The organism is Salegentibacter flavus (assembly GCF_900115145.1).
GTDB classification, from domain to species: domain Bacteria; phylum Bacteroidota; class Bacteroidia; order Flavobacteriales; family Flavobacteriaceae; genus Salegentibacter; species Salegentibacter flavus.
In genome coordinates this window covers 1-57,671 of the sequence record NZ_FOVL01000015.1, presented here as the reverse complement: position 1 = coordinate 57,671, position 57,671 = coordinate 1, and the positions used below count along the sequence as shown (strand labels likewise).

General features: G+C 38.2%; 47 protein-coding genes. 9 read left to right on the top strand and 38 right to left on the bottom strand.

Annotation, left to right across the window (positions count from 1 at the left end):
• Positions 1 to 115: 115 nt before the first annotated feature.
• The 4 genes from BM266_RS11950 to BM266_RS11935 all read left to right on the top strand — a co-directional run bounded on the left by BM266_RS11950 (position 116) and on the right by BM266_RS11935 (position 7,473).
• The gene (locus tag BM266_RS11950; protein WP_093409996.1) at positions 116 to 1,981 is read left to right on the top strand and encodes a M61 family metallopeptidase; all 1,866 of its coding nucleotides are present in this window, start codon (positions 116 to 118) and stop codon (positions 1,979 to 1,981) included.
• A 111-nt stretch (positions 1,982 to 2,092) separates the two neighbouring features.
• Positions 2,093 to 4,093 (top strand): monovalent cation:proton antiporter family protein, encoded by a 2,001-nt coding sequence (locus tag BM266_RS11945; RefSeq protein WP_093409993.1) that lies wholly within the window; start codon positions 2,093 to 2,095, stop codon positions 4,091 to 4,093.
• A gap of 138 nt (positions 4,094 to 4,231) precedes the next feature.
• Positions 4,232 to 5,911 (top strand): ABC1 kinase family protein, encoded by a 1,680-nt coding sequence (locus tag BM266_RS11940; RefSeq protein WP_093409991.1) that lies wholly within the window; start codon positions 4,232 to 4,234, stop codon positions 5,909 to 5,911.
• 77 nt (positions 5,912 to 5,988) lie between these two features.
• Complete coding sequence (locus BM266_RS11935) at positions 5,989 to 7,473, top strand: S10 family peptidase (protein WP_093409989.1); 1,485 nt, start codon at positions 5,989 to 5,991, stop codon at positions 7,471 to 7,473.
• Between the two features lie 50 nt (positions 7,474 to 7,523).
• On the opposite strand, the gene thrC is transcribed toward BM266_RS11935, so the two are convergent.
• The 5 genes from thrC to BM266_RS11910 all read right to left on the bottom strand — a co-directional run bounded on the left by thrC (position 7,524) and on the right by BM266_RS11910 (position 15,141).
• Complete coding sequence (gene thrC, locus BM266_RS11930; RefSeq protein ID WP_093409987.1) at positions 7,524 to 8,819, bottom strand: threonine synthase; 1,296 nt, start codon at positions 8,817 to 8,819, stop codon at positions 7,524 to 7,526.
• Positions 8,816 to 9,739, bottom strand: a complete 924-nt coding sequence (locus BM266_RS11925) for a homoserine kinase (protein ID WP_093409984.1) — start codon at positions 9,737 to 9,739, stop codon at positions 8,816 to 8,818. Before BM266_RS11925 ends, thrC begins: the two co-directional genes overlap by 4 nt.
• 3 nt (positions 9,740 to 9,742) lie before the next feature.
• Positions 9,743 to 12,190 carry a bifunctional aspartate kinase/homoserine dehydrogenase I gene (gene thrA / locus BM266_RS11920; protein ID WP_093410116.1) on the bottom strand — a complete coding sequence of 816 codons (2,448 nt, stop codon included), beginning with the start codon at positions 12,188 to 12,190 and terminating at the stop codon, positions 9,743 to 9,745.
• A 345-nt stretch (positions 12,191 to 12,535) separates the two neighbouring features.
• Positions 12,536 to 13,999, bottom strand: coding sequence for a magnesium chelatase (locus BM266_RS11915; protein ID WP_093409982.1), 1,464 nt, complete (start codon positions 13,997 to 13,999; stop codon positions 12,536 to 12,538).
• A 17-nt stretch (positions 14,000 to 14,016) separates the two neighbouring features.
• Positions 14,017 to 15,141 (bottom strand): vWA domain-containing protein, encoded by a 1,125-nt coding sequence (locus tag BM266_RS11910; protein ID WP_093409978.1) that lies wholly within the window; start codon positions 15,139 to 15,141, stop codon positions 14,017 to 14,019.
• 289 nt (positions 15,142 to 15,430) lie between these two features.
• On the opposite strand from BM266_RS11910, the gene BM266_RS11905 reads away from it, so the two are divergent.
• Positions 15,431 to 16,507 carry an endonuclease/exonuclease/phosphatase family protein gene (locus BM266_RS11905; protein ID WP_093409976.1) on the top strand — a complete coding sequence of 359 codons (1,077 nt, stop codon included), beginning with the start codon at positions 15,431 to 15,433 and terminating at the stop codon, positions 16,505 to 16,507.
• Here the strand turns inward: BM266_RS11905 and BM266_RS11900 are convergent.
• From BM266_RS11900 to BM266_RS11880, 5 genes are all read right to left on the bottom strand, one after another.
• Complete coding sequence (locus BM266_RS11900) at positions 16,504 to 16,908, bottom strand: response regulator (RefSeq protein ID WP_093409973.1); 405 nt, start codon at positions 16,906 to 16,908, stop codon at positions 16,504 to 16,506. The two genes, BM266_RS11905 and BM266_RS11900, sit on opposite strands and share 4 nt — an antisense overlap.
• A gap of 38 nt (positions 16,909 to 16,946) precedes the next feature.
• Positions 16,947 to 18,695, bottom strand: coding sequence for a PAS domain S-box protein (locus BM266_RS11895; RefSeq protein ID WP_093409971.1), 1,749 nt, complete (start codon positions 18,693 to 18,695; stop codon positions 16,947 to 16,949).
• A 110-nt stretch (positions 18,696 to 18,805) separates the two neighbouring features.
• Complete coding sequence (locus tag BM266_RS11890) at positions 18,806 to 19,396, bottom strand: sensor histidine kinase (RefSeq protein ID WP_093409968.1); 591 nt, start codon at positions 19,394 to 19,396, stop codon at positions 18,806 to 18,808.
• 1 nt (position 19,397) lies between these two features.
• Positions 19,398 to 20,975 carry a PAS domain-containing protein gene (locus BM266_RS11885; protein ID WP_093409965.1) on the bottom strand — a complete coding sequence of 526 codons (1,578 nt, stop codon included), beginning with the start codon at positions 20,973 to 20,975 and terminating at the stop codon, positions 19,398 to 19,400.
• A 35-nt stretch (positions 20,976 to 21,010) separates the two neighbouring features.
• Positions 21,011 to 22,351 carry a capsule assembly Wzi family protein gene (locus BM266_RS11880; RefSeq protein WP_093409963.1) on the bottom strand — a complete coding sequence of 447 codons (1,341 nt, stop codon included), beginning with the start codon at positions 22,349 to 22,351 and terminating at the stop codon, positions 21,011 to 21,013.
• Between the two features lie 78 nt (positions 22,352 to 22,429).
• Between BM266_RS11880 and BM266_RS11875 the strand changes: the two genes are divergently transcribed.
• Positions 22,430 to 23,164, top strand: coding sequence for a tyrosine-protein phosphatase (locus BM266_RS11875; protein ID WP_093409960.1), 735 nt, complete (start codon positions 22,430 to 22,432; stop codon positions 23,162 to 23,164).
• On the opposite strand, the gene BM266_RS11870 is transcribed toward BM266_RS11875, so the two are convergent.
• The 9 genes from BM266_RS11870 to BM266_RS11830 all read right to left on the bottom strand — a co-directional run bounded on the left by BM266_RS11870 (position 23,161) and on the right by BM266_RS11830 (position 33,995).
• Positions 23,161 to 25,557 (bottom strand): GumC family protein, encoded by a 2,397-nt coding sequence (locus tag BM266_RS11870; protein WP_093409958.1) that lies wholly within the window; start codon positions 25,555 to 25,557, stop codon positions 23,161 to 23,163. The two genes, BM266_RS11875 and BM266_RS11870, sit on opposite strands and share 4 nt — an antisense overlap.
• 4 nt (positions 25,558 to 25,561) lie before the next feature.
• A complete protein-coding gene (locus tag BM266_RS11865) occupies positions 25,562 to 26,326 on the bottom strand; it encodes a polysaccharide biosynthesis/export family protein (protein ID WP_093409955.1) in 765 nt (254 codons plus the stop codon).
• Positions 26,327 to 26,345: 19 nt separating this feature from the next.
• The gene (locus BM266_RS11860; RefSeq protein WP_394333126.1) at positions 26,346 to 28,250 is read right to left on the bottom strand and encodes a polysaccharide biosynthesis protein; all 1,905 of its coding nucleotides are present in this window, start codon (positions 28,248 to 28,250) and stop codon (positions 26,346 to 26,348) included.
• A gap of 76 nt (positions 28,251 to 28,326) precedes the next feature.
• Positions 28,327 to 29,505, bottom strand: coding sequence for a DegT/DnrJ/EryC1/StrS family aminotransferase (locus BM266_RS11855; RefSeq protein ID WP_093409952.1), 1,179 nt, complete (start codon positions 29,503 to 29,505; stop codon positions 28,327 to 28,329).
• Entirely contained in the window at positions 29,498 to 30,100 is a 603-nt protein-coding gene (locus BM266_RS11850; protein ID WP_093409950.1) for an acetyltransferase, read from the bottom strand. The genes BM266_RS11855 and BM266_RS11850 overlap by 8 nt, the downstream gene beginning before the upstream one ends.
• The gene (locus BM266_RS11845) at positions 30,101 to 30,706 is read right to left on the bottom strand and encodes a sugar transferase (protein WP_093410111.1); all 606 of its coding nucleotides are present in this window, start codon (positions 30,704 to 30,706) and stop codon (positions 30,101 to 30,103) included.
• A gap of 47 nt (positions 30,707 to 30,753) precedes the next feature.
• Complete coding sequence (locus BM266_RS11840; protein ID WP_093409947.1) at positions 30,754 to 31,920, bottom strand: glycosyltransferase family 4 protein; 1,167 nt, start codon at positions 31,918 to 31,920, stop codon at positions 30,754 to 30,756.
• 114 nt (positions 31,921 to 32,034) lie between these two features.
• Positions 32,035 to 33,006: a hypothetical protein gene (locus tag BM266_RS11835; RefSeq protein WP_093409944.1), complete on the bottom strand. Its 972-nt coding sequence runs from the start codon at positions 33,004 to 33,006 to the stop codon at positions 32,035 to 32,037.
• Between the two features lie 209 nt (positions 33,007 to 33,215).
• On the bottom strand, positions 33,216 to 33,995 hold the full coding sequence (locus BM266_RS11830) for a hypothetical protein (protein ID WP_093409942.1): 780 nt from the start codon (positions 33,993 to 33,995) through the stop codon (positions 33,216 to 33,218).
• 211 nt (positions 33,996 to 34,206) lie between these two features.
• On the opposite strand from BM266_RS11830, the gene BM266_RS11825 reads away from it, so the two are divergent.
• Both BM266_RS11825 and BM266_RS11820 read left to right on the top strand, forming a co-directional pair.
• The gene (locus tag BM266_RS11825) at positions 34,207 to 34,866 is read left to right on the top strand and encodes an acetyltransferase (RefSeq protein WP_093409939.1); all 660 of its coding nucleotides are present in this window, start codon (positions 34,207 to 34,209) and stop codon (positions 34,864 to 34,866) included.
• Complete coding sequence (locus BM266_RS11820) at positions 34,866 to 35,807, top strand: glycosyltransferase family 2 protein (RefSeq protein WP_093409936.1); 942 nt, start codon at positions 34,866 to 34,868, stop codon at positions 35,805 to 35,807. Before BM266_RS11825 ends, BM266_RS11820 begins: the two co-directional genes overlap by 1 nt.
• Here the strand turns inward: BM266_RS11820 and BM266_RS11815 are convergent.
• The 18 genes from BM266_RS11815 to BM266_RS11730 all read right to left on the bottom strand — a co-directional run bounded on the left by BM266_RS11815 (position 35,799) and on the right by BM266_RS11730 (position 56,565).
• A complete protein-coding gene (locus BM266_RS11815; RefSeq protein WP_093409934.1) occupies positions 35,799 to 36,656 on the bottom strand; it encodes a glycosyltransferase family 2 protein in 858 nt (285 codons plus the stop codon). The genes BM266_RS11820 and BM266_RS11815 overlap by 9 nt on opposite strands.
• Positions 36,649 to 37,620, bottom strand: a complete 972-nt coding sequence (locus BM266_RS11810) for a polysaccharide deacetylase family protein (protein WP_093409931.1) — start codon at positions 37,618 to 37,620, stop codon at positions 36,649 to 36,651. The genes BM266_RS11815 and BM266_RS11810 overlap by 8 nt, the downstream gene beginning before the upstream one ends.
• Positions 37,621 to 37,940: 320 nt before the next feature.
• Positions 37,941 to 38,933: a hypothetical protein gene (locus tag BM266_RS11805; protein ID WP_245760435.1), complete on the bottom strand. Its 993-nt coding sequence runs from the start codon at positions 38,931 to 38,933 to the stop codon at positions 37,941 to 37,943.
• A 201-nt stretch (positions 38,934 to 39,134) separates the two neighbouring features.
• Complete coding sequence (locus tag BM266_RS11800) at positions 39,135 to 40,058, bottom strand: GNAT family N-acetyltransferase (protein WP_093409926.1); 924 nt, start codon at positions 40,056 to 40,058, stop codon at positions 39,135 to 39,137.
• 244 nt (positions 40,059 to 40,302) lie between these two features.
• Positions 40,303 to 41,409: a glycosyltransferase gene (locus tag BM266_RS11795; RefSeq protein ID WP_093409924.1), complete on the bottom strand. Its 1,107-nt coding sequence runs from the start codon at positions 41,407 to 41,409 to the stop codon at positions 40,303 to 40,305.
• A gap of 109 nt (positions 41,410 to 41,518) precedes the next feature.
• Positions 41,519 to 43,762, bottom strand: coding sequence for a glycosyltransferase (locus tag BM266_RS11790; protein WP_093409921.1), 2,244 nt, complete (start codon positions 43,760 to 43,762; stop codon positions 41,519 to 41,521).
• A gap of 44 nt (positions 43,763 to 43,806) precedes the next feature.
• Positions 43,807 to 44,946: a glycosyltransferase family 4 protein gene (locus BM266_RS11785; RefSeq protein WP_093409920.1), complete on the bottom strand. Its 1,140-nt coding sequence runs from the start codon at positions 44,944 to 44,946 to the stop codon at positions 43,807 to 43,809.
• Positions 44,943 to 45,803: a sulfotransferase family protein gene (locus BM266_RS11780; RefSeq protein WP_093409917.1), complete on the bottom strand. Its 861-nt coding sequence runs from the start codon at positions 45,801 to 45,803 to the stop codon at positions 44,943 to 44,945. The genes BM266_RS11785 and BM266_RS11780 overlap by 4 nt, the downstream gene beginning before the upstream one ends.
• The gene (locus BM266_RS11775; RefSeq protein ID WP_093409915.1) at positions 45,800 to 46,630 is read right to left on the bottom strand and encodes a polysaccharide deacetylase family protein; all 831 of its coding nucleotides are present in this window, start codon (positions 46,628 to 46,630) and stop codon (positions 45,800 to 45,802) included. The genes BM266_RS11780 and BM266_RS11775 overlap by 4 nt, the downstream gene beginning before the upstream one ends.
• Positions 46,631 to 46,777: 147 nt before the next feature.
• The gene (locus tag BM266_RS11770; protein WP_093409912.1) at positions 46,778 to 47,953 is read right to left on the bottom strand and encodes a hypothetical protein; all 1,176 of its coding nucleotides are present in this window, start codon (positions 47,951 to 47,953) and stop codon (positions 46,778 to 46,780) included.
• A gap of 2 nt (positions 47,954 to 47,955) precedes the next feature.
• Positions 47,956 to 48,993: a pseudaminic acid synthase gene (gene pseI, locus BM266_RS11765; protein ID WP_093409909.1), complete on the bottom strand. Its 1,038-nt coding sequence runs from the start codon at positions 48,991 to 48,993 to the stop codon at positions 47,956 to 47,958.
• On the bottom strand, positions 48,993 to 49,997 hold the full coding sequence (locus BM266_RS17115; protein WP_175494803.1) for a GNAT family N-acetyltransferase: 1,005 nt from the start codon (positions 49,995 to 49,997) through the stop codon (positions 48,993 to 48,995). The genes pseI and BM266_RS17115 overlap by 1 nt, the downstream gene beginning before the upstream one ends.
• 57 nt (positions 49,998 to 50,054) lie before the next feature.
• A complete protein-coding gene (locus BM266_RS11755; RefSeq protein ID WP_175494802.1) occupies positions 50,055 to 50,834 on the bottom strand; it encodes a cytidylyltransferase domain-containing protein in 780 nt (259 codons plus the stop codon).
• Positions 50,812 to 51,609 (bottom strand): SDR family oxidoreductase, encoded by a 798-nt coding sequence (locus BM266_RS11750; RefSeq protein ID WP_093409904.1) that lies wholly within the window; start codon positions 51,607 to 51,609, stop codon positions 50,812 to 50,814. Before BM266_RS11750 ends, BM266_RS11755 begins: the two co-directional genes overlap by 23 nt.
• Entirely contained in the window at positions 51,597 to 52,430 is an 834-nt protein-coding gene (locus BM266_RS11745; protein ID WP_093409900.1) for an aldo/keto reductase, read from the bottom strand. Before BM266_RS11745 ends, BM266_RS11750 begins: the two co-directional genes overlap by 13 nt.
• The gene (gene pseC, locus BM266_RS11740) at positions 52,420 to 53,634 is read right to left on the bottom strand and encodes a UDP-4-amino-4,6-dideoxy-N-acetyl-beta-L-altrosamine transaminase (RefSeq protein ID WP_093409897.1); all 1,215 of its coding nucleotides are present in this window, start codon (positions 53,632 to 53,634) and stop codon (positions 52,420 to 52,422) included. The genes BM266_RS11745 and pseC overlap by 11 nt, the downstream gene beginning before the upstream one ends.
• A 3-nt stretch (positions 53,635 to 53,637) precedes the next feature.
• Positions 53,638 to 54,651: a UDP-N-acetylglucosamine 4,6-dehydratase (inverting) gene (gene pseB, locus BM266_RS11735; RefSeq protein ID WP_093409895.1), complete on the bottom strand. Its 1,014-nt coding sequence runs from the start codon at positions 54,649 to 54,651 to the stop codon at positions 53,638 to 53,640.
• A 123-nt stretch (positions 54,652 to 54,774) separates the two neighbouring features.
• Positions 54,775 to 56,565: an ABC transporter ATP-binding protein gene (locus BM266_RS11730; protein WP_262506702.1), complete on the bottom strand. Its 1,791-nt coding sequence runs from the start codon at positions 56,563 to 56,565 to the stop codon at positions 54,775 to 54,777.
• A 331-nt stretch (positions 56,566 to 56,896) separates the two neighbouring features.
• On the opposite strand from BM266_RS11730, the gene BM266_RS11725 reads away from it, so the two are divergent.
• On the top strand, positions 56,897 to 57,496 hold the full coding sequence (locus BM266_RS11725; RefSeq protein ID WP_139220637.1) for a hypothetical protein: 600 nt from the start codon (positions 56,897 to 56,899) through the stop codon (positions 57,494 to 57,496).
• Here BM266_RS11725 and BM266_RS11720 read toward each other — a convergent pair.
• Positions 57,441 to 57,671: transposase (locus BM266_RS11720; protein WP_139220636.1), on the bottom strand; the 231-nt coding region annotated here is incomplete at its 5' end. The two genes, BM266_RS11725 and BM266_RS11720, sit on opposite strands and share 56 nt — an antisense overlap.

The window sequence follows — 57,671 nt, the reverse complement described above, 5'->3', positions numbered from 1 at the left end:
CTGAAAAACCACCGTTTGATTACGGTGGTTTTTTTTATGTTTTCGCAAAAATTCACTTCTTAAATGTAACCTTTTAGGTTTTCTTTAGTCTAATTGGAAAAAGCTGGTTTTTATAATGAAAAAAATTCTATACACATTTGCCCTGTTGGGTACTCTAATTTCCTGTAAAACTACTCAGGTTCAACCTGAACCCAAACAACCAATTATCGCAAGCCTGGATCTGGTTAACGTTGACAATGATAAGGTAAAGGTAAGTGTTGACCCCGATAGGTTGACCGGAGAGGAAATAAGATTCTACATTCCCAAAACCGTTCCCGGTACTTATTCCAACGATGATTATGGAAAACTCGTTGAAGATTTCACAGCGTTGGATTATAAAGGCAATGAAATGGAATTTCACCGGGAGAATGAAAACACCTGGGTTATTTCAAATGCAACAGAATTGGATAAGCTCACCTATTTCGTAAACGACACCTATGATATTGAAGGCGAAGAAGGCGTGTTCTCCCCCAGCGGAACCAATATAGCCAAAAATGAAAATTTTGTACTCAACCTTCACGGATTTGTTGGCTATTTTGAAAACTTAAGTGAAGAACCATACCGACTCGAAATAACCCGTCCTGAAACCATAATTCCGGGAACAGCCCTAAGCCTTGCAGAGATAAACAACGGAGTTGAAACAGATTATCAAACCGATATCTTCCTGCTGAATCGTTATTTTGAAGTCATAGATAACCCGATAATGTATTCTCTTCCAGATACCACTTCCTTTATGGTTGAGGACATGGAGGTACTGGTAAATGTATACTCACCCAACAAAAAATATACTTCAGAAGATATCAAGCCGGGAATAGAAGAAATGATCTCGGCTCAAAAGAGATTTCTTGGAGAAATAGACAACACTGGGAAATATGCCATTCTGCTGTATCTTTCTGATACCGAGAAACAGGATGCGCGTGGCTTTGGAGCATTGGAACATCATACCTCAACGGTAGTTGTGCTTCCCGAAATGATGCAACCTGAACAGCTTCAGGAAACGATGACCGATGTGGTTTCCCACGAGTTCTTTCACATCCTTACGCCTTTGAATGTTCATTCTGAAGAAATCCATTATTTCGATTATAACGATCCTGAAATGTCACAGCATCTTTGGATGTATGAAGGAGTAACCGAATATTTCGCGAATTTATTTCAGATAAACCAGGGGCTAATCGATAACGAAGAATTTTACAACCGGATGTCTGAAAAGATCGAGGTATCTCAGAATTTTGACGATACTATGCCCTTTACAGAAATGAGTAAAAACATCCTTGACCCGGAATATAAAGACAGTTATTACAATGTCTATCAAAAAGGAGCCCTGATAGGGATGGCATTGGATATCAGGTTAAGAGAATTAAGCAAGGGCGAGACCGGCCTTCTTGATCTTATGAAGAGACTTTCTGAAAAATATGGAAAAGACAAGCCGTTTAAAGATGACGAACTGATAAACGTGATTGTAGAATTATCCTACCCTGAAATTCAAAAATTCTTTGATGATTATATAACCGGCTCCACTCCTATTCCTTACAATAAAATTTTTGAAAAAGTAGGTTTAACTGAAGAAGAATATGAAACCAACACGGGCTATTTTCTTGCCGGGCAAACTCCTTATATCGATGGCAACCCAGACACCGGTGAGCTCTTCTTCAGGGAGAATATCAGCTTTAATTCTTTCCTTGATGAACTCGGTGTAGAAGGAGGCGATATTCTAAAGTCTGTAAATGGCCAGAAATACAATATACAGACTGCATACAATTTAGTAATGACTGCCGAATCCTGGGAAGACAACGAAGAGGTTACTTTTGTAGTAGTGCGTGACGGTGAGGAACTAAGCTTAACTGCCAAAACTCATCAACCAACTACTACTTCTACAAGAATTATTGAAAAAGACGATGATAATGCGCAGGTGAAACTGCGTGAAGCTTGGTTAAAAGGTTAATAGATTTTAATTTAAGCACAGGGCGGCAGGGAAACCTGTCGCTTTTTTATTTTAGATATACACCTAAATCTGTTAACTTAGGCACACAACACCAACCAACTCCCAACATTAATGGAAATCCCTATTTTACAGGATATTGTTATAATCCTTGGACTTTCAATCCTGATCATTCTGCTGTTTCAGAAAATGAAAGTGCCATCTTTATTGGGTTTCCTTCTCGCCGGAATTATCGCGGGACCTTATGCCTTTAACCTTATTAGCAGTCAGCATGAGGTTGAGCTGCTTTCAGAAATTGGGATTATTTTTCTGCTTTTTATCATTGGTATTGAGTTATCGCTAAAGGAACTTATCACTATGAAACGAACGGTGCTCCTGGGAGGAAGTCTTCAGGTAGGCGGCACCATTGTAATTACAGCTACTCTTGCCTATTTCATGGGATTACCCTTAAATACGGCAGTATTTGTTGGTTTTCTTTTTTCCTTAAGCAGTACGGCCATTGTTCTTAAAATACTTCAGGAAAAAGGAGAGATTTCTGCACCACATGGACGCATAAGTTTGGGGGTATTGATCTTTCAGGATATTATTGTGGTACCAATGATGCTTTTCACACCATTGATGGCCGGAGCATCAGATAATATTCTGGAGACAGTAGGTATCCTCATTCTTAAATTCCTGATTTTAGGGGTTGTGATTTATCTGCTTGCCCGTTATATTGTTCCCAAGGTGTTTTCTATGGTGGTTAAAACCAAAAGCCGTGAGCTCTTCATTCTAACGGTTGTAGTATTTATTTTTGCTATTGCCTGGCTTACCTCTTCCGCCGGCCTCTCTCTGGCCCTGGGTGCATTTTTTGCAGGACTTATTATTTCAGAATCCGAATATTCTCACCAGGCTACGGCCAATGTGCTTCCCTTCAGGGAAATATTTATCAGTTTCTTCTTTATCTCAGTAGGAACACTTTTAAACCTTAATTTCTTCATAGAAAATATAACCTATATCGTGCTTTTTGTTATTGGGGTGGTGTTGCTCAAAATGATTGTAATCGCCGGAACCGTACTGGTTTTAAAATATCCGCCCCGCACTGTTTTCATGACGATGTTCAGCCTTTTTCAGGTCGGGGAATTTTCTTTATTACTTTCCGGGGTTGGGGTAGACAATAACCTCATTCCAGACAATATTTACCAATATTTTCTGGCAATTTCAATAATAAGTATGGGCTTAACGCCTTTCCTGATTACGGCCTCACCTAAAATAACTTATTTTCTACTGAAGGCGCCTATGCCGGCACCGGTGAGAAGACGGCTGGACCATTTAAAGAAGATTTCTGTTACTGAAGAAGAATCAAAAAAGCCGCTTGAAGACCATTTGATTATCGTGGGTTACGGTATAAATGGTGAAAATATCTCTAAAGCCGCTAAAAATGCTGAAATTCCTTATTTAATAGTAGATATAGATCCCGATGCTTTTCACAAGGCAAAGCAGAAAGAGGAACCTATAATCTATGGAGATGCTACAAATCCATTAATTCTTAAACACCTACGTATTCACGAAGCCCGGGTAGTGGTTATTGCTATTTCTGATCCCGGAGCTACCAAAAAGATAATTAGTAATATCAGGAGTTTTACCAATGCTGCTTTTATAATCGTGAGAACCCGGTACGTAAGGGAAATAGAAGAAAATCTGAAACTAGGGGCAGACGAAGTGATTCCGGAGGAATTTGAAACTTCAATTGAGATCTTTACCAGAGTGTTAAAAAAATATCTGGTACCTTATAATGAGATTCAGGATTTCATCAATAACATTCGATCTTCAGATTATGAGATGCTAACTTCCCTCAAGGAAAAACCACACAGGCCATTCCTGCAGCATTTACATATTCCCAATAAAGAAATCGTAACCATAAGCGTTCAGCAAAATAACAGAAGTATTGTAGGTAAAAGCATTCAGGAGTCCGGGATTGGAAAAAGATTCCATTTAACCATACTTACTATAAAACGTGACACGCATTATCTTACTGAAATAGGACCCGATACCGTTATTGAACAAGGCGACCTGCTATACATTTTTGGACATCCCCAGAACATCTACAAACTTAACAAAGAGCTTTCTTATTAAATTTTTAAGGTGAAATTGAAGAGAATTACCCCTTAATGTTTTAAATATTTCCCAAAAAACAACAATTGAAAACACTTGTTATTGGGGGTAAGATTTTAAATAGATATCTTTAATTAACAATCAACCTAATTAAAACTTATGTCTGTATTCCCCGATAACCTGGAACGTTATAGGAAGTTCATTGGATTTATGCTGAAATACTGGAATAGTGAATTATTCCACCAAACAGCCAATTCAGCCATGGAGGATGTACCCGAAGATGAGGATAAGGAAACAGACTACGACCAGACTCCCGAAGAGTTAGTAGAAGATCTCAAAAATATGGGGCCAACCTATATTAAAATGGGACAATTGCTTTCTACCCGACCCGACCTGCTTCCAGACAACTATTTAAAAGCCCTTGCAAGCCTCCAGGACGATGTTCCCCCAATTCCATATGAAGATGTTCATAGAATTATTGAAAAGGAAATTGGAACCCGTATTTCAAAGGCATTCGAAACTTTTGAAGAAAAACCACTGGCCAGCGCTTCTATAGGACAGGTGCATAAGGCTATTTTGCGTTCCGGAAAACCGGTAGCAGTAAAGATCCAGCGCCCCGGAATAAGGAAGAAGTTTTTAGAAGATCTGGATACCCTGGAGGAATTGGCAGAAATGGCCGTAAAACACAGTCAGGTAGCCAAGCGCTATGCATTTGATAATGTACTTGCAGAACTTAGGCGAATTCTCTTGCAGGAACTTGACTATGACCGGGAAGCCACAAATCTTCTTACTCTGGGTAAAAATCTAAAACACTTCAAAAACCTCATCGTACCGCAACCTATTTTGGATTATTCTACCTCCAAAGTGCTGACGATGGATTTCATAGATGGCAGGAAGGTAACCTCCATTTCACCCTTGAAGCAACTGGAAGTAGATTATAGCCCCATTGTTGACGAACTCGTAGAAGCCTATCTGCAACAGGTAATAAACGATGGTTTTGTTCACGCCGACCCGCACCCGGGAAATATCCAGTTTACCAGTGATAATAAGATTGCCCTTATAGACCTGGGCATGGTGGCTAAATTTACCCCGGGACTACAGGAAGACCTGCTTCAACTATTAATGGCAATCAGCCGGAGTAACGGGCAGGATACAGCCCATGTTTTGCTAAACATGAGCGAATTTGACCCGGACAAGGCCGATGTAAAAAAATTCGACAAACAGATAAGCGACCTGGTGATGGATAGCCAAACCAGTACTGCTAAAGATATGCAAACAGGAAGGCTTTTAATTCAGCTTAACCGTGTAGCTGCCAGAAATCATATTCATATTCCTGTAGAGGTGAATATTCTCGGAAAAATTCTGCTGAATATAGATCAGATTATTGCGGTGCTGGATCCCGATTTCGATTTGAAACAAGCGATCAGGAAGCACGTGAATGAGATTATGCGCAAGAAGATGTATGAGGAATTAAAGCCAGAAAACTTCTTTTCCTTTGTGCTGGAAACCAAGAAACTTGCAGAACACCTACCCGAGCGGATTAACAAAATATCAGATAATCTGGCCAATAACCGGTTTAAATTAAATATTGATGCCATAGATGAACAACGTATTACTGATGGTTTTCAAAAAGTAGCCAACCGTATCACCCTGGGCCTGATAATCGCCGCGATGATCATTGGAGCTTCAATGCTGATGCAGGTCCCTTCAGACTTTACTATTTTCGGTTACCCAGGCCTGGCGATAGTGTTTTTTCTACTCGCAGCAGTAATGGGTATTTACTTAAGCTATATCATCATTTTTAAGGATGAAAATCTCAATTCCAGGAAAGACGATTAAGTTTTAATAGAATTAGTTTTTGTAGGATTCATCGAATCAGTGTATTTTCGGTTTAAATTCAACTAAAACCTGATTTCATGAAACATATCTCTACCTTACTGCTCCTTTTTTTTACCCTCGGAATTTACGCCCAAAAAGTTGAAATTCCCGTAGACACCACCGTAGTTACAGAACATTCGGTGCGTATTAAGGGTCAAAACATTAAATATACCGCCACTACGGGAACTCAACCCGTTTGGGACGAAAGCGGAGAACCCATCGCCAGCCTTTATTATACCTATTATAAACGTAGTGACATACAAAACACCGAAAACAGACCCCTTGTTATTTCTTTCAATGGAGGTCCCGGTTCGGCTTCAGTATGGATGCATATCGCATATACCGGTCCCCGCGTTTTAAAAATAGATGATGAAGGCTTCCCGGTTCAGCCTTATGGAATAAAGGATAATCCACATTCTATTCTGGATGTTGCTGATATCGTGTATGTAAATCCCGTGAACACCGGTTACTCCCGTCCTATCCCAGATAAAGAAGGAAAAATAGAACGGGAAAAGTTTTTCGGGGTAAAGGCCGATATAAAATACCTGGCCGAATGGCTTAATACCTTTATGACCAGGAATAATCGCTGGTTGTCTCCAAAATATCTTATCGGAGAAAGCTATGGAACCACAAGGGTTTCGGGCCTGGCCCTGGAACTGCAAAATAGTCAGTGGATGTATCTTAACGGGGTAATCCTGGTATCCCCTACTGAAATAGGAATTGACAGGGAAGGGCCGGTAGAAGTGGCTAACCGTCTGCCATATTTCACCGCCGCAGCCTGGTATCATAATGCTCTTCCGCAGGAATTACAAAACAGGGAATTAGTAGACCTGCTCGCAGAGGTAGAAGAATATTCCATTAACGAACTTTTGCCTGTATTGATAAAAGGAGGTTTTACCGAAACCAGTAAAAAACAACAAGCCGCAGAGAAAATGGCTTACTATTCGGGTATTTCTGAAAAAGTAATCCTGCAGAATAATCTTGAAGTACCAATACGTTACTTCTGGAAAGAGCTTTTACGTGAAGACAGCGGTTACACTGTGGGAAGACTGGATTCCCGATACCTTGGCCTCGATGCCAGAGAAGCCGGCGATTCACCCGATTACAATTCTGAACTTACTTCCTGGTTACATTCTTTCACCCCGGCCATAAACCATTATCTAAGGGAAGAACTTAATTTCAAGACAGATCTGAAGTACTTTATGTTTGGTCCTGTGCACCCCTGGGATCGCAGCGGAGACAATACCGGAGAGAACCTGAGACAGGCAATGGCCCAAAACCCAAATTTAGATGTATTAGTGCAATCAGGTTATTTTGATGGGGCTACCACATATTTCAATGCAAAATATTCTATGTGGCAGCTTGACAAGAGTGGAAAAATGAAAGATCGCCTAAGCTTTAAAGGCTATAAAAGCGGCCATATGATGTACTTAAGGGCAGAAGACCTTAAGAATGCCAATGATGACATCAGGGAATTTATTGAAAACTCCCTGCCAAAAGAAGGAGCTCCCGCCAAATATTAAAGAACCTTATTTAAATGAAGATCCCGGAAGTTTCGACTTCCGGGATTTTTTTATTTGAGCAAGTATTGCTTTAGATCATCATAATTACTGATTTCCTCAGAACGCTTCTCTTTGTTCATAAAGACTTTAACCTTATCAGGGATTTCTATTTTTTTCCCAATTGCCGCCTCAACCGTTTCCAGAAATTTAACCGGATGAGCAGTCTCCAGGAAAACTCCATAATATTCCGGGTTTTCCTTTAAAAATTCCTTTAATCCGAGGTAACCAACAGCACCGTGTGGATCCATTACATAAGAAGCCTTCCGGTAAACCTCTTTGATAGCCTTTTTGGTTTTTTCATCATCAAAGCTATAGGAAGAAAGAGCTTCCTTTAAATTTTTAAATTCATTTTGAAAGATCTCCAGCACCCTAACAAAATTGCTGGGATTTCCAATATCCATCGCGTTTGAAATTGTATGTACACTAGGCTTTGGCTCAAATTTTTCGGTCTCAAGGTATCTCGTTACCACGTCATTTGTATTATTGGCGGCAATAAAATGCTTGATTGGTAAGCCCATTTCCCTGGCCATAAGTCCAGCGCAGATATTTCCGAAATTCCCACTGGGCACAGAAAACACTAATTCCTCCTTCTTATCCTTTAATTGTTTCCAGGCAAGGAAATAGTAAAACATTTGCGGTAACCAGCGAGCAACATTTATGGAATTAGCTGAAGTTAATTGTCTTTTCTTCTGAATTTCTTCGTCCAGAAAGGCTCGTTTTACCATATCCTGGCAATCATCAAAACTCCCGTTCACTTCCAGGGCGCGAATATTCTGCCCGAGCGTAGTAAGCTGTTTTTCCTGAATCCCACTAACTTTTTCCTTGGGATATAAGATCACAACATCTATTCCTTCAACCCCAAGAAAACCATTCGCTACTGCTCCTCCCGTATCCCCCGAAGTTGCTACAAGCACAGTGATATTTCCCAGCTTTCCTTTTTTTGCAAAATAACCAAGGCATCCGGCCATAAACCGCGCTCCAACATCTTTAAATGCCAGGGTTGGACCGTGAAAAAGTTCTAAGACCCCAATATGTTTTTCTACAGGAACAACCGGAAAATTAAAATCCAGGGTCTGGTCTATGATCGCTTTAAGCTCATTTTCGGGAATCTCGTCTCCAACATAATCCTTTATCACTTCAAAGGCGATTTCCATTTGTGATAATTCATCGATCTTATCAAAAAAGCCTTTTGGTAACTGCGGAATTCTTTCAGGAAAATAAAGTCCTTTATCCGATGCCAGGCCTTTTATGACAGCATTTTCAAAGCTTGAGGTATTCTCCCTGTTGTTTAAACTGAAATATTTCATGATAATTCTTTTATTCCCTGAGTATTAATCTTTGAGAGATGAAGTTCAAATGCGATATTTTTATCGGCATAAAAGCCTTCAAGTTTACCTCTAACATTTTCGGCATTCTCCTCTCCTTTACACATTGCAAAAACCGATGGCCCGGACCCGGAAATCCCAAAACCTAAAGCTCCATTTTCCAAAGCAATGGCCTTTAATTTATCAAAATGTGGGATAAGAATAGACCGAAAGGGTTCAATAATTTCATCTTTCAGGCTTCTGCCCAGCAATGCATAATCTTCAGTATAAAGACTGCTTACCAAGGCTGCCAGGTTTCCCCATTGGAATATCGCCTTCTGCAGACTAACATTTTGTCTGATCACCGCCCGGGAATCACGGGTTTTGATCTCTATTAAAGGATGGAGGATCACCATTCGTAATTCGGGCGGGCTGGGAAGTTTTAAGACTTCCAGGGGCTCGTAACTTTTCACCAGGCTAAAACCTCCAAGCAGCGCGGGCGCTACATTATCGGCGTGGGCGTTTCCACTGGCCAACCGCTCACCTTCCATAGCGAATTTTATTAATTCATTTTTACTGAAAGGCTCACCAAGGAGTTTATTTACGGCATAGACCGCGCCGGCAGAGCTGGCCGCACTACTTCCTATTCCACTCCCGGCTTTGATCTTTTTATCAATTTCAATATCAAAACCCTGAGTGCTTCTAGCTTCTTTCAACAAGGCCTGTACTGCAACCCCGGCGACATTCCTGTCGGATTCCAGAGGTAATTCTTGTCCGGTAATTTTTGTGATTCTTATCTCCCTAAGATCATTTTTTCTGATAAGCATCTCATCCCCCACATTTTCCAGGCAGCATCCCAGGACATCGAAACCACAGGAAAGATTGGCTACAGTTGCAGGAGCGAAAATTCTAAGTTCTTCCATCGCTTATTTTTTTCCTATTCTAATCACATCAGCGAATATTCCGGAGGCTGTAACATCGGCACCGGCACCGGCGCCCTTAACGATAAGGGGTTGATCGGGATATCGTTCGGTAAAAAATAAAACGATATTATCACTTCCACTTAAATTATAAAATGGATGATCTGGCCCCACTTCCTGTAAACCAACCTGGGCTTTTCCATTTTCAAGCTGGGCTACATATTTTAGCTGCGCATCATTCTTTTCAGCATTGTTATAAATCTCCTTAAACTTCTCTTCATCTCTTTCCAGCAGCTTAAAAAACTCTTCATTATTTTCAGAATTCAAGGCCTCTTCAGACAGGAAATTCTTCTTTTCAATATCTTCCAGTTCCAGTTTCAAGCCAGTCTCTCGGGCAAGAATAAGGATCTTACGAGCCACATCTACCCCGCTTAGATCAATTTTAGGGTCGGGCTCGGTGTAGCCTTCTTTCATCGCCATTTCCACCGTTTTGTAGAAAGGTGAGCTGGCATCGTAATTATTGAAGACAAAATTCAAGCTTCCTGAAAGCACTGCCTGTATCTTTTTTACCTGGTCTCCTGAAGCCACAAGGTTTTTCAGGGTATCTATAATAGGAAGCCCTGCCCCTACATTGGTTTCATAAAGGAAGGAAGCTCCATATTCTCTGGAAAGATTCTGAAGTTCCTGATAATTTACATAATCATCGGCACAGGCAATCTTATTACAGGTCACCACCGAGATGGAATTAGCCAGGTAATGCCTGTACCAGGAAGAGATTTCGGCACTCGCGGTATTATCTACAAAAACACTATTGCGTAAATTCAATTTTTGAACCTTTTCAAAAAAGTCCTTTTTATCTGCCGACTGTCCATTTTCTAATGCGTCTTCCCAGTTTTGCAGGTCTATTCCTTCCTCATTGAAAATCATTTTTTTGGAGTTGGAAAGTCCTAAAACCCGCACTTTAAGCCTCAGTTTTTCTAAAAGATAATTCTCTTGCTTTTTAAGCTGAGCCAACAACTTACTGCCAACATTCCCTACTCCCGTAATAAACAGGTTGAGTTCTTTCGAAGGCACTTCAAAAAACTGTTCATGTAATGTATTCAGCGCTTTCTTTACGTCCTTTTTCGCGATCACCGCCGAAATATTTCTCTCGGAGGAACCCTGGGCTATCGCCCTGATGTTGATATTATTATTTCCAAGGGCACTGAACATTTTACCGCTCAGCCCGTGATGACTTTTCATCCGGTCACCCACAAGGGCAACAATCGCCACATTTTCTTCAACAGTGACCGGTTTTATCTTATTATTCTGAATTTCTACCTCAAAAGCCTCGTTCAGCGCTTCCCTGGCGGCTTTGGCTTCATCATCCTTAACGGCTACACAAATACTGTGTTCTGAAGAAGCCTGGGTGATCAACACCACATTTATATTCTCCTGAAAAAGCACCTCGAAAAAGCGCTTTGAAAATCCCGGAATACCAACCATTCCGCTGCCCTCTATATTAAGAAGCTTTATGGAATCTATATGAGTGATCCCCGTAACCCATCGGAAGTTTTCTTTGGTGGATTTAGACACTATGGTGCCAGGCTCCTTAGGTTTAAAGGTATTTTTTATATGAATTTCTATCTGCTGTTCAAGCAAAGGCTGAAGCGTGGGCGGATACAACACTTTGGCTCCAAAATGGGAAAGTTCCATCGCCTCTTCATAAGATATCTTATCCAGGGAATAGGCCTGGGGCACGATCATAGGATTAGCTGTATACATTCCGTTCACATCGGTGTAGATAATCACCTTTTTGATTTTCAGTGCTGCGGAAAAAATGGCTGCAGTAAAATCTGAGCCGCCACGCCCAAGGGTACTGGGCACGCCATCATCGTTTTTCGCTACAAATCCCGGAGCAACGAATAAACCTTTAGTTTTTCCGGAGAAATAGTTCTGAATATTTCTGTTGGTTTTAGCATAATTTACCTGCACTTTTTCATTATTATTACGGCAAACCACCAATTCCCGGGAATCCACAAAATTGGTATTAATTCCTTTACTTTTAAAGTATGCATTAATAATGAGCGAGGATAGAATTTCCCCGAAACCGGAAACCACGTGTTTGGTCTTATTGGAGAGCTCATTGAGTAAATATACGCCCTCATACAAAGTTTCAAGCCGATTAAATTCGGTCTTTACTTTGCTTAAAACAGCACTTTGGTCATTTACAGGAATAAGTTCTCTTACCGCATCAAGATGCCGTTTTTCATTTTTTTCGAGGATTGTTTTATAGGCAGGATCTTCTTTAGCAGCCAGTTCTGCCATCTCGAGCAAATCGTTGGTTACGCCTCCAAAGGCTGAAAAAACAGCCAGGGTTGAATCATTTTTAAGATGCTTTTCTACAGTTTCGGCGACCAGTTTTATACGTTCCGGTGATGCCAGGGAGGATCCCCCGAATTTCAGGACATTCATCATTGAAATTTTAAATTTAGAGATAAGTTGTTTAGAAAATGTACAGATGTACGTGTGGCGGAAATTATATACAGAATACCCCAAACGGGGTAATACCAGTAATCATAATAATAACAGCCCCCACTGGGATAAAGGAAAAGCGGTTTTTATAAAGATTGATTTTTGGCATCTTTTTCTTCAATACGGTGATAAATGTACAGGTTTTTACCTGAAAGAAAAATGAAACTTAAGCTTTAGAGCCAGAAATACAGATAATTCATAATTAAGAAAATATTCTGAATTATTGATAAATTAAAAGGGGGCTAATTGTAAAAACCTGAATTCAACTCCCTGTATTTTATCCGATTAAAATCCGTTTATATAGGAACCATAGATATCTCTAAATTGAATACCCTTGCTAAAGCGGTGTTTGCTCAACTTTTTATATTCTACCAACCCCCATAATAAGAATTCCTTCAGAAAATATTTATCTTCTTCCCCGATCTCAGGCTGATGTTTTTTAATCAATAATTCCAGAGCCGGTACCGAATCTAATTTTTCTCTATACTCTTTTTCCGGTATCTCGTCAGGAAGTTCGAAACCACTCTGATCGAAGAACCATTCCACTAAATCATCATACGGACTAATTTCATCAGGTTTCTGAAGCTTCTCGATTTTCGGAAAATAATCGGGGAACAAACTTTTTACTGCCTCCCCTATCAGCTGTAAAGCGACAGCCGCAGCTCCTTCCTGTTCGCCTTCATAGACCAGTTCCACTTTGCCGGTAATGCTGGGAATTACTCCCATGAAATCGCTGAAGCGCAGAGTGGTTTTATCTTCTCCTATCTTCAGGCTGCGCCGCTCTGCTGTACTCAGCAGATTTTCATAACCAGTGATACTCATCCTGGCGCTAATCCCACTTTTTCCGTCTATGAAATCGCTCTCTCTGGCTTCAAAACTAATCTGTTCCAATAGATCTTTGGCGAGTTCGGGCACATGCACCATCTTTTCCTGTTCCTCATCCAGTTTCGCCTCCTGTCTGGTTATGGTTTTTGCCACTTCAATAGACTCGGGATAATGGGTAAGTATCTGCGAACCTATCCTGTCTTTTAGTGGAGTTACTATACTTCCACGATTGGTATAATCTTCAGGATTGGCGGTAAAAACGAACTGCATATCCAGCGGCAATCTCAGTTTGAAGCCGCGAATCTGGATATCGCCTTCCTGTAAAATATTGAATAGAGCAACCTGAATTCGGGCCTGCAGATCGGGTAGTTCGTTGATCACGAAAATACTGCGATTTGCCCGTGGGATCATCCCGAAATGTATTACCCGGTCATCGGCATAACTCAGTTTCAGATTAGCAGCCTTTATGGGGTCTACATCGCCTATCAAATCAGCTACGGTCACATCCGGAGTTGCTAGCTTTTCAAAGAATCGCTCCTCCCTGTGCACCCAGGAAACAGGAGTCTCATCTCCCTTTCCACTGATAAGTTCTATGGCATATCTTGAAATTGGATTTAAAGGATCATCATTTATTTCTGAACCAGCTACTATTGGCATCCACTCATCCAGTAAATTCACCATCAACCTGGCGAGTCGGGTCTTTGCCTGCCCGCGTAAACCCAAAAGATTGATATTATGCTTAGAAAGAATAGCGCGTTCCAGCTCTGGGATCACCGTGTAATCATAACCGTAAATGCCTTCAAAAGCCGGTTCTCCCTTTTTTAATTTCTCTCTAAGATTCTGCCTGAGCTCTTCTTTTATACTCTTGCTCTTGTATCCAGCCTTCTTAAGTTCGCCAATTGTTTTAATTTTGTCTTTCTCCATAGTGATTTTTAATAATTTCAGCCTCTTATTCTTTTTTTCCGGTTAGTCTCATAATCTTCAAAGATCATTTCCCCCAATCCTTTTATGCCGGTGTAAAAAGCTTTTCCCTGGTTGGCATAAGTGAACTCCCTCACGAACTGCATCAGATAGGGATCCTGGGCGATCATAAATGTGGTAATAGGGATCTTTAGTTTCCTTGCCTGTTGAGCCATATTGTAACATTTATCTATAATAAAAGGATCGAGCCCCATAGGATTTTTATAATAGGTGCCATCCTTTTGCCGAATACAACTCGGTTTACCATCGGTGATCATAAATATCTGTTTGTTAGTATTGCGTTTTCTTCGCAGCAAATCCATAGCCAACTGCAATCCAGCTACGGTATTGGTATGGTAAGGCCCCACTTTTAAATACGGCAGATCAGCAATAGAAACCTGCCAGGCATCATTTCCAAAAACAATGATATCCAAGGTGTCTTTAGGATACCTTGTGGTAATGAGCTCGGCAAGAGCCATAGCAACCTTCTTGGCCGGGGTTATTCGATCTTCCCCATAAAGGATCATACTATGGCTGATATCAATCATGAGCACCGTGCTCATTTGAGACTTATAATGAGTTTCCTCTACTACCAGGTCATCTTCGGTCATATTAAAATTGCCAATTCCGTGATGTATCTGCGCATTGCGCAAACTCTCCGTCATAGAAATCCGATCAAGGGAATCCCCGTATTGATACTCTCTGAAATCGCCGGTATGTTCATCTCCTGTCCCAATGTGGTTAGTGCGATGATTTCCGGAAGTACTTTTTTTAAGCTTTCCGAAGATCTGGTCCAGGGCCTGTTTTCTTATAGCGCGTTCGGTCTTGGCGGTGATAGTCATTCCACCTCCATTTTCAACTTCCTCCCTGATATAGCCTTTCTTTTTAAGGTCTTCTACAAAATCATCTAAAGTATAATCCTCTGTAGTGAGCTTATATTCCTCATCCAACTGCTTAAGCCATTCCAGGGCTTCATCCAGTTCGCCGGAGGTATGGGTTATGAGTTCCTTGAATATTTCAAAAAGGTTTTCAAACGGACTTTTAGCCTCTTCTTCAAATTTTTTGAAGATAAAGCCCCGTCCCTGCATTTTTTCTCGCTGCTTCATATTCTAAAATTACTGCATTTTAAACACAAACGAAAAGACCTTATGATTAACATCAATTAAACTTTTGTTAATAGACAACCATGGTTAAACTATTCTCAGTAAAGCTTATGTTTTCGTTTTATTATTTTCTTAAATACTTTAAATTTAAGACTATAGTTAGGAGGTTTGAATAGAAATTTAATTTCTATGAAGAAGCCGACGCTAATAATTTTGGACTTAATGCATTGGGTGTTATTAATATAAATGGAACAGGCTTAAACTGTTAGCTTATTCCTATACTTTTTAGAATATGAAGATCACTGAAATCATTATCTTGTTTTTTACTGTTTTGATGTTAATCCCCAGTCTGGCCTCAGCAACCCGTTTTGACCGATGGTGGATAAGAGGCTTTGATTTCCCAAGGATTCAAATCTGTTTCCTTGTTGGGATTATGATTCTGGCTTCAGTTTTATATTATGATTTTTCTGAAACCTGGCATTATATCGCAACTGTTGCCCTGATCCTGAGTCTGGGCTACCAATTCAAACATATCTATCCTTACACCTATCTCGCTAAAAAACAGGTCATGCAATACAAAGGAAGCGATACAGACTGTTTGGTTTCGGTATTGGTGAGTAATATTCTTACGAAAAACAGGTCATATCAGAAATTCATCGACCTCGTAAGGGATCGTGACCCGGATATTTTCTTAACCTTAGAATCTGACAAGAAATGGGAAAAAGCCCTGGAAGAACTTGAGGTAGATTATAAGTATACAAAAAAGGTTCCCCAGGATAATCGCTACGGAATGCATCTTTATTCAAAAATAAAACTTGAAGAAACTGAAGTCAAGTACCTTGTACAGGACGATATTCCTTCTATTCATACGTACTTCAGATTAGATGAAAAATCACGAATTCATCTGCATTGCCTCCATCCAAAACCACCCAGTCCCTCAGAAAGTAAAACCTCCACCAACCGGGATGCGGAATTACTTATGCTGGGAAGAGATATAAAGACCAGTGAAGAAGGTGTTCTGGTAATTGGAGATTTAAATGATGTGGCCTGGTCCCGTACTACCAGGTTATTTCAGAAAATGAGCGGTTTACTTGATCCCCGGATTGGCCGTGGTTTCTTCAATACTTTCCACGCCGATTACTGGTTGCTACGCTGGCCCCTGGATCACGTTTTTCATACCAATGACTTTACTCTTGTGGATATCGCACGGGAGCGGAATATTGGTTCAGACCATTTCCCGATGTATATAAAACTTAATTATGAACCCAGGGCAGAGATCCTCCAGGACGAGCCTGATGCAGGAAAAGAAGAAAAGGAATGGGCCCAGGAAAAAATTGAGGATGCTAATCCCCGGAAAAAGGAAGTTTAAACCTTTACGAAAAAATGACTTATTTCAGGAATATCCTTCATCTTTTTGCAGCACTCGTTGGTTATTGGTTTTTCCAAAAACTCCCGTACCATAGAATATTTACTGGCTTTTTCTTTGTCTCTCTGTTCTACCGAAGATGTTACCATAATTACGTGAAACCTGTCCTTATCCGGTTTTTTACTTAATTCTTCCAAAAAATCCCAGCCGTTCATCCCGGGCATATTTATATCGAGCAGGATCAGAAATTCCTTATTACCATCTTCAGAGGCAATAAAATCCAGTGCAGGGCTGACACTCTTAAAAACCATGGGATTATTGGAGATCTCGTTTTTCGCCAATAATTTTTTCTGAATAAAGACAACTACCTCATCATCATCAATAATTAGTATTTTTAAATTCATAGGGGGTAGATTGGTAGCCTGGGGGGGCTTAGTGATAATTATTTTTCTGTTTTATTAGCAATTTTTCGAATAACTTTATCAAGTTCTCTTGATGAAATTAAGATATTATCAAGAATTTCGGTGACATTTTCGATATTTTCTCTGTGATTTTTCAACAAATCTATCAACCCCATAATACGGGCAAGAGGTGCTCTTACCACATGTGATTGGGTCCAGGCAATTTCACGCAGGCGTTCGTTACTATCTTCAATAGCTTTAATATAATTATAACGATCGGTTATATCCTGGATAGAACCAATGATACGTTTGGGGTTACCAGAGTTATCGGTTAAAAGATAGCTACGATCCAGCACATATTTATAACTCCCATCAGCACAAGCCAGGCGGTATTCGGAATGCATTAATTTTCGTTTTCTTTCTACCATTTCTCTCTCCTGAGCCTTGATTCGACCAAAGTCGTCAGGATGAATTTTGGAATCCCACCAGCTCCCATTGAATTCAGTATTTTCCGCAGAATATCCGAAAATTTCAGAAATTGCTTCGTTGAATTTCAATTCATCACTTTCAATATTATAATCCACAATCAGGTCACTGGTTGCTTTTGCTACTGTATCATACCGCTCCAGGCTTTCTCTTAACTCCTTTTCCTGATATATAAACTGGGTTATATCTCTTGAATTTGCCACAAGCCCGTCAATAGCAGGATCATCTCTTAGATCACTAATGATGGTTTCCAACCAGCGCCATTTTCCCTTTCCGTCTTTATAGCGGTAGGAGGGCAATTGTACGGTTTTCTTTTTTCCGACAAATTTGAGATACTTTTTAATCCTTATTTCATCATCCGGATGGATAAACTCAAAGACATTCCTGCCTTCCATTTGTTTAGGATTTACATCAAGTATATTTTTTACACTGGGACTAATATAAGAATACCGAAAATTCTCGTCTATAATACTTATCACATCTGATCCATCCTGCACAAGAGCTTTAAAGCGTTGCTGACTGTGATAAAGGTCCTTCTCGGCCTTCACCTTTCCGGTAATATCAGAGGCGAGGGTTACCCTTGCATCGCGACCATCAAAGGTTATAGGATTGGTCTCAATATCTACATAAAGAATCTTTCCTTTTTTTGTGCGGTGTTTAAGTTGAAGCGAAAAGAAATCGTTTTTGTTTTTCTTCCAGGTTTCTTCCCCTAAAGTTTCTCCTTCAGCCCAAAGTTCCCTAATGTTCAATTTCAGAAATTCCTGTCGGGAATAACCATAAAGTTCCATAGCCGCATTGTTTACATTCAGGAATTCCAGACTATTTCTATCTAAAACCCACATAGGCAGGGGACTGGCATCAAAAAGATTTCTGTATTTCTTCTCTGATTCCTCAAGTTCCCGTTTAACTCGCTTACGTTCCCGGCTATACTGGATGCTTTTGGTCAGGATGGAGGAAGTGATCTCATCTTTCAATAAATAATCTGAAACCCCCCAGGAAAGAGTTTTCATCCCAAAATCTTTATCAGCATATCCCGTTAACACGATCACAGCCGAAGAATTAGCCAGCCCCAGAACTTCCTTAACCAGTTTTTCAGGACGATCTACATCGGGTAAAGAAAGGTCAAGGAGAATAGCGCTGTAATCCCGGTTATCTTCCAAAAGTTTCCTCGCATTTTCAAAATTTTCGGCTCTTTTAATTTTAAATTTTGAATACTCATCGGTAAGATATTCCTGGATAAGAACGAAATCACCGTAATTATCTTCTATTACTAAAATTTTTAATTCTTCGTTCTCCTTAAACATAGGTCAAGCTCAGTGAATTACGCAAAATACCGGGTGATAGCATGCAAAAAAACGGTATTGAAATACTATCAAATTATGGTATCAAATTATTTAGGGCATTTATAAAGATACTAATTTTGTTTAGAGATGGTAAAATAGAACCTACTACCAGTACCCGGTTCAGATTCCACCCATATCTCCCCTCCCATGTTTTCAACTATCTTTTTGCAGATCGCGAGCCCTAAACCTGTACCGGAATATTGCTGGCGGTTATGTAGGCGTTTAAAGATCTCAAAGATTTTCTGCTGAAATTCCTCTTCAATTCCAATGCCATTATCTGAAATCTCAAAAAGCCAGTGTTTATCGTTTTCCTGTACTACTATTTTTACCTCCGGAATTACATCAGAAGCCTGATATTTTAGCGCATTTCCAATCAAATTGCTTAGTGCCTGCCTAAGCGGAGTTTTTTCAGCGATTATCACGGGTAACTCTGAAAAAATAATTCTGGCATTTTTCTCATTGATGCTTTCCTGCTGAAGTTTGAGAATTTCCTCAACCAATTCATTTAGATTTATCTTTTCAGGCTTGTTTTCCAATCTCCCGGCACGTGAAAACTCCAAAAGGTCAAGGATCAACTGCCGCATTCTTAAAGCTCCATCGTGAGCAATTTCAATATACTGCACAGCTTTTTTATCCAGCTGATCTTCATATTTTGATTTCAACCTATCTAAAAAAACCGGTAACCATCCGCAAGGGTTCCTGCAAATCGTGGGAAGCGATATATGCAAACTGCTCCAGCTCCTGGTTGGAGACCGAAAGTTCCCTGGCCCTTACTTCCAATTCCGCATTGAGTCTTTCAAGCTCAAGTTTTTGTTTCTTTAAAGAGGTTATATTTCTTGCAATGCCTACCAGGCCGGTTGTATTACCGTCACGATCGGTTAAAAGAACTTTGGTTAAGAGCACAGTTTCCCGGCTACCATCCTTATTAGGAACCTCATCTTCCCGGTTAATTACCGACTCTCCCGAATTAATTACGCGCTCATTATCTTCAATAATCTCCCTTGCTTCCTTTTCATTATAATAATCAAAAGCGGTTAATCCCAGGGCTTCTTTTTCAGACCTAACATTCAGTAACTCCTGATAGAATTTTCTGTTTACCAGAATTGCACGGTGTTTAATATCATTCACAAAAATGTAATCGGGAATATTATCAATAATAGCTTTTAGCATATTGCGTTCTTCCCGCAACCTCTTTTCAGCCTTCATCTGCCGGGTGATATCTTTCGCGATGCCATATACTCCCGTAATTTCATTGTTGACATAAATAGGGAAGTTAGTCACGTCCAGCACCTTTTTAGTCCCGTTTTTGCCAATAAAACGGGTGGTATAACGCTGAATCTCTCCCATGGCCGCCTTTCTCGAATGTTCCATAACATTTTGAAGATCCCTTTCATCGATAAATGGAATGAAACTGCTTTTAAGGAGTTCTTCCTCCTCCATTTCAGTCATTCCTAAGGAACTCATATTTCCACTGGTGAAATTCCCATCCAGATCGAAAGCATAAACCGCATCCGGGTTATAATGAAAAAGCGATTCAAAAGCCTGCCGACTATTTTCGGCCTGCTGCTCCTGCCTCTTTTTTTCTGAAATATCAAGGATTCCGGTACTGGCTCTCAACTTGCCCTGGTGATTTTTATAAACCACTGAATGCATCTCACAAGGGAAATATTCACCGTTTTTCCTTATCCCTGTTAATTCATTTTTAACCTCTTTATTTTCAGCCCGTATTCTTAAGGTATCCTCAAGCGCTTTATCCTGTAGAAAAATTCCTCCCCTACCCAGCTTCTGAAATTCCTGGGGGCTATATCCGAACATTTCACAGGCAGTTTCATTCATATCCAGGATTGCTCCTGAAGGTTTGCTTAGAAAGATCGCTAAGGAGGAATATTCTATAACGTTTCTCAATTGATGCTCAACTTCATTCGTAATTCCTGAACCCTCCTCTATAACCAGACTAAGCTTATCAATTATACCTTCTTCAGAAATTATTGGAGAGAAACTAAAGGACAGGACCTGTTGTTTCCTGTTCACTTCGGTTTCAAACCGAATAACCCCGCCATCAAAAGCTGCTTCTAAAGATTCAGTAATACTGTGGTGAAGTTTCCCGGGGAAGTAATTAAGTAGATTTTCTGCTTCATTTTCCTGAAAAGTTATCTCCGGGAATAGCTGCAAGGCATTTTTGGTGCAGCTCAGAACTTTCAGATCTTTACTTACAGTGAATATGGCAGATGATTTTTTCAATAATTTTGTTTTATCCGGTTAGTTAGAAAATTTACCTAAAGAAGGCTTGCACTCAAAAGAATTCCCGCTCCATAATTTGGGGATTTCATCGTATTGAAATCGGCACCAAGCTGCAGACTTACATCTACAAGATAAGAATATACCTTCAGGTCAAGATAAGTAGAAAGGATATCGTGCTGTGGTATATTTCCACCTGCTTTTGCTCCATAGTTCTTGCGGTAACTTCCAAGGAATTTATAGGGAAGTTTATCAAAAGCGAGCCCGGTTATTCCAAGATGATGAGCGATCAATTTATTATTATTTATCCTGAAACGGTTCTCATCCAAACCAATAAAAGGTACGCCTAAGATCCGGCTTTCATAGGTCCATCCAGATCGGTAAAGATTATTATTGAAATAATTATCGGCTCCATCGGTGGTGGGACTGTTTTTACTTTGGTTTCTGGTATAATAAAGTTCGTACATAATGGCGTCAACCCATTTTCCCGGGTATTGATCTTCGAGATAGATGCCGTAGCGGCCATCGGGAGTATTGGCGAGAACCCGGCCGGAGCCGTCTTCAAATAAATGATTATAAATTAGTTCCAGATTAAAATTACGAACCTGGGTCTTAAGTTTTACCTCATAACTTCCTAAATGATTCCCTAGGGCATTGGCCTCCTGTCCTTCCACGGTATCTTCCCCTTCTTTCCCCATAAAGACATCCAGATAATCTGAAAAAGAATCCGGAAGCTGGCCGAACTCAGGATGAACCCCACCCCATTGCACAAAATGTTGCAATCCGGCTGAAAACTCAAACTTTTCTGAATGACGATATACCAAACTAAAGCGTTTGTGGTGCAATCGTGTATCTTCTACAAAACGCTCATCATCCATAAAATATTCCTCCAGAGCTGCCGTAAAGCCAATTCCCCGGTTACCGGATATAAAAACAGGTCTTTTGGTTTTAATTTGAATCCCCGGAAGAGGTCGCGCGTTTAGAGACCAGAGAATATTTTCATTAGAAGCACTTAAACCCCGATATAATTCGGTTTTCTGCTTTCTTCCGGCAGTGATCTCCAGCCAGGAAGTCTGGAAACTCAAGTAGCTTTCATCCAGCTGAAATTTATCGGTATAACCATCCTGATAGAGACCGCCAAGGCCTACCTCCAGGAATGATCGGGCTCCCAGACTATATGTAGCATTTCCGCTTATCCATCCGGAAAAATTAGTGAGTTCATCGATTCTTCCCCGCTGGTTGCTATGCAGCCAAAAAGGAGATTCATCCTCGGTGTATATAAGGCCGGAAGCATTGATTTCTGCGGAATAATTCAGGCTTTGCGCCAAATTTTCAGAAATAAAAATAAATAAGAAAACTAAAGTAAAGATCGATCTCATAAGCAGCTGATTAAAGGCTTACCAAAGATGCTTAAAATGAATTAAAATTCTGTAATTTTACTGCTCAAAATTTCCCAAATGATCTCTTTTTTTCAGAAAAAAACATTCTTTGTCGATCTTTTAGAGGATTTCACCGATTTTCATAATCATTTATTACCCGGTATAGACGATGGCGCTGCTACTCCGGAGGCTTCTCTGGAGATGATTGAAAAATTCGGCGAATTCGGAGTGAAGCGTTTTGTTTGTACTCCGCATGTTATGGGGGAATACTATCCCAATACCAGGGAAACTATTGGGAAGGCACTGGAAAAATTAAAATCGGTTCTGCCTTTGGAAATCGACATTTCCGCAGCCGGAGAATATATGATGGATCAGCATTTGATGGACAGCCTGGAGGAGGGAGAAAAAATGCTCCCCATCATCGGAAACAATGTGCTGGTAGAAATGTCTTACTTTCAGGCTCCTATAAATTTAAAGGAGATTCTTTTTAAGATCCTAACCAGTGGTCAAAAACCTATCCTGGCCCATCCCGAGCGTTATGCTTATTACCACTCTAAAAATCTGGAAAAATATAAAGACCTCAAGGGTCGAGGCTGTAGTTTTCAAATGAATATGCTCTCCCTTACCCCGCATTATGGTTCAGGAATGCAAAAAGCCGCAAACCAACTCCTGGAGGCCGGCATGATAGATTTTATTAGTAGCGACGCCCACCGATTGGAACACCTCGAAAAACTTGAGAAGATCAAATTAAATAAAAAACAGGTCCAATTGCTTGAACCTGTTATAGAAAAAAGCAAGGCTTTATTTAATTAGGATTTTAATCCTCTCATCCAACGTTTCCATCGGCTTTCCTTATCGGCTGCATACCCATAGCCATAGCCGTATGAATAACCATAATTAGCCCCATAAGAGAATTTAGAATAATCAATATCATTAAGTACAACTGCAAGTCCTTTTAGTTTCCCCTGGTTCTTCAGGTCTTTTGGGAAATCCAGAATTTTCTTGTCGGTATGCTCTGCCCGCACGATGTAAAGGGTTGTATCTGCCAACGGACTAATTAAAAGCGTGTCGGTAACTATCATAGTTGGCGCGGTATCAACGATCACAAAATCATAAAGCTTGCTGGCCCTTTTTAACAGATCTCCCATCCTGTCGCTCATAAAAAGCTCTGCGGGGTTTGGAGGTATCGCTCCGGACATAATGATATCTACCGAAATATCATTTTTATTGGTGGGCACAATAATGTCTTCCATACCTACTTCATAGTTGTGCAGATAATCAGACAGACCTTTATCTTCCACTGCCCTGTCTGAATACTTATGCAGTTTAGGATTACGAATATCCGCTCCAATTAATAGTACCTTTTTATTGGTGGTCGAAAGCGTACGAGCCAGATTGGTAGAAACAAAGGTCTTACCTTCCCCTTTAATGGTAGATGTTACAAAAATAATCTCTCCCCGCTCCTTTCCTTTATTCTGAATTAAATAGGCCAGGTTCGTCCTTAGAATCCTGAAGGCTTCTGCTAATGGGGAGCGATCATTAACACCTATAAGTTCATTCTGATCTGATTTAATCCGTGGAAGCTCTCCCAAAAAAGGAATCGTTTTGGTTAAAGGATGAAGATCTCCCTTATGATGCACTTTGGTATCAAGAAAATTCTTAATAAAGATTATCAGGATAGGAATAATCAAGCCAAGAACAAATCCTGCTACAAGGATCAACCAGGGTTTTGGATCTACGGGTTCCTCGATGGTATAGGCCGGATCCACAACCCGCGCAACCGAAGCGGTAGCCGCAAAGCTGATAGCCGCCTCTTCCCTACGCTGAAGAAGGAATAAATACAACTGTTCCTTGATCTGTTGTTGTCTTTCTATGCTACGCATCCCCTTTTCCAGTCCCGGGAAATTACTGAATTGACCCTGGGCCCTGTTTTCCCGCTGATTAAGTTCATTGATCCTGACATTTATGGATCTGCGCGTGCTGCTTATGCTCTCAAAAAGATTTGCCTTCAAGCTATCCAGTTGGTCGGTAATTACCTGTACTACAGGATTCTCCGGGGTGGAATTTTTCAGATAAAGATTTCGCTCCATCACCAAACTGTTATAAGAATTTGTTAAGCCTGAAATTCCTCCTTCGCTAATTCCTGCTTCAGGTAATAACTCATAATTCCCCTGATTCCTCAATAATTCTTCTACCGATTCGATTAAAGCCAATTGAGTTTCAAGATTGAAGATTTCCTGCTCGGCGGCCGTATATTGCGACTGATACATACCAGCAGTACTGGCCACATCCATCAACCTATTATCCCTTTTAAAATCGGCAATCCCGCCTTCCACCGAATCGAGTTCTGTAGTGATCATTTCCAGCCGGTCCTGGATAAATTTTGTAGTATTCTCAGCAACCTCCTGTTTATTCTTAACTCCTTCCTCATTAAATCTTTCCATCAATTTATTCAGAAAGTCTTCGGTTTTTTCACTTGTGGGATGTATCATAGATAGGGACAACATGTCTTTAGCCTGACCCTTTTTTGTAATCTGCAATCTCGCAAGATAATCCCTAGCAACATCTGGTACCGGTTGTATTAGAATATTTACAGTTTTTGTATTTCTAAACTCCCCTTCCTCATTCCCGGATCTCGGAAGTATTGTAAATTTAGCTCCATCAATATTAATTACTTCCCCGATCTTATGTGTTTCGCTATAAGATTTACTCTCTTCATCCAGTCTGAATTCTGTATCTGAAAACGGACTTATAAATAAATTAGCACTTTGTTTATTAATAATACTATCCGGAGTTATGAACTCAATGAGAACAGGACTGCTTTTATAAGTTTCAACCTTGATCACATTCCCTTCTATAAAATAGGAGATATTATGGTCAAGTTCATCCACCACACTCTCGATCAGGCTTTTTGATTTCAGTTTTTCTATTTGATTATCCAGACCATCCTCATTAAAGGATAAAATAGAGCCACCTCCGGTAGGCATTGCGCTTAAGGCGGTATTCTCTTCATCATTAACAATAACCAGGGTAGCCTCGCTACGATACTTAGGGATGGTATAACGGTTATAAAGATAAGCCGCTAAGACTCCAAGCAGTAGTCCCAAAACGATCCATTTCCAGTGGGTGAGATATTTGAATATTTCGGCCTTGAGATCAAAATTCGATTCTTCTTGCTCTTCCGTGAAGTCGTTGAGTTCTTCCATAAACTTAGAGACTATTGATTAGCAGATACATACTTATAATCGTGGTTCCCAAAGAAATGATTCCCTGATAACTTGTAAAAAATCCGGCCGATTTCACAGCTCTGTAAGTAGGCTCTACATAAACAATATCGTTTTGCTTTAGATAATAATAGGGGTTTTTAAATACATCATTTGCATCTGTAAGATCCACTCTTCCATAAGATTTCACCCCGTCTTTCTCTCTTATCACTAAAATGTTTTGTCTTCTCCCGTCGTAGCCAATATCACCAACTTCAGCGATCAACTCCGGTACGGTAATACGCCCGTCACTAACCTCTACTCTCGAAGCTCCAGTTTCACCAAGAACTGTGACTTTAAAATTGACAATTCTCACATCTACGACTGCATCGGTAACAAAATCTCGGATTTTACTCTGTAATTCTTGCTGAACCTCACTCCGTTTCATTCCGGCGACCTCTACAGCTCCCAAAACAGGAAACTGTATATTGCCGTCAGGATCCACCAGGTAGCCCGTTAAAGACATATTCTGGCCTCCTCCGGCTCCCCCTTGCTGCCCCTGAGTATTGGGCTGAAATGGTTTAACAACTTCCTCGTTTAGTGAGGAAACGTTTATTCTCAAAACATCATTCGGTTCTATAACGGGTTCATAGTCCATGATATTTTCATATCCTTCAAGCTCTTCGATATCATGAAAATAAACGATTTCTTTTTTGGTGGAACAGCTGAAGATTAAAAAACTAACTAATAAAAGCAGTGGGTATTTTTCCATATAATCTGGGGTAGAAATTTTATTTGCTAATTATACTTTCTTCTTTCTTGTCCAAACGTTCAAAAGAGGAATTATTGCTTTTGAACTCCGGGATGAGATCTTTAAGTTTCTGAACAACCTTATCTGCCTTCAATTTATTGGCAGAAGCGATAATCTTTTCAATCTTATCGCTTATCTGTTCATAATCACGAACAACTTCCTGCCCTATCATAATTTTCTTATGGTGTGTTGGCAGGGTTTTGCATTCATCGTTCAGCAACTCTTCATAAAGCTTTTCTCCCGGTCTTAATCCGGTGATCTTTACTTTAATATTTTTATTTGGATCGTAACCCGCAAGCTTGATCATTTTAATGGCCAGATCCATGATCTTAACCGGTTCTCCCATATCGAACACAAATATCTCTCCTCCATTACCCATAGTCCCTGCTTCGAGAACAAGCTGACAGGCCTCGGGAATGGTCATGAAATACCTTATAATATCAGGATGGGTGATGGTTACCGGCCCACCCTTCTCAATTTGTTTTTTAAACAACGGCACTACCGATCCATTGGAACCAAGCACATTCCCAAATCGGGTTGTAATGAATTTGGTTGGATTTGGCTCATTTGCCAGCTGACTATGAAAAAGGGATTGTACATACATCTCAGCGGCTCTTTTGGTGGCTCCCATCACATTACTGGGGTTTACCGCCTTATCGGTGGAGACCATTACAAAATGTCCCGCCTTGTATTTTACCGAAAGATCAGCCAGGTTCTTCGTACCCGCAATATTTACAAAAACCGCCTCATGGGGATTTTCTTCCATAAGCGGAACATGTTTGTAGGCCGCAGCATGATAAACCACATCAATATCATTGTTCTGAAACATCAGTTCCAGTCGCTTCCAGTTCCCAACGTCACAAATAATAAATTTACAATTCAGATCGGGAAATCTGGCTTCAATTTCCAGCTTAAGATTATGTAACGGAGTTTCAGCCTGATCCAGAATAATTAGCCGCTTGGGATTATAATCGGCTACCTGGCGCACGATCTCACTTCCTATAGATCCCGCTCCTCCGGTTACAAGAATGGTCTTTCCTGTAAGTTGTTCGATCTTGTTTTGAACATCCAACTTAATAGGTTCCCTTTCCAGCAGGTCTTCGATCTGCAGAGATTTTACTTTTTGAGCGATAGGCTCCCCCTGTCCCCAGCTGGAAACTATAGGAGCATTATATACCTTGATATCGTGTTCAAGACAATCTTCCACTATTCCGAATTTCTCTTCAGCACTTAAATTTTGCTCCGAGAGAATTATTGCACTGGCATCCAGCGACTGTACTGCGTTATGAACTTTTCCTGAATAGTTCACCACAGGTTTATCCAGTAGTCTTATACTTCGGTTTAATTTTTCCTGGGTTAAAAAACCTACAACTTTAAACCTTCTTGGGTGTTCAATATCCAGGGCTCCTACTACCGAGATCGCATTTTCATCAGCCCCGATTATTACCGCATTGATAAGTCGTTCATTTTTCTGAACAATTTTGAAATATTCATAAACCTGCTTCACCCCTAGTCTGAAAAGGAATAACAAAGAGAAAGCCGCACAAAGGTTTATCAACAAACCTCCTATCAAAAAGATCTTTTCTCCTATTACAAAATATGTGGTGTAACTAATAAATACCAGGGTGAAAAATGAGCTCAGCGTTGCCAGTAGAAGCTTAAGGGCATCAATATTCGAGGAATACCGGATAATACCGGCATAGGTTTTAAAAATGTAAAAATAAAAAATATGCACTGCAACTATCATTATTCCTTTGTCATAAAAACTCAGGATAGTATAGTAACGAGGAGTAAGATCTACTACGATTAGTACAGTGAACAAGGTGGATATAGCCACCAAAGCAATATCGATAAGTAGTACCGCCCATCTGGGCAGATAACGCATATTTCTAAGGTCTAAAGAACTGTCAGCCCCTGACAATATACCTTTAAGAATTTTGACAAAATTCCCCATCATATATTTATTTCTTAAAGCACTCCATTACTGCACGGCTAATCCTGTCTCTATCCTTATCGCTAAGGTTAGATCCGGAAGGAAGACACAGTCCGTTTTCAAAAAGAGCTTCAGCCACCCCTTTTCCGTAATATGGAGAATCTTTGAATACCGGTTGCATATGCATTGGTTTCCAAAGTGGCCTGCTTTCAATATTATTTTCTTCGAGAAATAAACGCAGCTTTTCCCGGTTTATTCCCCCTGTCTGTTTTTCATTAACTCTTATAACACTCAACCAGTGATTGCTAAAATAATCATTATCAGGAACTGAGTGCACTTCTACCCCTTCAATATCATTAAACAAATCTACGTAAAATTCGTGCATTGCTCTACGCGCGGCAACTCTATCATCCAATACCAGCATTTGTCCCCGTCCAATTCCGGCGGAAACATTGCTCAATCGGTAATTATAGCCTATTTCTGAATGCTGATAATATGGCGCCGCATCTCTGGCCTGGGTCGCAAGGAAAATTGTTCTTTCTTTTGCTTTCTGACTTTTGGTAACCAAAGCCCCTCCTCCGGAAGTGGTTATGATCTTATTTCCGTTGAATGACAGAATAGAAAATTCACCAAAGCTACCACACTTCTGTCCTTTATAGGAACTTCCCAGCGCTTCAGCACTGTCTTCTATAACCGGAATCCCATATGTTGAAGCCACCTGGTTAACTTCATCAACCTTATATGGTGTTCCGTATAAATGCACCGCTATGATCGCCTTAGGTTTCTTGCCTTTTGCAATCCGGTCTTCAATTGCACGCTCCAGTTCTTCCGGACAAATATTCAAAGTTTCTTCTTCACTATCTATAAAAACAGGAATAGCGCCTAGGTAAACTATTGGGTTGGCCGAAGCTGCAAAGGTCATGCTTTGGCACAACACCTCATCCCCCCGCTCTACGCCAAGCTGGATCAGGGCCAGATGCAAGGCCGCAGTCCCTGAACTCAAGGCTACTACCTCTCCCGAATCCCCCTCCCGGCCTCCCCCGGAGGGGGAGGAGTCATTAAAAAGATATTTTTTAATGTCTTCTTCAAAACCATTGACATTGGGACCTAAAGGGGCAACCCAGTTTTGTTTGAAGGCTTCGTTTATAAATTCCTGCTCTTTCCCTCCCATATGCGGAGAAGAAAGCCATATTTTTTCGTTACTCATTTGAATACTTTATAATTTTTCCCGGATTCCCAACTACTACAGCGAAATCCGGAATATCTTCTATTATTACGGCTCCTGCACCAATGCTTACCCATTTCCCTATTTTAACACCAGGAATAATGGAAGCTCCGGCTCCAATCTGGCTGCCTTCCCCTATTTCCACATTTCCGGTGACCACAGCATTAGGAGAAATATGTACAAAATCATCTAAACGCACGTCGTGTTCAACAACGGCCCCCGAATTGATTATACAATGCAAGCCTATAATAGTATCGGCATTAACAACAGCGCCCGGCATCACTACCGTGCCATCTCCCATTTCAACATTTTCCGATATTACTGCAGAAGAATGGCTAACGGCCTTAGCTATTGCTCCGGTATACTGCAGGGCCACTAATTTCCTTACGGTATTGTCGCCAATTGCCAAAATTCCGGGGATCTTCAGAGTATTTTCCTGAGGTTCATGTACAACTTTATATCCCTTGAATTCAGTAATTTCAGGATTGTCATCCAGGATATATTCAGGTTTGATATTCCTTGATTTCAGAATATCAAATATCACTTTTCCATGTCCGCTTGCGCCGTAGATAATCATTTAATTGCGTCCGTTAAAAGCTTCGGTGGTAGCCATATTAGCGGTATTGATACCTTCCGAAATTACTACTTTTTTTATTGTCTTGAATAAAATTTTCAGATCCAGCAAAAAAGACTGGTTTTCCACATACCAAACATCATATTCAAACTTTCTCGTCCAGCTAATAGCATTCCTGCCATTAACCTGGGCCCAGCCCGTAATTCCCGGTTTCACCTCATGTCGTCGCTGCTGCCTTTCGGTATATAGACTTAAATATTCCGGCAACAAAGGGCGTGGACCAATAATGCTCATATCCCCCTTCAAAACATTCAACAACTGTGGAATTTCATCAATTGAAGTTTTACGAACAAATTTCCCTATTCCGGTTAAGCGATCGGCATCCGAAAGCAGGTTCCCTTCAGAATCTCTCTCATCAGTCATAGTTTTAAACTTGATAATGCTGAAGATCCGCCCCTTTTTCCCGGGTCTTCTCTGAAAGAAAAAAGGTTTTCCATCATTTGCCAAAGCTAATAAAAGGGTGATTGGGATCAATAACGGACAAAACACTAATAATGCCGTAAATGCAATAAAAAAGTCAAGAACCGGTTTAATGAAATGCCTGTACATGCTTTGGCTTGAGGTATGATTTCTTTGGGGTTGTTTACCTCGCAAAATTAGGACTTTATATATTCCTGCTCTAAGCTTTTATATTCCTTTAACAAAATTTGCCAGAATTCCTTCCGCTCGTAGTATTTACATATCTCCTCGCGACTATTGGAGGCAAGTCTGATGCGGTAATCTTCATTTTGGGCAATCAATTCCATTGCATTAAAAAGAGCCCCTTCATCTTTTACGGGAATGATCATTCCGTTTTTACCTTCCACTATAATTTCATTACAGCCGTTAATATCGCTAACGATCGAGGCTAAGCCCATCGCCCCAGCCTGCATTACCACATTCGGAAAACCTTCCCGGTAACTCGGAAAAGCCAATACATTAGAGACAGCAAGATAAGGTCTCACATCTGCCTGGTAGCCTGTGGTAAAAATCTTGGGATGATTCTCGATAATTTCTTTGCTTTCTTCAGAAATGGGATCCAGCTCTTCTTCAAAAGGCCCAACCAGTAAAAGGGAAAGTTCCAGCTTTCTTTCCTGCAAACGCTTAAAAGCTGCCACCAGTTCGTCGATGCCCTTTTCTGATACCAACCTGCCGATAAAGATAAAGACCAGATCATTTTCAGGGATATTCAGTTCCTGGCGGATATTTATCTTATCTTCTTCAGAAAAATTAGAAGGGTCAAAATACGAAGTATCTATCCCGTTTGAACTTCCCTTTCCCAACACTTTGAGTTTCTCCTCTTCAGCAAAACCTTCCTTCAGGATTATTTCCTCTAATCCTCTGGAGTTCGGATACACCCTTGTAGCGAGCTTATAGGTGAGTTTCTCGACAAAATCAAGCAGTTTTCTTTTGTTTCCAGTGGTTTCCATTAGAGGTAAACCAGCTACGGTATGCAGTCTCAGGGGCACTCCGGCAAGTTTAGCCGCCAGCATCCCCACAATTCCCGCTTTTGGGGTATGGGTATGTACGATTAAAGGCTCTTCCTTTTTGAAATAATTATATAATTTCCACACCGCTTTTGCATCCATCAAAGGGGTTATCGCCCTTGTCATTTCTACCCAAAAAGTGTTCACCCCATTATCCTTTCCATAGCGCTCCAGCCTTTCTTTTTCGGCCGAAACAGCCGTTACCTGATAATACTGATTCATATAACTAAGCTGACCTTCCAAAAGCTTTTCTAAAGAAAGAGGGATGGTGGTGATGCGGATGAGTTTCTTAGGCATAGCATTTAATTACATCGCAAAACTAAACTTTTTTAAAAGTATTTATCTGAAAGTAGTGTTAATGAAAAAGGTCACACTTCCGTATGACCTTTTAAACATCTTAATTAAGCCTCGTTAATCAGGTACCACCCGTATGGTCAATTCAACTGAATCTGTGCACTCTCCAACTGTTATAGTATAAGTTGTAGTGTAGTCTCCAACGGGATTATCGGTCGCGTTAAATGCGTCTATTAGGTTCCAAATGGAAGGGTCAAAAACCCCGTCTCTCGGCACATCTTTGGCGAGAAGACTTAAATACAATTTTCTTACCTCATCCCAACTTGGAATTGCAGCTGCCTCAGAAACTCCCATTTCTCTCATATTATCCGGCCCTGCATCTACCCCATCGCAATCTGGCTCATCCTGCGGATCGGCTATCACTGTAATAGTAAGCTCCACAGAAGCACTACACTCTCCTTCAGTAACAGTATAGGTAGTAGTGTAATCTCCTAATGGATCCTCCGCATCATTGAAAGCATCGATTAAATTCCAGATAGAAGGATCAAAGACTCCGTCTCTGGCAATACCTGTTTCCAGCAAACTTAGGTAGAGTTTACGCACCTCATCCCAGCTTTCAATGGCTACCGCCTCAGAATATGTAATACCTTTAGAGTTATCTGCACCTGCTGAGAAACCTTCACAGGGATCTTCAAGAATTGGATCCGGACCAACGATAATAGTTAAAACTACCGAATCAGTACAGTCCCCATCTAAATAATAAGTGGTAGAATATTCACCCAAAGGATCTTCAGCATCATTGAAAGCATCGATCAAATTCCAAATCGATGGATCAAAGCTACCGTCACGGGCCACCCCGGGTTCCAATAAACTCAGATAAAGTTTTCGTACTTCATCCCAGCTGGGAATGGCTTCAGCCTCTGAAAGGCTAATGGTCTTGGAATTATCGGGTCCTGCGCAACCCACGTCATCTGTAATCAGATCAATGTCCTGAAACTCCTGGGAATTGATCTGCTCCTCAATGGGGTCTACTGAGCAGGATGTAAGTAAAAACCCCAAAATTAATGAGAAGAGTAATTTTGTTTTCATAGCTGTCTGGATTTAAAATGGTTATTTAAATTTACCACTTAAAATCCCCAAAAGCTTAGCTAATCGTTATAGGGTATAAATACTTGTTAAAGTATATTTCTCGTAGGATTTTATATTTTATTTTGGAGGGTTTAGTGAAATTTTAGTACTATAAAAAAGCAAAGACTCCCTTGTAAGGAGTCTTTACTTAAAATAATCCTATGAAAACTTTAATCCGGAACTATCCTCAAGGTCAGTTCAACCGAATCTGAACATTCCCCGATTCCTAAAGTGTAGGTTGTGGTATAATCACCCAATTGGGATTCCCGGGTAGGATCATTAAAGTCATCTATAACATCCCAGATGCTGGGATTATATGTTCCACTAGTACGGTCTACCCCGTCATCCATCATATTTGCAAAAAGCCTACGAACTTCATCCCAGCTTCCTATTGCTGTCGCCTCTGAAAGTGTTATTTCCCTCACCTGATCTGTACCTGCATAATAAAGAAAGTCTGAAGTTGCATATTCAAAATAACTCCATTCTCCCGGCTCACCGGGAATATCTCCGGCCCAGGCCTCATATTTTCCTATTGGTGAGTCAAACTTAGCATAAGCAGCAATTAAAAATGTAGTCGGCAATTCATCCAAAGGAAATTCGATTGTAGTTTCATAGGTATTTGAATCAAAACGATATTTATGATCCATCCTACCCGGAAGAAGCCCCTTTTTATTCACTAAAGGAAAATCCCCGACTGTTTCAGCAAAATGAAGATTAAGTTGTTTCAGGGAATAATCCTGCGTTGAAGAAATCTTAATAGAAAGGTAATCGTAAAAGTTTCTAACCTCAATATGTCCGGCATCCCCGAATTCAAAAGAATAGATTATACATCCATCTAGTTCTGTGACCAGGTCGATTTCATCAATAGCCGATTCAATGACAGGCTCATCTTCTAAACTGCAGGACCACATTAAGGCCAGAGAAAAGGCTAAAAAAATTATTCTTTTCATCAGATTTGTTTTTAGTTAAACAAATGAAATTTAGATCAATAGATCATCCTTTAAAAACATTTGGTCTGATTTTCGTTGAGATTTCATTTTGATCTGCCCAAAGGCAAGTCTTTCTCTTTCTTCCTACAAAAATGAGGAAGACATCAATTATAATTTATAACAATTTCAAAACCGTATATTTGAAGGTACATTTAGATAGTAATAGAATTCGATGAAGAAGAATTTAATAATTTATGGAGTAGGCAAATTCGCCGAATATGTTGGCTATGTGTTTGAAAAAGACAGTGATTATGAGGTAACAGCTTATTGTGTTGAAAAAGACTATTTGAATTCAAATAAGTTTCTGGGAAAACTCTTATTCAGCTTTGAGGAGCTGGAAACCAGATTTCCTCCGTCTGAAAATGTGCTTTTTATTGCTGTTGGAAATAACAAAATAAGGGAAGGGATTTATAATAGAATTGCAGAAATGGGGTATGATTTTGCCTCATATATCTCTTCCAAATCCAGCCATTGGGAAAACCTCCAAACCGGAAAAAATGTTTTTGTAGATGAAGGTTGTGTTCTCCAACCTTTTATAAGGATTTCCGATAATACCATCCTGTTCACTTCCCAGATTGGGCACCATACCCGTATTGGAAAACACGCTTTGATCAGCGGATCAAAAACAGGGGGAAACGTAAAGATCGGGGATTATTGTTATTTAGGACTGAACGCTTCCATAAAGCAAAACGTTGAAATTGCAGCCAATACTATTATTGGTATGGGATGCATTATCGAAAAGGATATTTTAGAATCTTCTGTGTTCACCCATAAAGGAACAACCAAAAGAAATCTAGACCCGGATCAAATCTCCAGACTATTTCTTAAATAATGGATTTTTTAGAATTCAAAAAGAAATACCAAAAAGCAGAAGTCACAGCCTTTCCGAATCAGGTTGCAAAAACCCCCTTGATTTCCGTACTGCTACAAACCTATAATCAAGAAGATTATATAGAACAGTGCCTGGATGCTATCTTAGATCAGCAAACCGATTTTGATATCGAAATTCTGCTTGGCGAGGATGATTCAACCGATAAAACCCGGGAGATCTGTCTTAAATATGCCGAAAAGTTTCCCGACAGGATCCGGTTATTTCTTCATCAGCCTGCCAATAAAATAAAAGTTTTAAACATTCCCACCGGCAATTTCAATGCTATTAACAACCTGTATCAGGCAAAGGGAGAATATATTGCCTTTTGTGAAGGAGATGATTACTGGACCGACCAACATAAATTGCAAAAACAGGTGGACTTTCTTAAAGCTAAACCTGACTTTGTCTTATCTTACCATCAGTTCGAAGAAAAATACGAGACCCAATCCGGCAAAGAGAATAGAATTTCATTAGAGCAACCTGCAAAGGAGCTTACAAAAGAAGAATTATCACGACTAGTCTATCATCCATTGTTATCTACGGTTTGTTTTCGTAATTGTTTGCGAGATTTGCCTGAAGAAATGATACAGGTAATTAATGTAGATAGTTTTATACTGAGCATGCTGGGTACTTTTGGAAAAGCTAAATTCCAGCCCGAAATACGAGCATCTGTTTACCGAAGACATTCAGGGGGGATTTGGACCAAAAAAAACAGAGAGATCCAATTACGTACAAAAATCCTTCTTTTTAAAAATTTGGTCTCTTATTATAACAATAAGGATAAAAGCTTAACAAGGAGTTTTCAAAAAGACTTGAAAAACACCAATAAAATGCTTTTTGCATTATATTTGAAGGACTTCAAACCATTTAAAGCAGCGAAATTATTACCGGCCCTACTCTGATTTTTGAAACTTAAAACTTAACCAGAGTGTTTTTAAAAAAGCTTTAAAATAAAAAAGGTTTATACTCCAGGCTTCCCGGTAAAGCTCTAAAGCCTCCTCCTTATTTCCTGATCTTTCATTTAAATAAGCCATTTGATATTTCAGCCGGGAATAAGAATAAGGGTCCTTTTTATATTTCTCCTTGTGTTTGGAAAGTAGGTATTTATTTGATTTCAGTTTATTGTGAATAGAATCACTCGTCCTGCTTTTGGTTTGAATACGATAAAGAAGAAAGCTTTCGTTAATGATCTTTATCTTCAGTTTTTCCAGATTCCCAATTCTTATTCCCAGCTCATAATTTTCCCCAAAGGACATTTCAGTATCATATCCCCCAGCCTTTAAAAAGACTTCCTTCTTATAGCAAATACTACCAGCAAGAAATGTCGCCCTAATATTCTTATAGATCTTTTCCAGCTTTTGTGGTTTCCAAACCGAATATTTTCCGTCGATCAATTTTGAGACCTGCCAGCATATCAGATCATAACTGGAATAATCAACTTTATTTAATCGGGAAATGATTCCGGGTAAAAATTTGTCATCTGAATCCAGGAAAATTAAATAATCTCCCCGGCTTAACTCTACTCCCTTATTTCTCGCTGCAGAAACTCCTGCATTTTCCTGAAAATAATATTTGACTCTTTCATCCGAAAGGAATTTTGACATTACCTGCCTGGTGTCATCAATTGAGCCATCATCTACAATGATAAGCTCCCAGTTACCGGCCGACTGCTCCAGAACGCTCCCGATTGCATCGGGAAGACTATCTGCCCGGTTGAAAGTGGGAATGATAATGGAAATAACATCATTCATCGGCCTCTGTTTCTATAAATTCATTAATTCGTGCCATATTCAATGATTCAAATCCAAATTTATTCCGGCAGGATTGAAAATGCATTAATATATCCTCCAGTTCCTGCAGGTTCCTTTCAGGGTTCCCTCCAAAGTTATGCGGATGCCACCACAAATGATATATTTCTTTATTCTTTGCTGCTGCACTCATCTCTGATTGTATCCTTTTAATACGTGCCTTATCAAGTAAGCCTTTTCCGCTATTTGGCCTTAGCAATCTACTTGCTTTTTGTCCGGTTATTCCGGGAGATATTTCGGGAATATCCCTGTAAGATTTATTGTTCAAGCCAATATAGGCATCTCCTGTTCTTAAAATTTTCTGCTGAAGGCTATCCTGTTGGGTATTCTTCCAGTACCAAACCTCAGGATTGGTCCTCACAGTCTGTAATCCCGTCTCTTTGCATACTTCAAGGTAATCTGCGTTAAATTGATTCCTTGGAAACACAAGAGATTTTAATTCTACTCCAAATTTCTCTGCCAACTCCCTGGATTTTTGCAGATCGGCCTTGAAGCTTTCCGGGGTCTGTCCCGGCTCCAGACAATAGTAATGGGAATAGGTGTGTGTCCCAATTTCCTGTCCCGGTGTTTCTTTGATCCGTCTTATGAGACCCGGAGCAAAACAAAGCTCTTCTGTCTCTTTACTTTGAATAGACTTTCCATATTTATATGCAGATAGTTTCTTATTGTCATATTCGGGTAATACTCGGGGAATATTTAGGTTCCACTCCTCCCAATTCTCATTAAATAACATCCCCACCGTGGCCCAGGTACATTGAATCTCATATTTTTCAAAAAGCTCAAGGATCTCAGGAATAAGTTTTCGGGTATTCTGAAAATACGCTTTCCTATCTCTCCAATCCACTTTATCAAAAACTCCCCACAGCAGTTCAAAATCCAATGATATTACTAATGCTCCATTTTCCATATATCTAAATTACAAATCACATATTAATCTTTAAGTAAAAGCAATTCCCGTTGAGTTCGAGCCTGCCGACCGTCAGGTGGGTGCCTTTGCAAAGCAATAGCGGAACAAAGGTGTATCGAGAACCAAATGTTCTCTCTACATTTTCTTTCACACATTTTTATATAAAAACTTCTCGATACTCCCGAAAGCTTTCGGGATTCCCTTACACTCCCGTTCCAGGAAAACCACTCGAAGTCAACCTCACTTGATCTTTACTTCGCAGTGAACCGAAGTAAGGATTCAAGAAATAACGAATTTACCAACTCGAAAAACGGTCAACCCTATTTAGAGAAGGTCACCAAAGCTTTTTTCCTTCTTCTTCTTAATTTTACAATCCTATCATATTTCTTCTGCGCCAAATAATAATAGATCACAAAAAACAGAAAGTACATCACCATCGACTTCTGACGCATAATAATCCCCAGGTTGGACATCACAAAAGACATGGCAACTGATGCCAGCAAAAAAACGGTAATGCTCATTTTCACACTAACTGGAGATTTTTTTAGAAAACTGATGAAATCCTTCTTTAGAATTTTAAAAAACAAAAACAAATAGATTAGATTTTCGAGAGAAACAATCAATCCTAAAACTCCAGGAGCATCTAGAAACAATGGTCTGAACCAAAAAGTGAATAATTTTAACGGGAGCGGATAATTTGCCATATCAACTCCTGAGCCCGATCTGGCTAACTCCCCTGCTCGGTCTTCTGAAAAATCTTCAAAGCCCTGTACCAAATTTTCTGATTCATCTAACCCGGCCACTCCCAATATCGTATCCTGTACTAAAAGAAGGCTGCCTATCATTCCTATATAGACCAATAGCTTTTTCCAAAAGGATATTTTTTCCTTCCCAGTCATATATCCTAATACCGTCCCAACCGCAACAAACAGAAAAACATGAGGCCTTATATAGTAAGTTATTAATGATCCGATCAATAAGACTACCCATCGTTTTTTTGGATCTTTAATAGCATATGCAAACATCATAAGCCCCATAAAAATTGGAGCTCCTTTCCCCAGGGAAGCCGTCCAGAAATGCATATTGGGAAGGAACAGCACCAAAACAATAAAATCAATATTAAAAACTTTGATCTTAACTGGAATATTCTCCCTAAAGAAAAGATAAGCGTATACAAAACCGATATATCCGAACCAGGCAAAGAGCACCATCATCATTTCATAACTGAAACCTAAAATATTGATAAAAGGCCAGGACATAAAGTCAATAAATGTTGTACTGGTACCAAAAAATTCAAACCAATTACTACCCATTTGTGGCCTTTCATAATATAATTTAGAATCAGAGCGATTAAAAAGAGTATAGGTATAATAAACACCGTAAAAGAAAAGATGGTACAGAAACAAAAAATTCATCAATTTCTTCGAGAACCATTTATGCCTTTTAGAAAAAGAACTAAAAAGGCCCTGATTGATAAGAAAAAGAACTAATATTAAGACTAGGACTCCTACCATTTAAAATAATTCAAGATCTCCTAAACTATAAGCCCAGGTTTTTAAATTTAAAAATTCAGGCTGATCAAGGTTAATGGGCTTATAAGTAAGAACAGGCCCAAAATTCCCGGTAATTCCTGCTTTAAAACGAAGTCCGGCATCCGGAGATACACTTAAAACCTTTGCCCCCGATGATTTTGCTAATTTCAGAAGGGCCGATTTAGCCGGTTTCTTTCCTAACTTAGAAATAATAGCCTCCGACACCCTGAACTCATTGAATTTTTTCCGTTCCTTAACGTAACCGGCTATAAAATATTCTCTGTCAAATATTACTACATAGTTCTGTAAAGGATTATGTAGATAGCGCCATTTTATATAAGCTATGTCTTTTGGGGTGAAAAGTCGGTCACTTGTTTTTAATTGCTCAAAATAAGTGTTCATAAGCTCTGAAATAGCAACTTCTTTCCCTGAGGTTTCGTATTCTAATTCTTTATTTTTAAACTGTAGCAAGTTCAGGGGACGCAACTGGATTTTAAGCTTATCCACTTCTTCCCAGCCCATTTTAAGATATCCCGGCTTACTTTGGGTATTTGGTGTATTAAAAACAAAATCATCACCACGTTCCTTTCCTATTTCCAGAGCCTTTAATGTAAGCTTTTTAAAGATACCCTTCCCCTGGTGATCAGGATGGGTCGCGGTATCCACCGCTCTGAATGCAGAGTAAACCTGCTCCCCTCTTTGCCATCTCCATCGCATAAATGCCCTTACCCCCACTATTTCGTTATTTTCTTCGGCTACCAAAACAAGAGATTCTCCAAAAGGATTTTTGATATGCTTAAACCTCCAGACCGCCTCAGTTTTTTTAGAAGAAGTTTCACCCAGACTGGCTTTTAACACATTTAGTATCTGTGGAATATCGCTATGAGTGGCTTCTCTGATTATCATTTTTATCTTTTTGATTTCACGGATTTTGATCGATTTTACGGATTTAAGCGGATTTCGTGGATTTGCTCAAACTCAGACTAAGATTTTATTTGCAATACGTCACTTATTGATTACTTCAAACTTCCTGAACCTAGAATACTGAGCTCTGATTACAATTCTCCAAGTCCCCCGGTCTCCACGTCCCCTCTTCTCTAAGTCTTTAATACCGTCACCTCGTCACTCCTTCACATGTAAACATTGAACCTTAAGCACTAAACTCCTCATACAGCTCCTCCAATTCCTTAACCATTCGTTGTAAACTAAATGATTCTTTTACCCGTTTGCGCGCTGCTAGTTTATACTCTTTCAACCTCTCAGGCTCATCAATTAAAATCTGAACCTTATCTGAAAGTTGTTCCCACTTATCAACAGGACAGGTCAGCCCGTCTTTTCCGTTTCTAATAACTTCCTTTATCCCTCCCGCATCGGTAGAAACAACCGCACATTCCATACTCATAGCTTCCAGCAAGGCAATAGGAAGGCCTTCAAAGGATGAAGACATCATAAATATATCCATGGCCTCGAAATAAGGCTTTACGTCGGTTTTCAGGCCGGGAAAAAAGACAATATTTTCCAGTTCAAGATCCTTCCATTCCTTTTTGATCTCCTCTTCTAATGGGCCTGCCCCAACAATTATCCCGTAAACATTTGAATTCGTCTCCCTGATTTTTTTTATCACCTGCAACCACTCCACAAGTCGTTTCTGAAACCTGAACACGGCCACATTTCCAATTACAATAGCATCTTCCGGGATCCCCAGCTCCGATCTTATTTGTGAGTCCGATGTCCTTAAAAAAGACTCGGTATTCACCCCGTTTAGTAGCGTTCGAACAGGAATTTTCGGTTGAATGTTCTTTTTAATAGAGTCGGTAACATCCTGGGATACCCCCAAAGCCAGGTTTTGGGAGTTAAAACTGATTTTATTGATACTTTTGGTAGCGATATGATAGCGCTCCTGCATATTGTGTTCGGTGTATATAACAGGGATACCGGTTTTTCTATGAACCAATCTCCCCACAAAGCCTGCCCAGGGTAAATGACAATGGATCAGGTCTATTTTATGTGCTTTACAGTATCCGATTATACTTTTGTATTTTAATAACAAACGGGTATTATCTTTTGCCTCAAAGCAGGTCACTTTCCCCCCGGCATCTTCTATTGCTCCGACCATCTGGTCCTTCCATGGAAGAAAATAGATATAATGAAATTCGAATTTTTCCTTATCATGAAGCTTAAGGGTTTCGGGTAGCAACATTTCTGCTCCCCCCCGCCCTAGGGATTTAATGATGTGAAGTACTTTAATTTTTGGCATAACCTAATGAATGCAGCAAAGTTAAACCAATCCTTTGTGCTAGCAAGATTTTTGATTTTAATTAAGAAAAAACAAGGGTTTAGGTAAAACCCTAAAGGATGGATTGGTTTTAGGAACCAATTACCTTTTTATATAATTTATCAAAATCCTGAACCAGACTTTCATTCAGGTAATTTTTAAGAACCAATTTATGAGCTTTTTCAATTCTGCTTGTATTGTCTTCATTTAAGACCTGGATAACAGCTTTAACAAATTCATTCTCATCATCTTTTTCAATCAGAATTCCGGTGTCTGCATTCACGATTTCACTAATGCCCCCTACATTATAGGCAATCACTGGAGTTTTGCAATACATAGCCTCGAGTAAGACCCCGGGTAATCCTTCAATTATGCTTGGTAAAACCAGGACATCGGCCTTTGATATCATAGGTAATGCGTTATCCACAAATCCATAAAATTTTACTTTATCCTGTAAATCCTGTAATGAAACCTCCTTTTCAATGGTGTCTCTCAATGCCCCGTCTCCAACCAGATGCAGACAAACATTTTTTTGCTGAAATAGCACCTGTTTATAAATACGAATGAGGCCCTTGTGGTTCTTTTCAAAACTAAAGCCCCCCACATGAATAATATTTTTTTTGTTATCAGGGAAAATAAACGAAGACTGAATAGCCGTTTTCTCCAAGCCTATAGGTATCACCTCGGTTTTATTTTCTAAGAAAAGGAAATGATGCAATAAATCTGTTTTTGATGCTTTTGAAACCGAAGCTACAGCAGAAATATTCTTATAGAAAAAGGAATTGATTTCTTTTTGATAATTTCTATTCAAATATCTTCCAACCTCACTGGCATTTCTAAAAATTATTGGGATTTTCCACCCAAAGATTTTTTTTGAAAATACCGCATACTTTAAAGTGTCGCCGGCATTGGCCTGTATAATATCAGGTTTAAATTCCTTAATTATCTCATTCAGTTTTTTCCAGGCCTTATAATCCAAAAATCTCAATTTTGCAGAGGCATCCAAACTCTCAATTCCCCCCTTCCAGGGTAAATTTGCGTTACCTGAAAACACCGAAACTAATTTTACATTATTTCCATTATTTATTTGATGGTTAGCCAACTGACTCGCAAAATTCTCAGCCCCACGATTTTGTGGTTTTTGAATAATATGAAGGATTTTTAGAGTCTTTTTCCGTACAACCCCAGATTCTACATTTTTGATTGGAACTGCATTTAAATAAAATTTCTCATATTCTGCTACCACTTTTTCAAGTTCAAATTTTTCGATTGCCTTAATTCGGGCATTTTGAGCCATTGATTGGTAGTTCCCCGGATTCTTTAGAACCTTTAGAATATTAGAAGCCAGTTCCTGAACATTCCCTTTTTCATAAATTAAAGCACAATTTTCATCCACACACTCGAGATTTTCAAGAATATTAGAGGCAATAATAATCCTTTCGGCCATCATAGCTTCAATCAAGGCTCCCGGGAGACCTTCAGAATAGGATGGATACAGAAAGATATCAGCTTTAACCAATAGTTTCTGAATATTATCTATTCTACCTAAAAATCGAATATGGTCCTGAACCCCGAGTTTTCGAGACTGTCGCTCCAAATATTCCCGGTAACTGCCGTGCCCGGCAAAAACCAATTGTATTTGAGGATAATTCTTAATGACCTGGGGCATAGCTTTTAAAAGGTCCATCTGTCCTTTTAAGGGAATTAACCTACTAACATTTAAAAGAATTTGATTTTGGTTATTTAAATACGGTAGATCGCCCTGAACTTTTAAGGGATCAAAATTTGCACTTTTCCTTCCCCTATAGATAACCTGAACCTTATTAGATTCTATTCCTAGAGCTCGGGCAGTGTTTTCTTTTATAGTTTCAGAATTGGAAATGAATCGGTTTACCAAAGGGGCAGATCGTTTATCAATATTATGGAAATAGGCGAGTTTGAATTTGTCCAGAGTGCCTTTTTTTCTAAATCTTTCCCCGGAGTAGGCATTACTTACAAAGCTACCTACCAGATAAATTTGAGGAAAAATTTGTTTCAACTTTCTGGAAATAATCTCAGACCGAAATAAAGTAGCGTGAATAATATCGGGTTTTTCCTGCAAATAAATAGCTTTAAGCTTTTTTACCGCAGTATTAAAAGCATATTTTTTTCGTATATCCAGGGAGTAAACTCTAACTCCGGCATCTTCTAACCTTGGTTTTAGCATATCTCCCTGATAAATATGAGCAAATACAGGATTAATATGTTTAAAGTTAGAGGTTATTTCGACCAAACTTTTTTCAGCTCCATAACCCTCAAGGGTATCAATTATATATAAGACTTTGATTTTATTCACACATTCCTCTTATTTCTTTATTCTTAATCAGCTATTTTTTCTAATTATTCCAGCAGGTTTTTATAAAGGTCGAACATATTTTTATTTACTTCCTCCAACTTAAAATTATGTGCATAATTCTTTAAACTAATTTCCCCCATTTTTTTCCAATCTTCACTTAAAATTTGAACCAACTGTTTAGCCAAGGATTCCGGGTTATTTGTTTCATGAATCAGTGCATTCCTCTCTGTAATTACTTCTTTAAAAACCGTGATGTCAGAACAAATTACAGGCAAACCGGCTGCCTGAGCTTCAATAAGCGATCCTCCCAGGCCTTCGAACAGGGAGGGAAAGACAAACACATCTGCAGCGGCCAATAACTCATAAATATCATTCCGATGTCCCAAAAATTTGATCCTGGTTTTCATCTCATTATCTTTCAGGAACTCTTCAATTGCTGCTGAAGCATTTCCTTTTCTTCCGCAAAATAGAAATTGAGCGCCTGCACTGAATAATTGATTATCAGCTATTTTAATTGCTTTCAAAATATCAAGATGAGCTTTCTGAAATTCCTGACGGCCTACATGAATGAATATAGGACCCCCGGAATTCAACCCCAACTCCTCTGTAAATGTGGCACGTAGTTCCTTTTTTCGATTAAGGTTAGGATTTTCTTTCCTCCCTCTGTAGATTACAGAAATTTTTTCTTTCTTGATATTTAAATGTTCTTGATAATGCCTTGCCACCTCTTGCGTAATAGCAATAAAATGATCTACACCAAACTTTTCAGAAAACCCATCTAGCTTTTCATATATCCTAAGGGTTTTTGAATTAATCTTAGGGTCCTTATATCTAATCTTTGCATAAGTGGCATTCACCAGGCTTTCAATATTTTTAAAATTTATCAGCAATTTTGCACTTCGGGTTCGCATGGCAGCCTTAAACAAAATACTGTGAACCAGGTCAGGTTGATAATCTTTAATAATTCTCTTTAATTGTACCATGTGGTGGAAAAAGGAGCCCTGATCCAGAAAAATAACTTCAAAAGCTGCATTCAGAATTTCCTGCTCAATACCCTCCTCTCTGTGTTCTAAAACGACTATTTTAATTTTTACCCCTTTTTCTCTTAAGTAGTACCATAATTCAGCATTTGATTTTTCAGCCCCACCCGTACCTAAACTATCCTGGATATATAAAACTCTCATTTCTGAAACAATTTATAGCCATAGGAAGTCAAATACTGCCCTGCAACTTCATTTATGGTTTTAATGTCATTTGCCTCCAAGCGATTAAAGCTGGAAGGATTCATATTTTTAATCTTACTATTTTTTTCGTGAATCGTAAAAGATTTCTCGAAGTAATCTTTCGGAAATTTTTCCAAACCAATTCTTTCCAGAATATCATTTACCACCTCTGATGGGTTCTGGGCAAGATCTTCATACTTGACCTCTATCACATTTTGAAGTCTTTCCTTGTGTTCCTCAAATAACTGAAGTGATCTCACCCATTGATTGGCACACAAAGAAAGAGGATATTTCCCTTTTTCAAAATAAGGATTTCCTTCCATTACTTCTGCTTTTCTTTGAATCCCTTCAGCGACCGCATAGCCATTTCTTATAATATGGATAAACCAAGCAGGACGAAAATTTTCATTAAAAAAATTTAATCTGGTAATGTTAGAGATTGATTTTTCCTGTAAAAATTCACTATTTAATTCATAAAAATGTGACCATTGTTTTTTAATTCGTTTAGGTTTTTTTGATTGATTACGTGGAGAGAGTTCCATATCCTGTTCACATTCCCCCCACATCCTTCTCCACCCAAAATCCTCAGGCCTTACTAACTGATCTGTCAACATAACACCTTCATCCGGCAAACCGCTTATTTTTGGGTGTGTAGCAAGAATTTGATCTAAAAGAGTAGTACCGGAATTATAACATCCCGTAATAAAAATCCAGTTTTTGTTATAAAGGTTTCTACCAGTTTTATTAAGGATTCCAGCCCATAATGGGTTGTATTTTAATCTGGCTGTTACTCTATGCAGAAATTCAAGTTTAGTCATTTTCTTAATTTTCCAAGAGCTTTGGTTATGGGTAATATTTTAGTATGCCATCCGCTTAAAATAAGCTTAAACTTCCAAAGGGGTGTCGTGTCATTAACTACTAACCTCGAAATTCTTAAAGGATTCACATCTCCTTTATTTATTTTATGATCAAATAAGTAAGCTTGTTTAATTCCATATTTTTGTAATATAGATTCTGCATTAGGTGAAAAATTACCATTAGGGTAAGCAAAAACATCAGGGGTGAAACCGAGATCTCTTAAAATGATCGTTGATTTACTCATTTCATGTTCCAGTTCTTCAGGGGTGCATTTATCAAACATTGGGTGGGTATGGGAATGGTTTGCTATTGTTATCCCGGCTTCCTGCATTTCTCTCAATTGTCCCGGCGTTAACTGGTCATATTTTAAAATAGGTTTAGAAGAGGTATTCCTTAATTCTTCCAAATAAGCTTCACGCCTTTTATTAGCCCAGCATTTTACTTCCAAAACTTTTTTATTTCCTTCATTTTTTCCAAGGTAATATTCAATCTCGTTCCACCAAAATGGTGTAGAAGTACCAATTAGATTTGTGATTACAAATAAAGTAGCAGAAAGTTCGTGATTTTTTAAAATGGGAAAAGCGTTATCATAAAAAGATTTATCTCCATCATCAGAAGTTATGAGTAATGGTTTTTCAGGGAGACATCTATTTTTTAAAAAAACAGTTAATTGATAATAAGAAATGATACTGAAATTTTTGCGTAGAAATTTTATTTGTTTATCAAAATTATAGGAATCATTAATTGAATGATAAGATAAGATTCGTAGTAGAGGGCTTTTTGCCAAAACTTAGTTTTTAGTGATTATAAATAAACAAATTTAAATTTTCTATTAAATAGAAGATACATAATAGGGTTTAATAATGTTATTCAAAAACAACCTCCCCCTTAGTTACATAATAATTCTTTGAAACGTAAAAATTGCTTTTTAAGATTATGATTCTGTTTTCAAAATCCTGTTAATCGCATAATAATAGGAATTTTCTTGAATATGATTATCTTTTATATATCTGTTTTTATAAAGTTGATATCTTTCTCTGTCAATAAACGGTTTCGCTTGTTGATCCTGTAAATTTTTATCAATATAGATACTATTCATATTTAAATAACCTGTATAGAAATCAAATAATTTTTTAACTCGGGGGTGATAGTTATAAATTAAATCATCTTTAAAAATTAATACAGGTTTTTCATAATAGACCGCAAAATTTATTGAAGTACTATTATGAGCTAAAACCAAATCTGCCTCTCTGATCAAATCTTTCGTTTTACCAATAATTGTTTGTATTCCAGGGAATTTACCGTATAATTCCTTTTCGAATACAACGGCATCGGGATGAAGGGCTACAATTATTTCATCAATATTAGATGTTTTCTTTATATGAGAAAAGGTAGTCATAAGGTTTGAATAATAATTATCAAGATATTCTTCCGGAAAGGAGTCTTTATAAACTCCCGGATGTGTTTTATGCAGAAAAGGAATACCCTGATCAAGGAAAACAGCCAATTTCTTCCCCTCCTCCACGAACCTCTCACTTGGTTCATTGATAATATGATTCATATCGTCCGCATGCACCGAAAAGCGATTTGCAGGTTTTACGGTCAAATAAGCTTTAAGAGGTAATAAATAGGAAGTACTGCATAAATAATAATCAGGAAGTGGAATATTATAAAAAATACTGTAATAATACTTTAAAAAATGGAGAGGTAAAACCTCGGCCAATTTTCGTACAGATTTTTCAATTAGTGTTCTCCATTTTGGAGGGGTTTCAAGTGTAGCAAAAGTTTTAGTATTGTAAGATAAAATTATATCGTTTTTTCTGATAATTTTTTTTAGTTCGCGGGAGGAATAATTAAGGTCGTGATCTTTTATTACGTAAAGTATACTTTCCTTTGGTAAGGTTTGGTTAAAGTTATCAAAATCCTCTTTATCTCTAATAATATATCTATTTTGTAAGATTATATTCTCAGTGGTTGTAGCAACATTTCCGTAAAAAATTGTGGCATCCAAAATTGCAAAGTCTAGCCCTTCAGCTTCAAAACGATCGAAATTATAAATATATCTGTGAGAATCTCTGAGAATCTTCGGAATAAAAAATACAATTTTCATAATTACTCAATTAAATCAAAGCTTACTCTTGTGCCCTTTTCTATATCTGCAATCACAGTTGATCCTAATAATTTATAAAGATTTTTAGGATGCATGCCAAAGCCCGGCCTTATACTACGAACATTTTTTTCGGTTATAACCTCGCCAGCTTTAATATCTTCTACCACGTAAAGAGAGCGGCTAAAATCCCTACCCTTTTTCTGTTTTTCTGTCAATGTATAATCAACCTTTCCTATAGCCTTTTCTGCATCCCTGACTGCTTTTACCATTTCAGTAAATTCCTGTTCATCCATAGAAAATGAAGCATCAGGACCTCCTATGCTCTTATCTAATATAAAATGCTTTTCTATTATTTTAGCGCCCATAGCGGTGGCAACAATAGGCACTGTACTTCCAAGTGTATGGTCTGACAGTCCGGAAATAACATTATAACGCCGGGACAAGTCTTTTATCATGACCATATTAGCTTCTTCTATAGGCGCTGGATAAGATGAAGTACATTTTAATAAGGCTATATCGTTGTTACCCATTCTCCTGCAGGCCTCTAAAGCAAGTTCAATATCTTCCTGCTCTGCAATCCCAGTAGAAATTATTACCGGCTTACCTTTTGAAGCAGTATATTCTATTAAAGGAATATCAGTAATTTCAAACGAAGCAATTTTATAGGCAGGTGCATTTAGTTCTTCTAAAAAATCGACCGCAGTTTTATCAAACGGGGAGGAAAAGCATATTAAGCCTTCTTCAGCAGCAGCCTCAAAAAGAGCTTGATGCCATTCCCATGGGGTGTAGGCCTGTTCATATAGATTATAAAGATTTTTACCCTCCCAGATAGTGCCTTTTATTAAAAAATCTTTTTTTGTTGAATTAATGGTAATTGTATCAGGAGTGTAAGTTTGTAATTTAATACAGTCAGCACCAGCCCTTTTCGCAGCTTTAATCGTTTTTAAAGCTGTTCCAATACTTCCATTATGGTTAGCAGATAACTCCGCAATAATAAATACAGGTTTAGGTGCACCTATTACTTTATTTCCTATTTTCATTAGATAAATTTTTCAAATTTTAATTCTGAGGTATCATTAGAAATTTCATTGAAAGATAATTTCTGAAATATTTTAATCGAAGGAATATTTTCTTTTAAAACATACCCATAGACCATTTGTACTAAGGGCCTATTTTCCATTAAAAATTGTATCCCATTTTCTAATAAATAAGTACCCAATCCCTTTCCAGTGAATTTTGGATCTAAAAGATAATTAATTTTAGCTATACTTTCCTCCTCTAGATCAAACCTAATTGAACCCGCTGCCACTCCCTGAACTTCTAATAAATAATATTCAGAATTTGTATTTTCCAATTTGGAAAAGAACCAACTCGCATGTTCCTTTAAAGTAATTTTATCCTTATTAAAAGAAAATTCTCTAACTTTTTGATCGTTCGCCCAGGAATATGTTAAATATAAGTCAGTAAATTTTACGTGACGTATTTCATTTTTCTTATTAAACTTAGAATGAATTTTAACATCAATATACTTCTCTTGAAAAAAACACTGCTCTTTTAATTCTAATTCAAAACCAAATCCAGCTTGCTCAATCGCGTTATATAGTCTTGGTCTTAAATCAAAGGCGTAAGTATAAATTTTATGAAGATTAATCTCATTAAATGCAACCTTTTCCAATAATTTTAAAAAGTTGATCCAATGAAATTCAAAAAATTCTTTTTCCAGACTGGAATTCATTATAAATGAAATCTCGGCATTCCTATCTATCCAATTAATATGCACTAAGCCTCCATAACCCATACATTTTTCGCCTTCGAGATAAGAAAAAAGAATTTGAGAAGGCTGAGTCTGCTCAAATAAATCAGCTACGACCGTATAAAAATAATTATCTTGTTTTTTTTTTGTAAGCAATTCACTTTGGCGTAAGTGATACATTTGTTCATTACGCCACTTCATAATATCATACCGATCCTCTTTTCGAATAGGAACAATAGAATAGTTCCCTAGAGAAAAACGTTGATTTTTCAGAGATTTGTAATTACTCATCTTTATTTTTTAAAAAAGAAGATAGTCTATCAAACTCATATTCCTGAAGTAAAGGCTCTATTTGTTGTATTTCTTCTTCCAAGGATTTATAAACTTTTTTTGATAATTAGATTTATTAACTTCGAATAACCAACTATAATGGTCCTTGCAAAATTTAATTAAATCCAGGCCTGCCGGAATTTTAAATTTATGGCCAATTGAAAAAATAGCAGATAACACCAAATAATCAGAAGGATAATCAATAGTTAAACGCAGCCCTTCTAAATTTTCATTTTTCTCAACTTCAAAAGTTGATAAATTATATCTTCCACTTTTTCTCAAAAATAGGGTAACATGTTCTTCATCTTCTTTCGTAAGCTTTTGAAACTCTAAACTTAATAAAGCTTGTGTGGTAATTATTTCAAAATTCATTCCCGTAGGCAATCCTTTCGTTATTGTATAATCAACTTGAGAATTAGCATGTGCTGCAAGGCTTTTTTCAAGGAAGTTTGTATCTATTATAGGATTATCTCCTGTTAAACGAACAACATAGTCAAACTCACCACTCTTTAAAATATCAATAAAACGACTTAAAACATTATCCTCGGATCCTCTATAGCATTTTATATTATTAATTTCACAGAATGCCTCCAGAGGATCATTTTTGGTATCTAAGGAAGTTGCTATATAAATTTCTTTTTGGATTTTTATTTTTTTTACCCCTTCAACAATTCGAAATAATAAACTTTTATCCGACCCAATCGGCATAGGCATTAGTATTTTCCCGGGTAAACGGGTAGATGCCATACGAGCCTGGATAATAAAAGCTATTTTTTTATTTGGAAGTCCATCCACCATCAACTGTAAAATTTTGTCCGGTAATAAAATTAGATGCATCTGAAGATAGGAAAGTGAATATACCACCTAAATCCTCTGGTTGTCCAATCCTGTCCAAACAGGTTCTTTGTTTCAATTCATTTATAAATTCTCTATTCTCTTGAACTTTCTTTGAAGGAAATGGACCAGGGCTTACCGCATTTACCTTAATATTCCATTTTCCTAAATATGATGCATAATATTTTGTAAGCTGTATTACACCGGCTTTAGCTGCCCCGTAATGAGGAGGGTTCAAAAAATTCGGGGATTCATCATATACACTAAAATCTGGGGCTACCATCCCATACATAGAAGAGACATTAATAATTTTTCCTTCTCCGGTAGTTTTAAAATACGGTATTATTTCTCTAATTGTTCTAAAAACTGAATTCAAGACACCGTCTACCCCTCGCGACCAATCTTCATCTGTCATCTTCTCGGGAGATTGCCCAGACAAATAAACCGCATTATTAATTAAAGTATTAACAGTGTTTTTTTGGGAAATATTTGAAAAAGCATTTTTAATACTTTCAGTTTCCGAAATATCACAATATTCAAAGAAAAGGTTTTCATCTAAATTCTTATTGGTCTCAAAAGCTTTATAAAACTTATTCTTATCTCTACCAAGCACAAAAACCCGGGCATTATGAGCAAGTAAACTTTCTGTAATGGCTTTCCCCAAATAACCATAGCCTCCGGTAACTAAGATTACTTTCTGATTTAAGTTTACACTAAAAACGTTCTCTAAACTGGCCATTTTGAGGGTATTAAAATTTTATCAGTTATTTTATTTTCTAATTCAGGTAAATCAGGTGCATTTTCTAAATTCTCTATATTCTGTAATAACTGTAATTCATTTTCCACTCCTATAATTACTCTTTCAACAAATGGTTTATCCAAAACAAACTTTAAGAGCGCTCCGTTTAAAGGAGATTTTTCCTGAAGTTGAATTAATAGAGGCTTCACTTCATCAAAAAAATTGTCCAGTTCCTGAGGATTCATAAAAAATAAACCCTGTAAAAATGCTGATCTTGTATGAATTTCACAACCTCTACTTTTTAGTTCTTTTATAGCTGTTTCAAACCTCCTGTCAAAGTAATTATAAGGAACCTGAACTAAATCCGGATAATATCCTTTTTCCAAAAGCTGTTCTAGCTCAAGAAGCTCATTAAGTGAAAAACCAATTTTTTCTACTTTAGCCTCAAATTTAAATCTTTGTAATTCTTCCCACTGCTCCGGGTGATCTAAAATATCCATAGGGCGATGGGCTAGATATCCGTAAAAAGACTTAAGTCCCAGCTTTTCCAGGCTTTGGTTTAATTGGACTGAAATACCTTCCTCCTTGGATGGTGGCATAAATTTAGAGACCATTTTAAAGTAGGAAAGATCATTTAGCCCAAGTACATCTTCAGAACTTCCATAGGCAGATGCTGAATCCAAAATTTCTATCTTATAAGATTTGGCTGTATCGAGAATTTTAACAACCTCCTTTGTAGGGGTTTGCCCACTTTTATTGGATATGCCATATGGGAGACCAAACTGAACGGTTCCTAAACCTAATTTCTCCCTAATCTTCATAAAATGAATTAATCTTCTCTATTACAAAGTCCTGTTCTTCTTCTTGCAAAGTAGGAAACATAGGTAAACTGACACAATATTTGTAATAATGTTCTGCAACGGGCAAATCTCCTTCCTGCCATCCCAGCTCGCGGTAATATGGCATTAAATGACAGGGGATATAATGAATTTGTGCAAAAATTTTATTTTCTCTTAAGTAATTATATAGTCCCAACCTGTCTTCTACCTCAAGTACATATAAATGATAGGCATGTCCTTCTACAACTCCGGATTGACCTTTAATGTAATCCTTTTCTTTAAATGCCTTCAAATAGGTCGCAGCAATTTCTCTTCTTTTGGCCAAACCTTCATCTGCCCTTTTTAACTGGCTATTTCCCAAGGCGGCCTGGAAATCGGTTAATCTGTAATTATAACCTAATTCCTGCATTTCCATATACCAGTTGGGATAAGAGCGGGATTCGGGATTCGGGATTCGGGATTCGTCTAAACCTATAGCGAATTCTGGTGTATTTTTATATTTACTTTCATCCTTTATGATTCCATGTGTTCTTAAACGAAGTAATTTTTCGTAAAGTTCCTTATCGTTGGTGGTAATCATTCCGCCTTCGCCACTGGCAATATGTTTAACAGGGTGAAAGGAAAAAATGGCTAAATCGGCAAAATTTCCGTTACCACATAACTGTTTTTGACTTTTAGCGTCTTCAAAGTAACCCCCAGGAGCGTGACAGGCATCTTCTATTATCCAAAGATCATATTCTTCAGCAAGCTGTCTGAATTCTTCTAGGTTTACAGCTCTCCCCGCAAAATCTACAGGAATAATTCCTTGGTAAGTTCCTTTGGGAGATGCCTCCAAAAGTTCCCTGACTTTATTAATGTCCAGCAAATAAGATTCAGGATCAATATCAGCAAAAACCACTTCCCCACCACAATAACGCACACAATTTGCTGAAGCCGCAAAGGTTATAGGTGTGGTTATTACCTTATCCCCGGGCTGAACATTCAGGGCCATCGCACAAAGATGAAGGGCTGCAGTACCGTTTGAAACCGCCACTGCATATTTACTATCAACATAAGCAGCAAAAGCTTCTTCAAACTTGGCAATTCGAGGCCCCTGGGTAAGATAATCAGATTTTAAAGTGCTCACAACGGCCTCTATATCCTCCTCTGTGATATTTTGGCGACCGTATGGAATTGGATTATTCATAAACTAAACTTCAAAGGTTGGATCTACATGTTCCTTTATCAGATCTCGAAGATTTTCTACTGAATCCCATTCTTCATTTTGACCGGAATTATACTGAAAGCCAGGTTTAACCTTTTTTGCATTAAATTTTTCTATAAAATCTTCCAATTTCCATTTATGGGTAGAAGGTAAAATAGTATAATACTTTCCAAGATCATAAGTATAATAAGAGTCAGAATCGGTGATCATCTCCTCATGGATTTTCTCTCCGGGGCGAATGCCTACTACTGCCTTTTCACATTCCGGTCCTATGGCTTCAGCGATATCCATTATTTTATAAGAAGGTATTTTTGGGACAAAAATCTCTCCTCCCCAGGCATGTTCCAGGGCGTGCATCACCATATCTACTCCTCCCTGAAGGGAAATATTGAACCTTGTCATGGTTGGCTCAGTAATTGGCAACACTCCTTCCTTCTTCTTTTTAAGGAAAAAAGGAATTACTGAACCATTGGATCCCATAACATTCCCGTATCTCACCACCGAAAATTTAATCGGGTTCCACCCGGTAATATTGTTTGCGGCAACAAATAATTTATCAGAAGCCAATTTAGTTGCTCCATATAAATTTATTGGTGCTGCAGCTTTATCGGTAGAAAGAGCTACGACTCTCTCAACATCGGTTTCCAGACAGGCATTTATTATATTCTCTGCACCCATGATATTTGTTTTCACACATTCCATAGGATTATACTCGGCTATAGGAACATGTTTCATTGCCGCTGCGTGAATTACATAATCTATTCCTTTTAAAGCTCTTTTTACCCTAGCTTCATCTCTTACATCACCTATAAAAAATCTCAGTTGAGGAAATTTATCCGCCGGGAAATCCTGAGCCATTGCAAACTGTTTCTGTTCGTCTCTAGAAAATATAACCAATCTTTTAATATCGGAATTATAATTTAAAATGTGTTTGGTAAGGGCCTTCCCTAAGGAACCTGTGCCGCCAGTAATTAATATTGATTTATCTTTTAAATCCATATTTTGTTTATATTATACAATTAAAAAAATTTCGAAAAAAATATATTGAATTTCCTACAGGAGAAGTTTTTTTATTAAACTTTAAACTGTTATTCAATATAATAAGCTTCCTATTTAGACAAATTATATTTCCTGCAATTCAACCAATTTTTTAAAATAAACAGAATTTTTAGTTAATTCACTGAAATTACCATTATTTGAAATACTTCCGTTTTTCATAACTACTATTTTATCGGCATTTTTAATAGTCGAAATTCTATGAGCTACAATTAAAATAGTGTACTCGCCTTTAAGTAGATCAATATTTTGTTGAATAGCTTTCTCTGTTTCTGAATCCAAGGCTGAAGTAGCTTCATCAAGAATTAAAATTTCCACATTCTTAAAGAGTTCTCTTGCAATAGACACACGTTGTCTCTGACCTCCACTTAAATTCACCCCATTATTCCCTAAGACTTCATTTTCTTGCTGTGCTAATCTAACAACAAAATCATAAATCGCAGCCTGTTTAACAGCCTTCCAAAATTTATCCAGATTTTCTTGATTTTGCTCAGCCCAAAATGTAATATTGTTAAATAAGGTGTCATTAAAAATAACGGGGTCCTGAGTTATATACCCAATTTTTTTTTGAAGTTCTGAAATTTCAATATTATTGCTATTATTACCATTAATAAAGAAACTACCGGAATCTATTGGTAGTAAACCAGCTAAAATATTTACCAAAGTAGTTTTCCCGCTTCCACTTTCCCCTACAAACGCGATTGTTTCATTTTTCTGAACAGAGAATGACAGATTTTCTATAACCGTTGTGTTATTATATTTAAATGAAACATTCTTAAGGGTGAGATTATCAATAGGTTCCATCAGCAGTTCTGAGCCATGTGTCTCCCTATTCTTTCGAAGTTCCTTACCGAATTTTGCCATATTTTCAAGAGAACCTGAAAAACTTAAAAATTTATTCCATCTTACCTGCATCTGCATTAAGTAGTTCAAAGCACGATAAAAGAATATAAGGCTTATAAGAATTGATCCTAGATCTGCACTTAAAAATGTAGTCTGAATAATTATTACTAAAACCACAACGGTAATGAGAATAGGCTCCCTTCCAGAAGTAAGCAATACATCTAATTTTCCTATTTTTTTATTACTATCCTGAATTCTAAAAACAGAATCTTCCAGTTTTTTCGCATATTTGCCTAGTGACCCCGTAGCTTTTAAATACTTATAATTGGAAACATTTTGAATAATTAAACTTTGAAAAACATTATTTTCACCAGTTAAATCTCTGGATAATCCTCTCGTATTTTCATACAATTTTTTATAAAGAAAATTAGTCAATACCCCTCCAATAGTTACCAAAATCGCAAACTGTGCATTGAGAGTAAAGGCGAACCCCATATATACAGCAACCAAAATACCATATTCAAAAGCTTTAAAATAATTAAAGTAGGAACCCGCTACCTTGTCTACTTCCCCTGTCAGGGTATTTTGAATTCTACCTACATCTGCCATTACAAAATATTTGTAAGCTAGATTATTAAGACCTTTTATATTTTCTAACCTGATCTTTTTAATAAACCATTCGCGTACATTTACATTATAAACTCCCCCTATATATTGTACTACAGCCTTGCCAAAGAAAAAGATAAGCATAAGTACCAAAATGGAAATCAAATTAAGAGGTATACCCACTTGTCCAAAAAAATCAACCAAAAATCTTAATTTTCCTAAAGATTCGGGATCCACTTGTGAATTATCACTAACCATTTGAAGTAGAGGAAGAAACATTGTTAAACCAAATCCATCGAGCAAACCAACGAGAATACTAAAGAAGATTATTAAGAAAACTCTATATCTTAAATATGAGTAAAAATATACGAAGCTTTCGAAATATTTTTTTATAAAATTTTTAAACACTTATCAATTTATTTAATACATTTTTAACTTATAAATCTAGTTTAGATTAAGAGTGAAAATAAATTTAAGTGCAAATATAAAAGCATAATTGGATTAAAAAGGCTTCTCCTGAGAAAGGTTGTCCTAAAGTATTGTTAACTAATAATTGATCTAAATGGGATCTAGAGTTGTATTATTACCTATGACCCATAAAATCAATACATGAAGAAAAAACCTATAACTCGTTGATTGCAATCACAATGCCGCAAGGCGAAATTTATTAAATCTAGTTAATTATCCATTTCTCGAGAAGATCTAGGAAGAGGTGCAAAGTCAACCAAGAAGTCCTAGGATGAGACCTCAGGAAGTAATAGATGGATGTAAAAATTTAAAAATTATGAAGTCAAAAAGCAAGGGAAGACTGTTTATTCATTTGGGCCCTCCGAAAACTGGTACTACTTCTTTTCAATATCTTTTACAGAAAATAGAAAAAGAAGAATGGTTTTATGGTGGCATTACTCAACCCAGATCCGGAAAAAAAGAATTATCCAAACTTATTTTTAACTATTGTTCCGGTCAAAATAATGATTTAAAATATGTTTGTTATGAGATAGACTTTCATTTTAAAAAATTCAAGAACATTTTCATTTCTGAAGAAATGCTTTTAGTCCATCAAAACAAAAGTAGCTTAACTGATAAGCTTAGCAGATTAAAAGTAATTGCAGCAAATTATAATACTACTTATATTTATGTAAGTAGAAGCACTGAAAGTGTTCTCCCATCCTATTACCAAGAACGTCATAGAAACTTACCGGAAGAGTACCAAAAAAACTTCGGGAGTGTTAGCTCAACTCTGTCTCCTTCCTCCTCCGGGGGTACCCCCGGAGGAGGAAAATTTAGCTTTTCGTTTTATTGGTTGCTAAATCCAACTCCAGTCGGCCTTCAAATTTAATGGCTAATTGTTGAACTACCAAGCCCCAATTCTGCAGTGGAGCGTTCCATTTCTTTTCAATTCTTTGGGTAGCCAGATAAACCAGCTTCAATAACGCCATATCATTAGTGAAAGCTCCTTTGGTCTTGGTTACTTTTCTTACCTGCCGGTGAAAACCCTCTACGGCATTAGTAGT

Coding starts and splice junctions, on each gene's coding strand:
- BM266_RS11950 (WP_093409996.1), top strand. CDS start 116: ATGAAAAAAATTCTATACACATTTGCCCTGTTGGGTACTCTAATTTCC.
- BM266_RS11945 (WP_093409993.1), top strand. CDS start 2,093: ATGGAAATCCCTATTTTACAGGATATTGTTATAATCCTTGGACTTTCA.
- BM266_RS11940 (WP_093409991.1), top strand. CDS start 4,232: ATGTCTGTATTCCCCGATAACCTGGAACGTTATAGGAAGTTCATTGGA.
- BM266_RS11935 (WP_093409989.1), top strand. CDS start 5,989: ATGAAACATATCTCTACCTTACTGCTCCTTTTTTTTACCCTCGGAATT.
- thrC (WP_093409987.1), bottom strand. CDS start 8,819: ATGAAATATTTCAGTTTAAACAACAGGGAGAATACCTCAAGCTTTGAA.
- BM266_RS11925 (WP_093409984.1), bottom strand. CDS start 9,739: ATGGAAGAACTTAGAATTTTCGCTCCTGCAACTGTAGCCAATCTTTCC.
- thrA (WP_093410116.1), bottom strand. CDS start 12,190: ATGAATGTCCTGAAATTCGGGGGATCCTCCCTGGCATCACCGGAACGT.
- BM266_RS11915 (WP_093409982.1), bottom strand. CDS start 13,999: ATGGAGAAAGACAAAATTAAAACAATTGGCGAACTTAAGAAGGCTGGA.
- BM266_RS11910 (WP_093409978.1), bottom strand. CDS start 15,141: ATGAAGCAGCGAGAAAAAATGCAGGGACGGGGCTTTATCTTCAAAAAA.
- BM266_RS11905 (WP_093409976.1), top strand. CDS start 15,431: ATGAAGATCACTGAAATCATTATCTTGTTTTTTACTGTTTTGATGTTA.
- BM266_RS11900 (WP_093409973.1), bottom strand. CDS start 16,908: ATGAATTTAAAAATACTAATTATTGATGATGATGAGGTAGTTGTCTTT.
- BM266_RS11895 (WP_093409971.1), bottom strand. CDS start 18,695: ATGTTTAAGGAGAACGAAGAATTAAAAATTTTAGTAATAGAAGATAAT.
- BM266_RS11880 (WP_093409963.1), bottom strand. CDS start 22,351: ATGAGATCGATCTTTACTTTAGTTTTCTTATTTATTTTTATTTCTGAA.
- BM266_RS11875 (WP_093409960.1), top strand. CDS start 22,430: ATGATCTCTTTTTTTCAGAAAAAAACATTCTTTGTCGATCTTTTAGAG.
- BM266_RS11870 (WP_093409958.1), bottom strand. CDS start 25,557: ATGGAAGAACTCAACGACTTCACGGAAGAGCAAGAAGAATCGAATTTT.
- BM266_RS11865 (WP_093409955.1), bottom strand. CDS start 26,326: ATGGAAAAATACCCACTGCTTTTATTAGTTAGTTTTTTAATCTTCAGC.
- BM266_RS11860 (WP_394333126.1), bottom strand. CDS start 28,250: ATGCGTTATCTGCCCAGATGGGCGGTACTACTTATCGATATTGCTTTG.
- BM266_RS11855 (WP_093409952.1), bottom strand. CDS start 29,505: ATGAGTAACGAAAAAATATGGCTTTCTTCTCCGCATATGGGAGGGAAA.
- BM266_RS11850 (WP_093409950.1), bottom strand. CDS start 30,100: ATGATTATCTACGGCGCAAGCGGACATGGAAAAGTGATATTTGATATT.
- BM266_RS11845 (WP_093410111.1), bottom strand. CDS start 30,706: ATGTACAGGCATTTCATTAAACCGGTTCTTGACTTTTTTATTGCATTT.
- BM266_RS11840 (WP_093409947.1), bottom strand. CDS start 31,920: ATGCCTAAGAAACTCATCCGCATCACCACCATCCCTCTTTCTTTAGAA.
- BM266_RS11835 (WP_093409944.1), bottom strand. CDS start 33,006: ATGAAAACAAAATTACTCTTCTCATTAATTTTGGGGTTTTTACTTACA.
- BM266_RS11830 (WP_093409942.1), bottom strand. CDS start 33,995: ATGAAAAGAATAATTTTTTTAGCCTTTTCTCTGGCCTTAATGTGGTCC.
- BM266_RS11825 (WP_093409939.1), top strand. CDS start 34,207: ATGAAGAAGAATTTAATAATTTATGGAGTAGGCAAATTCGCCGAATAT.
- BM266_RS11820 (WP_093409936.1), top strand. CDS start 34,866: ATGGATTTTTTAGAATTCAAAAAGAAATACCAAAAAGCAGAAGTCACA.
- BM266_RS11815 (WP_093409934.1), bottom strand. CDS start 36,656: ATGAATGATGTTATTTCCATTATCATTCCCACTTTCAACCGGGCAGAT.
- BM266_RS11810 (WP_093409931.1), bottom strand. CDS start 37,620: ATGGAAAATGGAGCATTAGTAATATCATTGGATTTTGAACTGCTGTGG.
- BM266_RS11805 (WP_245760435.1), bottom strand. CDS start 38,933: ATGGGTAGTAATTGGTTTGAATTTTTTGGTACCAGTACAACATTTATT.
- BM266_RS11800 (WP_093409926.1), bottom strand. CDS start 40,058: ATGATAATCAGAGAAGCCACTCATAGCGATATTCCACAGATACTAAAT.
- BM266_RS11795 (WP_093409924.1), bottom strand. CDS start 41,409: ATGCCAAAAATTAAAGTACTTCACATCATTAAATCCCTAGGGCGGGGG.
- BM266_RS11785 (WP_093409920.1), bottom strand. CDS start 44,946: ATGAGAGTTTTATATATCCAGGATAGTTTAGGTACGGGTGGGGCTGAA.
- BM266_RS11780 (WP_093409917.1), bottom strand. CDS start 45,803: ATGACTAAACTTGAATTTCTGCATAGAGTAACAGCCAGATTAAAATAC.
- BM266_RS11770 (WP_093409912.1), bottom strand. CDS start 47,953: ATGAAAATTGTATTTTTTATTCCGAAGATTCTCAGAGATTCTCACAGA.
- pseI (WP_093409909.1), bottom strand. CDS start 48,993: ATGAAAATAGGAAATAAAGTAATAGGTGCACCTAAACCTGTATTTATT.
- BM266_RS17115 (WP_175494803.1), bottom strand. CDS start 49,997: ATGAGTAATTACAAATCTCTGAAAAATCAACGTTTTTCTCTAGGGAAC.
- BM266_RS11755 (WP_175494802.1), bottom strand. CDS start 50,834: ATGGTGGATGGACTTCCAAATAAAAAAATAGCTTTTATTATCCAGGCT.
- BM266_RS11750 (WP_093409904.1), bottom strand. CDS start 51,609: ATGGCCAGTTTAGAGAACGTTTTTAGTGTAAACTTAAATCAGAAAGTA.
- BM266_RS11745 (WP_093409900.1), bottom strand. CDS start 52,430: ATGAAGATTAGGGAGAAATTAGGTTTAGGAACCGTTCAGTTTGGTCTC.
- pseC (WP_093409897.1), bottom strand. CDS start 53,634: ATGAATAATCCAATTCCATACGGTCGCCAAAATATCACAGAGGAGGAT.
- pseB (WP_093409895.1), bottom strand. CDS start 54,651: ATGGATTTAAAAGATAAATCAATATTAATTACTGGCGGCACAGGTTCC.
- BM266_RS11725 (WP_139220637.1), top strand. CDS start 56,897: ATGAGACCTCAGGAAGTAATAGATGGATGTAAAAATTTAAAAATTATG.